Source organism: Aurantimonas marina, from assembly GCF_017183135.1.
Classification (GTDB): Bacteria; Pseudomonadota; Alphaproteobacteria; order Rhizobiales; family Rhizobiaceae; genus Aurantimonas; species Aurantimonas marina.
Window position 1 is genome coordinate 1 of record NZ_JADDXW010000020.1, and the last position, 55,454, is coordinate 55,454.

53 protein-coding genes are annotated in these 55,454 nt (G+C 66.1%); 16 read left to right on the forward strand and 37 right to left on the reverse strand.

The window, feature by feature from the left end; all coding sequences use genetic code 11:
• Nucleotides 1–35: 35 nt before the first annotated feature.
• The 4 genes from ING15_RS17230 to ING15_RS17245 form a co-directional block, all read right to left on the reverse strand.
• Nucleotides 36–701 (reverse strand): hypothetical protein, encoded by a 666-nt coding sequence (locus ING15_RS17230; RefSeq protein ID WP_206456084.1) that lies wholly within the window; start codon nucleotides 699–701, stop codon nucleotides 36–38.
• Nucleotides 702–741: 40 nt separating this feature from the next.
• Entirely contained in the window at nucleotides 742–1,059 is a 318-nt protein-coding gene (locus tag ING15_RS17235) for a hypothetical protein (RefSeq protein ID WP_206456085.1), read from the reverse strand.
• 121 nt (nucleotides 1,060–1,180) lie between these two features.
• Nucleotides 1,181–1,792, reverse strand: coding sequence for a hypothetical protein (locus tag ING15_RS17240; protein WP_206456086.1), 612 nt, complete (start codon nucleotides 1,790–1,792; stop codon nucleotides 1,181–1,183).
• Nucleotides 1,793–1,955: 163 nt separating this feature from the next.
• Nucleotides 1,956–2,168 (reverse strand): tautomerase family protein, encoded by a 213-nt coding sequence (locus tag ING15_RS17245; protein ID WP_206456087.1) that lies wholly within the window; start codon nucleotides 2,166–2,168, stop codon nucleotides 1,956–1,958.
• Nucleotides 2,169–2,336: 168 nt separating this feature from the next.
• On the opposite strand from ING15_RS17245, the gene ING15_RS17250 reads away from it, so the two are divergent.
• Nucleotides 2,337–3,902: a winged helix-turn-helix domain-containing tetratricopeptide repeat protein gene (locus ING15_RS17250; RefSeq protein ID WP_206456088.1), complete on the forward strand. Its 1,566-nt coding sequence runs from the start codon at nucleotides 2,337–2,339 to the stop codon at nucleotides 3,900–3,902.
• A 263-nt stretch (nucleotides 3,903–4,165) separates the two neighbouring features.
• On the opposite strand, the gene ING15_RS17255 is transcribed toward ING15_RS17250, so the two are convergent.
• Both ING15_RS17255 and ING15_RS17260 read right to left on the reverse strand, forming a co-directional pair.
• Entirely contained in the window at nucleotides 4,166–5,143 is a 978-nt protein-coding gene (locus ING15_RS17255; RefSeq protein ID WP_206456089.1) for a CHAD domain-containing protein, read from the reverse strand.
• A gap of 35 nt (nucleotides 5,144–5,178) precedes the next feature.
• Nucleotides 5,179–5,646, reverse strand: a complete 468-nt coding sequence (locus ING15_RS17260) for a CYTH domain-containing protein (RefSeq protein WP_206456090.1) — start codon at nucleotides 5,644–5,646, stop codon at nucleotides 5,179–5,181.
• A gap of 122 nt (nucleotides 5,647–5,768) precedes the next feature.
• Between ING15_RS17260 and lepA the strand changes: the two genes are divergently transcribed.
• From lepA to ING15_RS17275, 3 genes are all read left to right on the forward strand, one after another.
• The gene (gene lepA, locus ING15_RS17265; RefSeq protein WP_206456131.1) at nucleotides 5,769–7,580 is read left to right on the forward strand and encodes a translation elongation factor 4; all 1,812 of its coding nucleotides are present in this window, start codon (nucleotides 5,769–5,771) and stop codon (nucleotides 7,578–7,580) included.
• Nucleotides 7,581–8,628: 1,048 nt separating this feature from the next.
• The gene (locus ING15_RS17270) at nucleotides 8,629–9,921 is read left to right on the forward strand and encodes an Hsp70 family protein (RefSeq protein ID WP_206456091.1); all 1,293 of its coding nucleotides are present in this window, start codon (nucleotides 8,629–8,631) and stop codon (nucleotides 9,919–9,921) included.
• A 79-nt stretch (nucleotides 9,922–10,000) separates the two neighbouring features.
• Nucleotides 10,001–10,996, forward strand: coding sequence for a DUF808 domain-containing protein (locus tag ING15_RS17275; protein ID WP_206456092.1), 996 nt, complete (start codon nucleotides 10,001–10,003; stop codon nucleotides 10,994–10,996).
• 61 nt (nucleotides 10,997–11,057) lie between these two features.
• Here the strand turns inward: ING15_RS17275 and ING15_RS17280 are convergent, their stop codons facing one another.
• Nucleotides 11,058–11,636, reverse strand: coding sequence for a UbiX family flavin prenyltransferase (locus tag ING15_RS17280; RefSeq protein WP_206456093.1), 579 nt, complete (start codon nucleotides 11,634–11,636; stop codon nucleotides 11,058–11,060).
• Nucleotides 11,633–13,159 (reverse strand): UbiD family decarboxylase, encoded by a 1,527-nt coding sequence (locus ING15_RS17285; RefSeq protein ID WP_206456094.1) that lies wholly within the window; start codon nucleotides 13,157–13,159, stop codon nucleotides 11,633–11,635. The genes ING15_RS17280 and ING15_RS17285 overlap by 4 nt, the downstream gene beginning before the upstream one ends.
• 60 nt (nucleotides 13,160–13,219) lie before the next feature.
• Between ING15_RS17285 and ubiT the strand changes: the two genes are divergently transcribed.
• The 5 genes from ubiT to ING15_RS17310 all read left to right on the forward strand — a co-directional run bounded on the left by ubiT (nucleotide 13,220) and on the right by ING15_RS17310 (nucleotide 17,577).
• The gene (gene ubiT, locus ING15_RS17290; RefSeq protein WP_232845847.1) at nucleotides 13,220–13,807 is read left to right on the forward strand and encodes a ubiquinone anaerobic biosynthesis accessory factor UbiT; all 588 of its coding nucleotides are present in this window, start codon (nucleotides 13,220–13,222) and stop codon (nucleotides 13,805–13,807) included.
• 11 nt (nucleotides 13,808–13,818) lie between these two features.
• The gene (gene ubiU, locus ING15_RS17295) at nucleotides 13,819–14,796 is read left to right on the forward strand and encodes a ubiquinone anaerobic biosynthesis protein UbiU (protein ID WP_206456133.1); all 978 of its coding nucleotides are present in this window, start codon (nucleotides 13,819–13,821) and stop codon (nucleotides 14,794–14,796) included.
• Nucleotides 14,797–14,826: 30 nt separating this feature from the next.
• Nucleotides 14,827–15,720 carry a ubiquinone anaerobic biosynthesis protein UbiV gene (gene ubiV, locus ING15_RS17300; RefSeq protein ID WP_206456095.1) on the forward strand — a complete coding sequence of 298 codons (894 nt, stop codon included), beginning with the start codon at nucleotides 14,827–14,829 and terminating at the stop codon, nucleotides 15,718–15,720.
• A gap of 64 nt (nucleotides 15,721–15,784) precedes the next feature.
• Nucleotides 15,785–16,300: a DUF2478 domain-containing protein gene (locus ING15_RS17305; protein ID WP_206456096.1), complete on the forward strand. Its 516-nt coding sequence runs from the start codon at nucleotides 15,785–15,787 to the stop codon at nucleotides 16,298–16,300.
• Complete coding sequence (locus ING15_RS17310; RefSeq protein ID WP_206456097.1) at nucleotides 16,300–17,577, forward strand: molybdopterin molybdotransferase MoeA; 1,278 nt, start codon at nucleotides 16,300–16,302, stop codon at nucleotides 17,575–17,577. The genes ING15_RS17305 and ING15_RS17310 overlap by 1 nt, the downstream gene beginning before the upstream one ends.
• Before the next feature lie 154 nt (nucleotides 17,578–17,731).
• On the opposite strand, the gene ING15_RS17315 is transcribed toward ING15_RS17310, so the two are convergent.
• The 10 genes from ING15_RS17315 to dctP all read right to left on the reverse strand — a co-directional run bounded on the left by ING15_RS17315 (nucleotide 17,732) and on the right by dctP (nucleotide 28,662).
• The gene (locus tag ING15_RS17315; protein WP_206456098.1) at nucleotides 17,732–19,741 is read right to left on the reverse strand and encodes a bifunctional DedA family/phosphatase PAP2 family protein; all 2,010 of its coding nucleotides are present in this window, start codon (nucleotides 19,739–19,741) and stop codon (nucleotides 17,732–17,734) included.
• Between the two features lie 37 nt (nucleotides 19,742–19,778).
• Nucleotides 19,779–20,330: a phosphatase PAP2 family protein gene (locus ING15_RS17320; protein WP_232845848.1), complete on the reverse strand. Its 552-nt coding sequence runs from the start codon at nucleotides 20,328–20,330 to the stop codon at nucleotides 19,779–19,781.
• Between the two features lie 120 nt (nucleotides 20,331–20,450).
• Nucleotides 20,451–20,990 carry a Chromate resistance protein ChrB gene (locus ING15_RS17325; protein ID WP_206456099.1) on the reverse strand — a complete coding sequence of 180 codons (540 nt, stop codon included), beginning with the start codon at nucleotides 20,988–20,990 and terminating at the stop codon, nucleotides 20,451–20,453.
• Between the two features lie 415 nt (nucleotides 20,991–21,405).
• Nucleotides 21,406–22,785, reverse strand: a complete 1,380-nt coding sequence (locus tag ING15_RS17330) for an aspartate aminotransferase family protein (protein ID WP_206456100.1) — start codon at nucleotides 22,783–22,785, stop codon at nucleotides 21,406–21,408.
• 46 nt (nucleotides 22,786–22,831) lie between these two features.
• A complete protein-coding gene (locus ING15_RS17335) occupies nucleotides 22,832–24,319 on the reverse strand; it encodes an NAD-dependent succinate-semialdehyde dehydrogenase (RefSeq protein ID WP_206456101.1) in 1,488 nt (495 codons plus the stop codon).
• Between the two features lie 152 nt (nucleotides 24,320–24,471).
• A complete protein-coding gene (locus ING15_RS17340) occupies nucleotides 24,472–24,966 on the reverse strand; it encodes an Lrp/AsnC family transcriptional regulator (protein WP_206456102.1) in 495 nt (164 codons plus the stop codon).
• Between the two features lie 77 nt (nucleotides 24,967–25,043).
• Nucleotides 25,044–25,487 carry a universal stress protein gene (locus ING15_RS17345; RefSeq protein WP_206456103.1) on the reverse strand — a complete coding sequence of 148 codons (444 nt, stop codon included), beginning with the start codon at nucleotides 25,485–25,487 and terminating at the stop codon, nucleotides 25,044–25,046.
• A gap of 43 nt (nucleotides 25,488–25,530) precedes the next feature.
• Nucleotides 25,531–26,808, reverse strand: a complete 1,278-nt coding sequence (locus ING15_RS17350; RefSeq protein ID WP_206456104.1) for a TRAP transporter large permease — start codon at nucleotides 26,806–26,808, stop codon at nucleotides 25,531–25,533.
• 51 nt (nucleotides 26,809–26,859) lie between these two features.
• A complete protein-coding gene (locus ING15_RS17355; RefSeq protein ID WP_206456105.1) occupies nucleotides 26,860–27,519 on the reverse strand; it encodes a TRAP transporter small permease in 660 nt (219 codons plus the stop codon).
• Between the two features lie 90 nt (nucleotides 27,520–27,609).
• Entirely contained in the window at nucleotides 27,610–28,662 is a 1,053-nt protein-coding gene (gene dctP / locus ING15_RS17360; protein ID WP_206456106.1) for a TRAP transporter substrate-binding protein DctP, read from the reverse strand.
• A 614-nt stretch (nucleotides 28,663–29,276) separates the two neighbouring features.
• On the opposite strand from dctP, the gene eutA reads away from it, so the two are divergent.
• From eutA to doeB, 5 genes are read left to right on the forward strand one after another with little or no spacing between them, the layout of a single operon-like run.
• Nucleotides 29,277–30,053: an ectoine utilization protein EutA gene (gene eutA / locus ING15_RS17365; protein ID WP_206456107.1), complete on the forward strand. Its 777-nt coding sequence runs from the start codon at nucleotides 29,277–29,279 to the stop codon at nucleotides 30,051–30,053.
• Between the two features lie 5 nt (nucleotides 30,054–30,058).
• Entirely contained in the window at nucleotides 30,059–31,045 is a 987-nt protein-coding gene (gene eutB / locus ING15_RS17370; protein WP_206456108.1) for a hydroxyectoine utilization dehydratase EutB, read from the forward strand.
• Nucleotides 31,045–32,037, forward strand: coding sequence for an ectoine utilization protein EutC (gene eutC / locus ING15_RS17375; protein WP_206456109.1), 993 nt, complete (start codon nucleotides 31,045–31,047; stop codon nucleotides 32,035–32,037). The genes eutB and eutC overlap by 1 nt, the downstream gene beginning before the upstream one ends.
• 21 nt (nucleotides 32,038–32,058) lie before the next feature.
• Nucleotides 32,059–33,240: an ectoine hydrolase DoeA gene (doeA, locus tag ING15_RS17380; protein WP_206456110.1), complete on the forward strand. Its 1,182-nt coding sequence runs from the start codon at nucleotides 32,059–32,061 to the stop codon at nucleotides 33,238–33,240.
• Between the two features lie 5 nt (nucleotides 33,241–33,245).
• Nucleotides 33,246–34,250 (forward strand): N(2)-acetyl-L-2,4-diaminobutanoate deacetylase DoeB, encoded by a 1,005-nt coding sequence (gene doeB / locus ING15_RS17385; protein ID WP_206456111.1) that lies wholly within the window; start codon nucleotides 33,246–33,248, stop codon nucleotides 34,248–34,250.
• Between the two features lie 173 nt (nucleotides 34,251–34,423).
• Here the strand turns inward: doeB and ING15_RS17390 are convergent, their stop codons facing one another.
• The 17 genes from ING15_RS17390 to ING15_RS17470 form a co-directional block, all read right to left on the reverse strand.
• On the reverse strand, nucleotides 34,424–34,819 hold the full coding sequence (locus ING15_RS17390; protein WP_206456112.1) for a bacteriohemerythrin: 396 nt from the start codon (nucleotides 34,817–34,819) through the stop codon (nucleotides 34,424–34,426).
• 21 nt (nucleotides 34,820–34,840) lie between these two features.
• Nucleotides 34,841–35,338, reverse strand: a complete 498-nt coding sequence (locus ING15_RS17395) for a hypothetical protein (protein WP_206456113.1) — start codon at nucleotides 35,336–35,338, stop codon at nucleotides 34,841–34,843.
• A complete protein-coding gene (locus ING15_RS17400; RefSeq protein WP_206456114.1) occupies nucleotides 35,335–36,906 on the reverse strand; it encodes a cytochrome b N-terminal domain-containing protein in 1,572 nt (523 codons plus the stop codon). Before ING15_RS17400 ends, ING15_RS17395 begins: the two co-directional genes overlap by 4 nt.
• Entirely contained in the window at nucleotides 36,903–37,727 is an 825-nt protein-coding gene (locus ING15_RS17405) for an SCO family protein (RefSeq protein WP_206456115.1), read from the reverse strand. The genes ING15_RS17400 and ING15_RS17405 overlap by 4 nt, the downstream gene beginning before the upstream one ends.
• Complete coding sequence (cyoE, locus tag ING15_RS17410) at nucleotides 37,715–38,584, reverse strand: heme o synthase (protein WP_206456116.1); 870 nt, start codon at nucleotides 38,582–38,584, stop codon at nucleotides 37,715–37,717. The genes ING15_RS17405 and cyoE overlap by 13 nt, the downstream gene beginning before the upstream one ends.
• 10 nt (nucleotides 38,585–38,594) lie before the next feature.
• Entirely contained in the window at nucleotides 38,595–40,328 is a 1,734-nt protein-coding gene (locus ING15_RS17415) for a cbb3-type cytochrome c oxidase subunit I (RefSeq protein ID WP_206456117.1), read from the reverse strand.
• 11 nt (nucleotides 40,329–40,339) lie between these two features.
• Entirely contained in the window at nucleotides 40,340–40,873 is a 534-nt protein-coding gene (locus ING15_RS17420; RefSeq protein ID WP_206456118.1) for a cupredoxin domain-containing protein, read from the reverse strand.
• Nucleotides 40,874–41,182: 309 nt separating this feature from the next.
• Complete coding sequence (locus ING15_RS17425) at nucleotides 41,183–41,914, reverse strand: sirohydrochlorin chelatase (RefSeq protein WP_206456119.1); 732 nt, start codon at nucleotides 41,912–41,914, stop codon at nucleotides 41,183–41,185.
• Nucleotides 41,898–43,448, reverse strand: coding sequence for a cytochrome D1 domain-containing protein (locus ING15_RS17430; protein WP_206456120.1), 1,551 nt, complete (start codon nucleotides 43,446–43,448; stop codon nucleotides 41,898–41,900). Before ING15_RS17430 ends, ING15_RS17425 begins: the two co-directional genes overlap by 17 nt.
• Nucleotides 43,423–44,631: a heme d1 biosynthesis radical SAM protein NirJ gene (nirJ, locus tag ING15_RS17435; protein ID WP_206456121.1), complete on the reverse strand. Its 1,209-nt coding sequence runs from the start codon at nucleotides 44,629–44,631 to the stop codon at nucleotides 43,423–43,425. The genes ING15_RS17430 and nirJ overlap by 26 nt, the downstream gene beginning before the upstream one ends.
• Nucleotides 44,631–45,122, reverse strand: coding sequence for a siroheme decarboxylase subunit beta (ahbB, locus tag ING15_RS17440; protein WP_206456122.1), 492 nt, complete (start codon nucleotides 45,120–45,122; stop codon nucleotides 44,631–44,633). Before ahbB (ING15_RS17440) ends, nirJ begins: the two co-directional genes overlap by 1 nt.
• Nucleotides 45,119–45,583 carry an Lrp/AsnC family transcriptional regulator gene (locus ING15_RS17445; protein WP_206456123.1) on the reverse strand — a complete coding sequence of 155 codons (465 nt, stop codon included), beginning with the start codon at nucleotides 45,581–45,583 and terminating at the stop codon, nucleotides 45,119–45,121. The genes ahbB (ING15_RS17440) and ING15_RS17445 overlap by 4 nt, the downstream gene beginning before the upstream one ends.
• The gene (gene ahbB / locus ING15_RS17450; protein WP_206456124.1) at nucleotides 45,580–46,572 is read right to left on the reverse strand and encodes a siroheme decarboxylase subunit beta; all 993 of its coding nucleotides are present in this window, start codon (nucleotides 46,570–46,572) and stop codon (nucleotides 45,580–45,582) included. Before ahbB (ING15_RS17450) ends, ING15_RS17445 begins: the two co-directional genes overlap by 4 nt.
• Nucleotides 46,573–46,575: 3 nt before the next feature.
• A complete protein-coding gene (locus ING15_RS17455; protein ID WP_269812758.1) occupies nucleotides 46,576–47,736 on the reverse strand; it encodes a cytochrome D1 domain-containing protein in 1,161 nt (386 codons plus the stop codon).
• Nucleotides 47,733–48,062, reverse strand: coding sequence for a c-type cytochrome (locus tag ING15_RS17460; protein ID WP_206456125.1), 330 nt, complete (start codon nucleotides 48,060–48,062; stop codon nucleotides 47,733–47,735). The genes ING15_RS17455 and ING15_RS17460 overlap by 4 nt, the downstream gene beginning before the upstream one ends.
• Entirely contained in the window at nucleotides 48,040–48,828 is a 789-nt protein-coding gene (cobA, locus tag ING15_RS17465; protein ID WP_206456126.1) for a uroporphyrinogen-III C-methyltransferase, read from the reverse strand. Before cobA ends, ING15_RS17460 begins: the two co-directional genes overlap by 23 nt.
• Before the next feature lie 58 nt (nucleotides 48,829–48,886).
• Nucleotides 48,887–50,641 (reverse strand): nitrite reductase, encoded by a 1,755-nt coding sequence (locus ING15_RS17470; protein ID WP_269812759.1) that lies wholly within the window; start codon nucleotides 50,639–50,641, stop codon nucleotides 48,887–48,889.
• Nucleotides 50,642–50,774: 133 nt separating this feature from the next.
• On the opposite strand from ING15_RS17470, the gene ING15_RS17475 reads away from it, so the two are divergent.
• Together ING15_RS17475 and ING15_RS17480 are read left to right on the forward strand one after the other, a co-directional pair.
• Complete coding sequence (locus ING15_RS17475; RefSeq protein ID WP_206456127.1) at nucleotides 50,775–52,841, forward strand: 4Fe-4S binding protein; 2,067 nt, start codon at nucleotides 50,775–50,777, stop codon at nucleotides 52,839–52,841.
• Nucleotides 52,838–53,770, forward strand: a complete 933-nt coding sequence (locus tag ING15_RS17480) for an FAD:protein FMN transferase (protein WP_206456128.1) — start codon at nucleotides 52,838–52,840, stop codon at nucleotides 53,768–53,770. The genes ING15_RS17475 and ING15_RS17480 overlap by 4 nt, the downstream gene beginning before the upstream one ends.
• Nucleotides 53,771–53,844: 74 nt before the next feature.
• On the opposite strand, the gene ING15_RS17485 is transcribed toward ING15_RS17480, so the two are convergent.
• Nucleotides 53,845–54,414 (reverse strand): DUF4202 domain-containing protein, encoded by a 570-nt coding sequence (locus ING15_RS17485; RefSeq protein WP_206456129.1) that lies wholly within the window; start codon nucleotides 54,412–54,414, stop codon nucleotides 53,845–53,847.
• The gene (locus ING15_RS17490; protein WP_206456130.1) at nucleotides 54,411–55,118 is read right to left on the reverse strand and encodes a Crp/Fnr family transcriptional regulator; all 708 of its coding nucleotides are present in this window, start codon (nucleotides 55,116–55,118) and stop codon (nucleotides 54,411–54,413) included. Before ING15_RS17490 ends, ING15_RS17485 begins: the two co-directional genes overlap by 4 nt.
• Nucleotides 55,119–55,454: the final 336 nt, after the last annotated feature.

Below are 55,454 nucleotides of genomic sequence, written 5' to 3' on the forward strand. Positions count from 1 at the left end.
GCTTGCTTCCGTTTCGATCTCGCCCGTTGGACTGCCTAGCTGGCGAGAGCCTTGCATTTTTCGATCGCGAGCGGGGCTGCGGCGACCACGGCTGGAGTCGCGGTCCCGCCCGTCTCGGCGACAATTGCCGCGCCGAGAGCGCCCACTCCGGCTTCGCAAACATAACTTCTCAGTTTCTCGACGCCCTTGCCGGTCAGTCCGTCACCCGAAAACAGACCATTGTCGCCGAAGGCGAAGCCTGACGCATCGGCGAGAAACCCGCCGCATTTGCTCTTCTTGTCCCAGCCGAGATCAATCCCGTGCGATCGCTTGCAGTAGATCATCGCCGCGCCGATCTTGGTGTTGCGTAGCGAAAACGGCAGGCCGGCGACAATCTTCATGCCTGGCTCGCCCCCCTGGACCACCCAGATGTAGTGCGGCTTGTTGTCGTCGTCGCTGATATTGATGCCGGCGCTCTGCTTCTTGTATTTCAGCCAGCCATAGGACGACAGGTTCAATGCCACGACGTCGCCATAGCGGACCTGGCCGTCGCCCTTCTGCCGTTGGATCAGCACGTTGAAGTCACCGGCGTTCTTGTCGAGCCAGCCGAGATTGGCGGCGATCGGCCGCTTCTGACGCTTGATGCCGCGCGCCGCCGCCAGATTGACCAGCCGGTAGCGATTGCCACTGACGATCGGCCGTCCCTCGCTGCCGGCCCGCATCGCCCATTGCAGAACGTGGGCGCCATTGCGCGCCCCCGGCTCAAGGCTGAAGGCTGAAGGACAACTGCCGCAGGATGTTCTGGTCAACGGCGGCAGCGGGTTTTTTCTGTTGCGCGGGCTGGACCTTCACCACATCCAGCAGAATGGCCTTCGTACCCTTGGGGCCGGCATCCGCCGCCGACACCGAAAGCCAACCGAACGCTCCGGCGAATACGCAAAGTGCGATGGAGAGAGATGGTCGAGACATGATGTTCTCCTTTCGGCGATCGTCGCCGGGTTGATGGTCGGGCCAGCGAAAGGTCGTCTGTGCCTTGCCGAGCCCATCAGCGGCTTCCCGTCGGGTGGGAAAAGTCAGCAAATTATCGGACTCCGGTTCGGCGGATCAGGCAGGCATGGCGCGGCCCCAACGACATCGACGAACCGTTGAACGCGCCAGCACCGGTCACGCCGGCCCATGACAGCGGGCGCCATGGATCGCGCTATTTTTGCACGACTTCCCGCTGATCCGGCCGTTCTCCCACTGGGATCATGATGTGGGCGTACGGTGTTCCGGACCACATCACGTAGGGGCCGTCGGTCGCCATGGTGACGGGCAACCCTTCGAGGTCGGCCGGGTCGGGAGAGATCACCATGATGTGCGGCCCCTCGACGACCCATTCGTTATCCGAGGTGGGCGTGGCCGCGGCCGGGTCGATATTGCTCGCGCCGCCCTCCGGGCTGTCGCCTGCGATCATATAGGCGATGCCGACCGACTTGGCGGTGAACGGCTTCTGGTTCATCCAGGCGTCCATCCAGGTCAGCCATTCGGCGTCCATGCACATGGGGCCGGCAATGCCGGTGGGAGCCGGAAAACACGTGTAGGCGCCACTGCCCTCGCGCAGGACCTTCCCGGCGAGATCCGAGACGGTGGCGGTCTGAGAAATGCCGGGAGGCGCCGCGCGCAGCGCATCCGCGATCATGTCTTCCGCGCTCTGAGCTCCCGCGCCGACCGGCACGAATGCGGCCGCGGAGAGCATCGCGGCACTGACGCCGCGCGCGGCGGCTCTGAACCGGATGAGTTCATTGGAACCGAGTGACGAGATCGCAAACATGGCTTGATGCTCCTGGACATGGATCGGGTCGAACACCGCGTATGGCGCGGTCGACCCTTTCGGCGATCGGCGCCGCTCCGGTTGTCGGGATGCGCGAAGGGTCTGACCGCCGCGGCCAAACGCGGCGGCGCGGAAAGTCTGGACAAGCGCGGGGCGAGGACGATCAGGCTTGCAGGGCCTTGACGTCCTCGGTGGTCAGCGCCTTGCCGCCGATGCCCCATTCGCCGCTACCGAGTTCCTGAACCCGCACCCAGGTGACGCCGCGCATCGCCTCGCCCTCGATCTTGACCATGGTGTCGGTGACCTTCTCGATCATTTCCTTCTTTTGCGCCGCCGAGAAGACGCCTTCGATCAGCTGAATGTCGACGAGTGGCATGATTTTTCTCCTTTGATCTGGACCGGCCTGCCGCGATGTTTGAACAGGCGTTATGGTCGTAGCGTATTCCCCTGCGGTATACTGGGAGGATAGCGGGAGAATTCGGGGAGATAGCGTGGAGATATGCTAGGCTCGCCAGCGGAGCATGCGCTCTATGGCGGTGGGACGATGCTTTATGTTTTCGAATCCTTTGAACTGGACGCCAGCCAGGTCGAGTTGCGGCGCAACGGCACGGTCGTGCCGGTGGAGCCGCAAGTCTTCGCCCTGCTTGTGCTTCTCGTCGAAAACCGGGAGCGCATGATTTCCAAGGACGAGATCGTCGAAAAGATCTGGGACGGCCGCATCGTCTCCGACTCGGCCATCACCAGCCGCATCAAATCCGCCCGCCGTGCGCTCGGCGACGACGGCAAGGCGCAGTGTTTTATCCGTACCGTGCACGGCCAGGGTCTGCGTTTCGTTGCCGAGGTCAGGACCCTCGCATCGCAAGGCTCACGGCCGGTAGCCTCGCCGTGCCGGACCGAATGGCCGATCAAGATCGCGGACGACGCCCGCCCGTCCATCGCCGTGCTTCCCTTCCGGTTGCTCGGCGTTGCCGGACCGCACGGGGCCATCGCCGACGCCCTGCCGCACGATCTGATCGCCGCACTGTCGCGACTGCGCTGGCTGTTCGTCATCGCCCGCGGGTCCTCGTTCCGCTTCCGATCGCCCGACCCGGACGTCGGCGAGATCGGCGAGATACTCAACGTCCGCTATTGTCTGTCCGGCCTCGTCGAAATGTTCGGCGATGGCGTGACCGTCGTCGTCGAGCTCGCCGACACACGCACCGGCGGTGTGGTCTGGGGCGACCGCTTCGCCGCCAGGCTCGACGACATTCACGAGATCCGCTCCCAGATCGTCGCGAACATCATCGCCGCCCTGGAGATTCAGATTCCGCTCAACGAGGCCAATCTCGCCCGCTTGGGGGCACCGGAAAATCTGGATGCGTGGTCCGCCTACCACCTCGGGCTTCAGCATCTGTACCGGTTCAACAAGAAGGACAACGCGGTCGCCGCCGGCCTCTTCGAAAGCGCGATCGCCAAGGAACCGCGCTTCGCGCGCGCCCATGCCGGCCTGTCCTCGACCGCGTTCCAGAATGCCTTTCTGCGCTATTCGGACGAGCCCGCGATGGCCGTCAAGGCGGCGCGCCGCTCCGCCGAGCGCAGCGTGGAACTCGATCCGATCGATCCCTTTGCCAACTTCACCATGGGACGGGCCTTCTGGCTGACCGGCGATATCGACGGCAGCCTATCCTGGTTGGACCGGTCCACCGCGCTCAGTCCGAATTACGCGCAAGGCTTCTATGCCCGCGCCTGGGCGGACACGATTTGCGAACGCGACGTGAAAGGCACGCAGAATGCCCGGATCGCGCTGTCGCTCAGCCCGCTCGATCCGTTTCGCTATGCGATGCTGGGGACGCGGGCCTTCGCCTGCCTGATCCGCGGCGAGACCGCCGAGGCCGCCGACTGGGCGGACCGCGCGGCGCGGTCGCCGGGCGCCCACGTACTGATCGCCATGATCGCCGTCGTCGCCCATGCCCTGAACGGCGACGAGCGGCGCGCGACGCTGTGGGCCGAGGATGCGCGCGCTCGCCGCGACGATATCTCGCAGACCCATTTCTTCAGTTCGTTCCCGTTCGCGGATGGCCCGCTCCGGCGCCGGATCGCGAAAACCCTCGCGGATCAAGGCTTTTCATAAGACACAAGGGTGGCGTTTCGAGCGATGCGTGCCCCGGACGGCTCTCAGCCCTTACGAACCGGCTTGGAGAAGCGCATTTCCGGCGCGGCCAGTCGCTCCGCCGGCCCAATCCAGGCATAAGCCAGCAGACATGGGTCGAGACCGCCGACGGTGATCCTGTGTTCGTTCCTTGCAGGAGGAGGTTATGCCGCGCCCGTCGGCGAAAGCAAATGCCGCCTCGCGATGGTTTGCCGGGTAGCGGCGGGCCAAGCCTGTTGGAAATCTTAACTGGCGGCGACACGCCGCCGGTCGGCCTCGGGGGCTTCGGCCGGCGCTTCGGAATCGCGCGCCGCGACCGCCCTCGCCGCCCGGAACAGACGCCGCATCCGCAGGCCGGCCGCATCGGCGTCATCCGCGAGCAGCCGGCGCGCGGCGTCGAGACCCGCCTGCCGCAATTCGCTCTGGCGCCGGTCGATCAGCGCCAGCACCACCGAGAGGTCGGACGACGACCCGAAAGCCGTGGGCGCTGTGGCCGCCTCGGCCCGGAACACCGCGTAATCATGGTCGAGGCCGAGATCGTCGGCGATCGCCTTGGCGGCATCGCGCAGTGGCGCCAAGGCTTCCGGCCAGACCGGGGCGAGCAGCCGCAGATGCATCCAGTGATATTTCACCCGTTTGCGCAATTCGTGCAGGGACTCCGCGTCACGCCGCTTCTCGGCCCGTTTGAGCGCCTGTCGCGCCCGTCGATAGGTCCGCGCGTACCCCTTGGCGGCCAGCGTCGCGCCGTTACGGTCGGGACGCCGAACGACGAAGCCGTCGAGACGCCGCCGGGCTTCGCCGAGCGTGATGAGCGCCGCATCGATTGCTGCTTCCAGATCGGCCTCGCTGGCCGCTGCGGCGTTGCGCCGCTCGGTCAATCGGGCGCGGATCGCCGCGAAGGCCTTGGTCTCGACTTCGCCGGCAAAGCGCGCCGCCAAAGCGTCCAGTGCCTCGATCTGCGCGGCTGCGTCGCGCACCCCCGACAGCGCCCGGGCGGTGTCACGAAATCGGGCATTTTCCTCGGCGTAGAAATCCGCATCCGCGTGGTGCACCAACCGCAACAGGCCGCGCAGCTTCTTCAGGCGCTTGCGCGCGGCATGGATGGTCGCGTGCCGGTCACTGCAATCCTCGCCCAACTCGCGCTCGGCCTTGTGGAGCTGTTCGCTCGCGATCCGGCGGACCTCCGCGTCGAGCGCCTGTCCCGGATCGATCCTGAATGCCATGCGCTGTCCCCTCCCCGTCGCGCCGTCGTCGCCATTCAAACCTCTTCCGGCCGGCCGTCGATGGCAAGCCGGGCGTTGGTGAAACGCGCGTCGCCGGTCACCTCGCGGCCGAGATAGGCCGGCAGCGTCGGCGCGTCGCTTGCGTCCCACAGCTCGATCTCCGCCATCACCAGCCCGGCGAGCGCGCCGTCAAAAACGTCGATCTCGACCCGGAACGCGCCGAGCGGCACGATGTGGCGGGTCTTTTCCACGACGATCCCCACCCGGCTCGCCCACAGCGCCTCGGCATCGGCGAGGGGAATGTCGTATTCGAACTCGCCGCGGTCCATGCCGCTGCCGGTCTTGATCGTCAGTCGCGCGCTTGTCCTATCCCGGATTCGCACCCGCACCGAGGCATCCTCGCGCACGAACAGATAGAATTGCTCGAGACGTCGGGTTTCGGCGATGGCGCCGCGCCACTTGTCGCTGATCACCAGAAATTTGCGTTCGATCTCGCGTCCCATACCAACAAAGACGCGCCCGCCGCCTGCCGGGTTCCGTCGCCGTCCGGCCCCATCGTCGCCGCCGCGCGAAACGGTGCTTCCAAGAACCGTTACAAGTCTCTATATCGCCGCCCATGAGCACCATGCCCGCGAACACGCCCCTCGACCACATCCGCAACTTCTCGATCGTCGCCCATATCGACCACGGGAAGTCGACTCTGGCCGACCGGCTGATCCAGTCGACCGGCGGGCTGGAGCTGCGCGACATGAAGGCGCAGGTGCTCGATTCGATGGATATCGAGCGCGAGCGAGGCATTACCATCAAGGCGCAGACCGTGCGCCTGCACTATACGGCGAAGAATGGCGAGACCTACGTCCTCAATCTCATCGACACGCCCGGCCATGTCGATTTCGCCTATGAGGTGTCGCGCTCACTGTCGGCCTGCGAGGGCGCGCTGCTCGTCGTCGACGCGGCGCAGGGTGTCGAGGCGCAGACGCTCGCCAATGTCTATCTCGCCCTCGACAACGATCTCGAAATCGTGCCGGTCCTCAACAAGATCGATCTGCCCGCCGCCGAGCCCGACAAGGTCAAGGAGCAGATCGAGGAGGTGATCGGCCTCGACGCCTCGGAAGCCGTGATGATCTCGGCGAAATCCGGCCTCGGCATCGAGGACGTGCTGGAGGCGATCGTCCACCGCCTGCCCCCGCCGAAGGAAGGCGACCGGGCCGCGCCGTTGAAGGCGATGCTGGTCGACTCGTGGTACGATTCCTATCTCGGCGTCGTCGTCTTGGTCCGCGTCATCGACGGCGAGTTGAAGAAGGGCCAGGTGATCCGCATGATGGGCACGGACGCCAAGTATCCGGTCGACCGGGTCGGCGTCTTCACGCCCAAGATGGTCCAGGTGGACGCGCTCGGCCCCGGCGAGCTCGGCTTCATCACGGCCAGCATCAAGGAAGTGGCCGACACCCGCGTCGGCGATACGATCACCGAGGACAAGCGCCGCACGACGACGATGCTGCCCGGCTTCAAGCCGGCCCAGCCGGTGGTCTTCTGCGGCCTGTTCCCGGTCGACGCCGCCGATTTCGACGATTTGCGCGCCGCCATGGGCCGGCTGCGGCTCAACGACGCCAGCTTCTCCTTCGAAATGGAATCCTCGGCCGCGCTCGGTTTCGGCTTTCGCTGCGGTTTCCTCGGCCTCTTGCACCTCGAAATCGTCCAGGAGCGGCTGTCCCGCGAGTTCGACCTCGACCTCATCGCGACCGCCCCTTCGGTCGTCTACAAGATCCACCTCACCGACGGCTCGATACAAGAGCTGCACAACCCGGCCGACATGCCGGACGTGGTCAAGATCGACCACATCGAGGAGCCCTGGATCAAGGCGACGATCCTCACCCCGGACGAATATCTCGGCAACATCCTGACGCTCTGCCAGGAGCGGCGCGGCATCCAGGTCGATCTGTCCTATGTCGGCAAGCGCGCACTGGTCGCCTACGAACTGCCGCTGAACGAGGTGATCTTCGATTTCTACGACCGGCTGAAATCGATCTCCAAGGGCTATGCCAGCTTCGACTACCAGATGACCGAGTACCGCGAGGGCGACCTCGTCAAGATGGGAATCCTCGTCAATGCCGAGCCGGTCGACGCGCTGTCGATGCTGGTCCACCGCAATCAGGCCGAGCGGCGCGGCCGGGCCATGTGCGAGAAGCTGAAGGAACTGATCCCCAACCATTTGTTCAAGATCCCGATCCAGGCGGCGATCGGCGGCAAGGTGATCGCCCGCGAGACCATCTCGGCGCTCAGGAAGGACGTCACCGCCAAATGTTATGGCGGCGACGCCAGCAGAAAGCGCAAGCTCCTCGACAAGCAGAAGGAGGGCAAGAAGCGCATGCGCCAGTTCGGCAAGGTCGACATCCCGCAGGAGGCCTTCATCGCCGCGCTGAAGATGGATAGCTGATCCTGTGATCCGCCTCCATCCTCACGCCAAGGCGCGGATCGAGGAGCGCGGGGCGAGCGGGGCTGAGGTCGTCAAATTCGGAGCCGTCCCCGACTGAACGCAACATCCGGGATGGTCGTCATCCTTAGCCTCGTAGATTGGCGAACCCGCCCCACGCGGTCGTCATCCTCGGGCTTGAGCCGAGGATCCATGCCAAGCCATGCGAGCCGCCAATCCGTCGCCGGACAGGATGAGGATAAAGTCGCGGCATGGGTCCCGGCTCAAGGCCGGGATGACGAAGCGCGACGGCGGGCGCCCTTTTCTTCCACAGGGCGAAGGGAGCGTTGCGCCTCCGCCCAAAACGGCATCTTTCCATAAACTTTTTCCCCACCCCTCGCCGCCTCCCACATACTGTCCTCACCGCCGGCCCACGGAACGGGCGCGAATGATCACCGGGATCGTTCGGGGGCTGGCGGGCGGTGTCCGCGACGGGGCTTCTTCCGGAGAAGTGCCCGGCCCGGACGACCCTTTGCTCCGCCGGACCGTCGCCCACTAACGAGGCGTCCGCGGATTGGTCCGCTTGAGGCCCCGCAAGGGCCGAACAGCCGGCAGCGCATGGGAGCCCACTCAACGCAAGGGCGCTCATGTCGGAGGGTCGCATAAACGCCGCGCGGGATGCCGGAGGCGGACCGTATGACGTAAAACAGTCGGAGGGTTCGCCTCCGGCGTCTCGCCGCTCGTGAGAGCGGCAACCAGGGACCCGCCAGCGACGAGCTTCGCGAGGAGCTTAAGGGCGGGACAGAGAACCGGGCCCCTCAGCAAGCCGCAAGGCGAAGCTTAAGGAGGGGACAAAGAAACTGGCCCCCAAGCGACGAACTCCGCGAGGGGATTGAAAGGAGGGGACAGAAAATCCAACTCTCCGGCCCATCCGGGCGCGGAAACGCGCCGCCATGCCTTCATCTTGCCCGCCGCTTCGGCTAAGCACCGCGGCTCCACATTCTCCCCGTCCCTTTCCATCCCCGGACGTCCTCGCCCGCCCGGCGTGTTCCGCCTGTTCCAGAGCCTTTGCATGACCCCGTTGTTTCCCGGCCTCGATTTCGGCACCACCAATTCCACCCTGGCGCTCGCAGCCCCCGGCGCGACGCCGCGGCTGGTGCCGCTCGAAGGTGCCCATCTGACCATCCCGTCAGCCTTGTTCTTCAGTCTCGAGGACGGCGAGACCTATGTCGGCCGCGCCGCGGTGTTCGAATATCGCGACGGCGCCGAGGGCCGCTTCATGCGGGCGCTGAAATCGATCCTCGGCACCTCGCTGATGGCCGAGACGACGCCGATCGGCCGCAAGCGCATGAGCTTCGAAGAGTTGATCGGCCGGTTCCTCAAGCATCTGCGCGAGCGGCTGGAGGAGACCGTCGGCGCCGACCCGGGCGCTGCGGGCGCAACCCTCGATTCGATTGTGCTCGGCCGCCCGGTGCGCTTCGTCGACGAGGACGATGCGGCCGATCGCGCCGCCGAAGGGCAACTGGAGGCCGCGGCCCGCGCGCAAGGGTTCCGCCATATCGAGTTCCAGTACGAGCCGGTCGCCGCCGCGCTCCATTACGAGCGCACGGTCACGGCCGAACAGCTCGCCCTCGTCGTCGACATTGGCGGCGGCACGTCGGATTTCTCGATCCTGCGCCTGTCGCCACGCGCCGCCAGCGCGGCCGCGGGCCAGGTCGACCGCCGCTCCGACATTCTGGCCACCACCGGCGTCCATGTCGGCGGCACGGATTTCGACCGCCTGCTCAACATCGCGGCGGTGATGCCGCATTTCGGCCTCGGCTCGACGACCGCCGACGGCAAGCGGGCGATGCCGGTCTGGTACTTCAACGACATGGCCACCTGGCACCGCATCAACACGCTCTACACGGCCAAGAACAGCCGCGACATCCGAAGTCTGGAGCGCGAGGCCGCCGAACCGGACAAGCTCGCCCGTTATGCCCATCTCCTCGTCCACCGTTCGGGCCATCGCCTCGCCGGCGCGGTGGAGGCGGCCAAGATCGCCCTGACCGAGGATACCCAGGCAGCCGTCACGCTACACGAGCCGGGGCTGGCGCTCGACCTGCCGGTGACCCGTGCTGCCTTCGATGCGGCGACGGCTGAGCTCAACGGCCGCATCGCCGGCGCGATCGACGCGGCCCTCGCCAGCGCCGGGGTCGCGGCCGAATCGATCCAGACCGTGATCCTCACCGGCGGCGGCGCACTGGTGCCGGCGGTGCGCGCCGTCGCCACCCGGCGCTTTCCCGGCGCCGCCATCGCCCAGGCGGACGAATTCGGCAGCGTCGGACTCGGCTTGGCCGTCGATGCCGCCCGGCGGTTCGCGTAGCCTGCGTTCGCTAAACGGCGCGCGCGACCTATAACGTGTCGGATGGGGTCGACCCTGAGCTGAACCAAAGGACCGGATCGTGAGCATCGGACTGATCGCGCTTCTCGACGACATCGCAGGCCTCGCCAAGGTGGCGGCGGCCTCGCTCGACGATGTCGCCGGGCAAGCCGCCAAGGCCGGTACCAAGGCGGCGGGCGTGGTCATCGACGATGCCGCGGTGACGCCGCGCTACGTCACCGGGTTCAAGCCAGAGCGCGAACTGCCGATCATCTGGCGCATCACCCGCGGCTCGCTCAAGAACAAGCTCGTCTTCCTGTTGCCGCTGGCGCTGCTGCTCGGTTATTTCGCGCCCTGGGCGATCACCCCGCTGTTGATGCTGGGCGGGCTGTATCTTTCCTACGAAGGCGCCGAGAAGGTGTACGAGGCGCTGTTTCCCCACAAGGCCCATGCCCATGAGGCCAAGCTTACCGGCGCGAAGACCGACCCGAAGGCGCTGGAGAACCAGAAGGTCGCGAGCGCCGTAAAGACCGATTTCATCCTCTCTGCCGAGATCATGGCGATCACCCTCGCCGGGCTTCCGGAAGGCGGCCTCGCCATGCAGGCCGCGGTTTTGGCAATCGTCGCCGTCGGTATCACCGCGCTCGTTTATGGCGGCGTCGCGCTGATCGTCAAGGCAGACGACGTCGGGCTCGCCATGGCCAGGAGCGACACGTCCTCGGCGCTTGGTCCGGTGATCCGCGCCATCGGTCGCGGCCTTGTCGTCGGGATGCCGATCTTCCTCAAGGTGCTGGCCGTCGTCGGCACCGCCGCGATGATCTGGGTCGGCGGCGGCATCATCGTCCACGGCCTTGAGCAATACGGCTTTACCACCATCGGCCACACGATCGAGCTCGGCGCCGAGGCGGCGGTCCATGCGATCGGCGAATTCGGCGGCTTCGTCCATTGGCTGGTGGCGGCGGCCGGATCGGGTATCGTCGGCCTCGCCGTCGGCGCGGCACTGATCCCGATCGTCGGGGCCGTCGTCGCGCCGCTTTGGAACGCCGTCAACGGCAAGAAGGACGCGCCCGCGCATTGAGATTGGCGGGCCGCAAGGCCCGCATCGCCCGTGGCTTCAGTCCGGCCACTCCGACAAACCGTCATCGGGAGCGGTCGCCCGCCCATCGCCGCGCCATCGGCGGCATCACTCCGAGAAGGTCGGCCGCGCGCCGGGCGATCTGGTCGATGATCTCGTCTGAGGTTACCGGTTTCAGATAGAAGGCCGGGCTCGGGGGCGCGACGACGGCACCCATCTCTGTCACCGCGCACATGGCCCGCAAATGGCCGAGATGCAGCGGCGATTCGCGGGCGATCAGCACCAGCCGTCGCCGCTCCTTCAGCTGGACGTCGGCGGCGCGGACGAGCAGGTTGTCGCTCAGTGAATATGCGATGGCGCCGAGACTGCGCATCGAACAGGGCGCCACGATCATCCCGGCGACCGGATAGGAGCCGGAGGCGACCGTGGCGCCAATATCGTCGATCGCATGACGTCTGGTGGCGAGGCGGTCGAGCCGGGCCAGCGCGTCCGGGCCGACTTCCTCGGCAAGGGTTCTCTCGGCGCCGCGGGTGACGATCAGCTCGACGGGCACCGCCGCCGCGCTCAACAGCTCGGCCAGACGCAGGGCGATCGCCGCGCCGGAGGCGCCGCTGACGCCCAGGATGACGGGGGCGGCGCTCATGCCGGCAGCTCCTTCGATCCGACCAGTGCGAGCCGCTCGCAGAATTGCGCCGCCGCTTCTGCCAGGGGGGTCGGCATCTCCAAAACGTCGCCCCATTCGCGCCGGGTCTCGGCGCCGATCTTGTTGGTGGCGTCGATCCCCAGCTTGCCGCCGAGACCGGGCTCGGGCGAGGCGAAGTCGAGATAGTCAATCGGCGTCCGCTCGATCACCATGAGATCGCGCGAGGGGTCCATGCGCGTCGCCAACGCCCAGGAAATGTCGGACCAGCTTCTGGGATCGATGTCGTCGTCCACGACGATTATCGTCTTGGTGTAGGAGAACTGCGCCAGCATCCCCCAGAGCGCCATCATCACCCGCCGGGCCTGTCCGGGATAGCGCTTGCGGATCGAGATCACCGCCATGCGATAGGAGCACGCCGCGGGCGGCAGCCACAGATCGACGATTTCGGGAATCTGCCGGCGAATCATCGGCAGCGCCAGCGTGTTGAACACCTCGCCGATCACCGACGGCTCGTCCGGCGGCCGGCCGGTGAAGGTGGTCAGATACAGCGGGTCGCGGCGCATCGTGATGGCGCTGATCCGCATCACCGGGAATGACTCGACCGCGTTGTAGTAGCCGGTGTGGTCGCCATAGGGACCTTCCGGCGCGGTCTCGGTCGGCGAAACCCAGCCTTCGAGCACGATCTCGGCCTCGGCGGGCACCATCAGCGGGACCGTGCGCGCCGGCGCCAGCGCCTGGCGTTCGCCGCGTAGCACGCCGGCAAAGCGAAGTTCCGCGATTCCCTCGGGCAGCGGCAGGGCAGCGGCCAGCATCGTCGCCGGATCGGCGCCGATCGCCACCGCCACCGGCATCGCCTCGCCGCGCGCCGCCCAGGCCCGGTGGTGCGCGGCGCCGCCACGATGCGCTAGCCAGCGCATGATCGCACGATCGCGTCCGAGCACCTGCATGCGGTAGACGCCCATATTGGTCTGGGCGGTGTCGCCGGCTTCCGTTTCCGGTGGACGGGTGATCACCAGCGGCCAGGTGATCAGCGGCGCTGGCTCGCCGGGCCAGCAGGTCTGCACCGGCAGGCGGCCGAGATCGACATCCCCGCCCTCCAGAACCGTATGCTGCACGGGCGCGCGGTTCACCAGACGGGGCCGGGTCGCCAGCGCCGAGCGCAGCATCGGCCAACGCGAGAACGCGTCGCGCATCCCCTCGACCGGAGCTGGCTCACGCAGCGCGGCCAGGAGTTCGCCCAGTTCCTCGACCCTGTCGAGTGTCAGTCCCAGCCCCGCCGCTACCCGCTGCCGCGTGCCGAACAGATTGGCGATCACCGGCATCGTCGCGGAGTGGCCCAGGCGGTCCGTCGCCGCGTCGAAGCGCAGCGCCGGGCCACCCTGGCGCAGCACATGGCGATGCACCGCCGTCATCTGGTGTTCGAGCGAAACGGGTTCAGCCACCCGCGCCAGGTCGCCTGAGCGGTCAAGGTGGCTGAGGAACTCGCCGAGGTTGGCGAAGGGGGGCAGGTCGCGGATCGGCATCTTTCCTCTCGGTCCGCCCTGATACCCCGCCGATTGGTTCCCCGGACTTGATCTCGATCAATGTCGGAAGGAGCGGTCGCGGCTACCTCGAACGGTATGAATGGCGCCACCTCGATCCCTCGTTTTCCGCCGGCGGGCGCGCGCCTGCTCGCGCAACTGCCGCCCGGTCCCTTGTCCCTCATCCTGGGACGCGCCGCGCGTGACATGGCGGAGCACCATCGCGGCCTGTTCACGCGTCTGGGCCCGCATGCCGAAAAGCGCTTTCTGATCGACCCGACGGATCTGCCATTCGCCTTTCTGCTCCGTCCCAGGCCTACCCGGCCCAGCATCGAAGCATTGAGCCGTTCGGCCTCGTGCCATTGGGATTGCCGGATCGCGGGGCCGCTGGCCGCGCTTCTCGGCATGATCCATGGTGCCTATGACGGCGACGCGTTGTTCTTCTCGCGCGACATCGCCATCGAGGGCGACACCGAGGCCGCGCTGGCGCTGCGCAACGCGACCGACGATGCCGAGATCGACCTGTTCGAGGCGGTTGCGGGAAGTCTCGGCGCGCCGGGCCGCGCCATGGGGCGGCGGTTGCGGCCGCTGGCGCGGGTGGCGGAACGGATCACCGGGGTCGCGCTGATGCGGCCGGAGATGAACGCGTGAGCGGGCCGGCGCTGGAACTGGTCTGCCCGGCCGGTACGCCCGCGGCGTTGCGCGCCGCCGTCGACGCGGGTGCGCACACGATCTATTGCGGCTTTGCCGACGAGACCAATGCCCGCAATTTTCCCGGCCTGAATTTTTCGCGTGACGAGATGGCCGCCGGTGCCGCCTACGCCCACAAGGCGGGCGCCAAGCTCTTGATCGCGATCAATACCTTCCCGCGCGCCGGGGCGGAGGATTTCTGGCACCGCGCCGTCGACGACGCCGAGTCCGCCGGCGCCGACGCGGTGATCATGGCCGATCTCGGCCTGCTCGCCTATGCGGCCGAGCGCCGGCCGGGACTCCGCCGCCATCTCTCGGTCCAGGCCGCGGCCGCCAATGCCGACGCGATCATGTTCTACGCCGAGGGGTTCGACGTGAAGCGGGTGGTGCTGCCCCGGGTGCTGAGCGTCGAGGAGATTGCCGCGATCAATCGCGACATCGACGTCGAGACCGAGGTCTTCGTCTTCGGCGGGCTTTGCGTGATGGCCGAGGGGCGCTGCTCGCTGTCTTCCTACGCCACCGGACGATCGCCCAACATGCACGGGGTCTGCTCGCCCGCCAGTCACGTCGTCTATGGCGAGGAGCAAGAGGAACTGGTCTCACGCCTCGCCGGCTTCACCATTCACAAGGTCGCGAAGGATGCGCCGGCCCCCTACCCGACGCTCTGCAAGGGATGCTTTTCGGCCGGGGGCCACACCGGCCACGTCTTTGAGGATCCGATCAGCCTCGACGCCGCCGAGTTGATCCCCCGACTGGCCGAGGCCGGGGTGACGGCGCTGAAGATCGAAGGGCGCCAGCGCAGCCGCGCCTATGTCTCGGCGGTGGTGAAGAGCTTCCGCCGGGCCACCGACGCGATCGCCGCCGGCCAACCGGTGCCGGTCAGCGAGTTGGCGCATCTCACCGAGGGGCAGACGAGCACGCTCGGCGCCTATCGCAAGATCTGGCGCTGACACCGGCGCCGTGAGCAAGGGAGCGCGACGATGCGCCTGACACTGGGCCCGGTGCTCTACAACTGGCCGGCGGACGAATGGTCCGACTTCTATGCGCGGATCGCCGACGAGGCGCCGGTCGAGCGGGTCGTGGTCGGCGAGGTCGTCTGCTCCAAACGCCTGCCGTTCTACCAAAGCCGCATCCCGGAGGTGGTCGAGCGACTGCAACGCGGCGGCAAGGACGTCGTCCTCGCCTCGTTGGGGCTGGTGACCTTGCGGCGCGAGCGCAAGATGCTGGCCGAACTGGCCGACTCCGGTCTGCCCGTCGAGGTCAACGATCTGACGGCGTTGCGCTATCTGACCCCCGGAACGCCGTTCACGGTGGGTCCGCTGGTCAATGTCTACAACGAAGGCACGCTGCGCTTCCTGGCCGGGCGCGGGGCGACATCGCTCTGCCTGCCGCCGGAATTGGCCTTTTCGTCGGTCAAGACGCTGGCGGCCGCCGGAGCCGAGCTCGGCATCGCGTTGGAGGCCTGGGCATTCGGGCGACTGCCGCTGGCGCTCTCGGCGCGCTGTTACCATGCCCGCCTCGCCGGCCTGGCGAAGGATTCCTGTCAGTTCGTCTGCGACGCGGACCCAGACGGCCTGCCGGTCGAGACTCTCGACGGACAACCCTTCCTCGCGATCAACGGGGTCCAGACGGTCTCCGAGCGCTGGGCCAATCTCGCCGGCGATCTGGCGCCGCTGGCCGATGCCGGCGTCGGCGCGCTGCGGCTTTCGCCCCATACCGGCGACATGGTCGAGGTCGCGCGCCTGTTTCGGGCGACGGCCGACGGCCGGATGGCCCCGGACGAAGCGCTTGCCGAATTAACCGCCCTGGCGCCGGAACGGCGCTTCGCCAACGGCTTCCTGTTTGGACAAGCGGGCTCCGAGTGGACCCATTGAGCTTGGGAAACGACCATGACGCCGCCGCTCCTAGGGCGAATTCCATGCTGCGAAAGGAAAATCGATGCTGATTGCCGCCGTACAGTCCGACGAGCCCGGCCGTCTCGACACGGTCATGAGAGAGGTTGCCGAGACGCTGCTGTCGCAGGGTCTGCGGCTCGCGGGGGTGGTCCAGACCAACTGCGTCAATCCGGACCGGCATAAATGCGATATGGACGTGCGGGTGCTGCCCGACGGCCCCATGATCCGCATCAGCCAGGACCTGGGAACCGCCTCGCACGGCTGCCGCCTCGATCCGGCGGCGCTCGAAGCGGCGGTGGCGCTGGTCGGCCCGCGCCTGGCAGCGGGGGCGGATCTGCTGATCCTCAACAAATTCGGCAAGCACGAGGCCGACGGGCACGGGTTTCGGGACCTGATCGCCGAGGCGCTGGCTGCCGATGTCCCGGTCCTCACCGGCATTAATGGGCTCAACCGCCCCGCCTTCGAGGCCTTTACCGACGGCATGGCCGAGGTCCTGCCCGCCGACCCCTCGGCTCTGTTGGCCTGGGTGCGCACGGCCCGCCTGTCAAAGGTGGCGTGATGACGTCCCGGTCGCCGGGGATTTCGGCCCGGCCCGAGCCGGGCTGGGGCTGCGGATGCGAGGCGGCTGCCGATCTGATCTCCGTCGAGCGGGCGTTAGCGATAGTGGCGGATCTCGCGCGACCGGTCGCGAGCCACGAGACGCTGCCGCTCGGCGCGGCAACGGGCCGGGTATTGGCCGGAGCCGTGCATGCCGCCGCCGATGCGCCGGGCTTCGACGCGTCGGCGATGGATGGCTATGCGCTACGTGCCGACGGGTTGCGCGGTGACGGCCCCTGGATGCTGCCGGTCGGCGCGCGGATCGCCGCCGGCCAGACGCCTGGTCCCCTGCCCCAAGGCCAGGCCGCGCGCATCTTCACCGGCGCGCCACTGCCCGAAGGAGCGGACACCGTCGTGATGCAGGAGGCGGTGACGCGGCGGGACGACCTGATCGTGATCGTGACGCGGCCGGCTACGGGACAGAATATCCGCCGACGCGGGCAGGACATGGTGCGCGGCATCGAGGTCCTGCCCGTCGGCCGCCAACTGGGATCGCGCGACATCGCCGCGGCGTCGGCGGCCGGAGCCGGACGTCTGTCGGTCCGGCGCAGGCTTCGAGTGACGCTGCTTAGCAACGGCGCCGAACTGGCCGAGCCGGGCGACGCGCTGGACACGGGCCAGATCTGGAACGTCAACCGCGCCATGCTGGCCGCTCAGATGGCCGGTCCCGGGCTCGACCTGACTGATGGCGGCATCATTTGCGACGACCGCCAAGCTTTTACCGACGCGCTGATCGCCGCAAGTCGCGGCGCCGACCTCGTCGTCACGTCCGGCGGCGCGTCGGTCGGCGAGGAGGATCATCTGCCCCGCGCGCTGGCCGAGGCCGGGGCCGAGATCCATGTGCGCAAGGTCGCGATGAAACCGGGCAAGCCGCTGACGATCGCAAGTATCGGCCAAGCCCTCGTGCTCGGTCTACCGGGAAACCCGGTCGCGGCCTTCGTCAGCTGGCATATCTTCGGCCAAGCTGTCGTCGCGGGGCTGAGTGGTGCGGAGCATCGCCCCCGCCGCCTCATGGCGCGCTTGTCCGAGGGCCTCAGCCGCCGACCCGGGCGCCGCGAGTTCCGCCCCGTCCGCTGGGTGGGCACGGGCCTTGACGGCCTGCCGGTTCTCAAGCCCGGTCCGGCGGAGTTCTCGGCCCGCGTGGCCGAACTGGCGCGTGCCGACGGACTGGTCGACATCCCGGCCGAGATCGACTGCCTTGCGACCGGCGATCTCGTGGAATTTCTTCCCTTCGGCTGAGCATCCGCTCGCCGTCCTCCGACGACCTGGCGACGCAACGTCCCCAGGCCTGCTGGCCGCCTGTGCGGCGGCGACCAGCGCGATGCCGGTCACCTCGGCGTCACGGACCAAGACCGCCGTGAAGCGGAGTGCGCGGCTCGCTTTTTCTGGAACCTTACTGGCTCTCCCGAAGCAGCAGCGGGCCCTCCCGGTCCGGGCTGACAGCTGGTGGAACCGCCTCGAAGCGCTTGCCGAGTTCCAGGCGCACGGCGTCGAGGTCTGCGGGGGTGGGCGGCGCTTCGTCGAGATCGCCGAAGCCGAACATAACGGGTCGATAGATTTCAACCCCGAGATCAAGAAGATGGATGCGGCTCGCGTGTCCGTCTCCAGCATTCAGCAGCCGCTCCGTGGACCAGATGCGCAGGACCATGCGCCGACCGGTCGCGGACGGCTTTGTCAGCATGGCAACCGGCAGGCGGCCGTCGTGCAGGAGCGTCGCCGGAGGCACCTTCTTCAAGCCTCCGTACGGCAACAGCACCGATAGGACATGTTGGGTCAGGCTCGCCTCGGAGCTTTGCCAGCCATCGCGCGCCAATGTCGCCATCAACGGTGCCAAAGAGCCGGCATACTGGGCAATGAACGGCTGTGGAGGTTCTCCCCCCAGCGTGATGCGGGCGCGGGGAAGGCTCGCCCAACCGCCATCCCGCCACTCGAACAGCGTGATCTCAGCGGTTTGCGGAGCGTAGGTATAGTTCCGCGTCCAGAGCGTGTAGGCACGCTCGACATGGATCCCATAGGTCACGCCGAAGGCCAACAGCAGCGCCAGAGCCAGTCTTACAGGGCGGATCGAAAGGATGCGCTCGCGCAGTGCGAACGCGAAGGCGGCGATGACCGATGACCCGAACAGGAACCCCCCGGCCACGTCGCTCGGCCAGTGCGCTCCGAGATAAATCCGTGAAAGCGCGATCAGCAGCGCCAGGCCGATGGCGGCCAAATAGATCGCGAAGCGGGAGCGCAGCGGCCGACGATGGGCCAGCAGGATGGCGATGATGCCAAAGATCACCATCGCATGGGTGGCATGCCCGCTCGGAAAGCTGAACGCGTCAGCGCCTTCGTAGAGAGCGTTCGGGCGCTGGCGTCCCAGGATCGCTTTAACGGCGGGAACGAAAAGCAGCGTCGAGCCGAAGGCAACGGCCGTTGCCGCCGACGCAAACCACTGCCGGAAGGCGAGCAGCCAAAGGAGCAAAGCGGCCGCGAGCACAGCCAGCACAATGCCGTCGCCCGCCATCGTCACTGCGATCATGAGCCGATCGAGCGCTTCGAAGCGAAGCGATTCCACGAAATTGCTGATGATCGCGTCGGCCTGGGAGAAGCCGTCGTCAAAGATCACCTGCCCCAGGATCGCCAGGAAGCCGAGAAGCGCCGCCATCGACAGCGCGATCCATGCGAGCGCAACCATGGCGCCGCCCTCGTTGGCGAGCAGACGCCAAGCCAGGGCGGCGGGTCGCCCCGGACGGGTGGTGAGCCAAGTCATCGCATCTCGCCGCGCCCTGGCGAACGCCGGCATGCCGCGCAGGAGTATGAACCGAAGCAGCCAATAGGCGAGGCCGAGAGCGATCAGGAAGGCGATCAAAAGCACCACGACGCGCGGATCCGCCAGTCCGCTTCGGTCGAGCCCCCGCCCGATGCCGAGCCCGCTCAGAACCAGCGCGAGACTCCACAGGATAGCGGAGGTCACATTGGCGAGGAGGAAGCGTCCGACCGGCATCTGGCTCATGCCCGCCACGGCCGGAATGACCGTCTTCACGCCCGGCACGAAGCGGCCGATGAAGACGCTCTTGCCGCCATGGCGCGCGAAGAAGGCCTCGCCACCTTTCAGCCATTCCGGATGACGGGAAAACGGCCACATGCCGACCAGGTCCCGCCCGAAATGGCGGCCCAGCCAATAGGACAGTCCGTCCCCCGCGATCGCGCCCATGATCGCCGCCGCGATGATGACGCCGAGCAGCGAGACGTGTCCTCCGACCCCCGCCAGCGCCGAGACCGCGAGCAGGATGGCGGTGCCGGGAACCACCACACCGACCACCACGATTGCCTCGCTGGCGGCGCTAGCGAAGGCCAGAATGGCCAGCAACCAGATGTTGTTGGCGGAGAAGGCGACCGCCTGGTCGATGAAGGCGTTCATGTCTGTTCCAACATGTCCGGTCCAATATGGGATCGGCTTATAGGATGCCGGTCATGAACCGGTCGAGCCGCGTGTCTTTGCGGTACAAGATGACTACGATGGCGGCGGCGGCGGCGCCCGTCACCGCTCCGCCCAGAACATCGCTGGCGTAATGGGTCCCGACATAGATGCGCGAAAACGCCACGAGAAACGCCGCGCCCAGAAATCCGAGCCCGCTGCGCGACATGCCATGCAAGAGGAAGGCCGCTGCGATGGCGAAGGCCGCCGTCGCATGGTCGGAGGGAAAGGACGGGTCGCCGCTTGGCGCGATCAGCAGTTCGGTGACGCCGAGCGCGTAAGGCCTCGTCCGGTCGATGAACAACAGGACGATCTGATTGATCGCTAGTCCCAGCAGGAACGACAGACCCGCGGCGACCAGCGTGTGCCGGGTTCTCGGCCGGTCCTTCCCTATCCACCATTGGCCCGCGACGATCAGGACAAGCAGCGGCATACCGTAGGCCGAGACAAGAACCATCACCGCATCAAGGAAGCCGTTGTCTCCCGCCAGGCCGTTGATCAGGCGTGTGGCGGCGACGTCGAAACCATACATCGGCAGTTCTCATTCCATTAGGGCGAGCGGGGGGATCGCCGGATTGGTGCGGTGGCGCCGACAGGATTGGGACAAAGGAGGACCGGTCGCCACATCGCCCGTTATTGTGCCAAGAACCTGTCAACGTCCCCGATTGGTGTCGAAGACCCGACGGGCGTAGTCTTCCAGCAGCGCCTCGCAAGCCGCCAGTCGCTTCGTCGCCTCCTGCGCCAACGTCGCGCCGTAGAAATCGAGACTCTTGATCTTCTCGAGCCAATTCTGGAGCTTCTTGAGGTCGATATCTTCCTCCTCAAGCTCCGCGTAGGTGAATTTCTCCTTGGCGATCTCCTTGGCGATCTCGGCTTCAAACCCGCCGCAACGCCCGAGAAATTCCCGATATTGCTCGTCGCGGTCGGCCCTGAACCGGGCGACGACCTTGTCCTGCTGCCCTGGGTCGAGCGACGTGGTTTCGAGAAGTACCGCCTCGCCACCCATCTCGGTCACGTCGTTCTCCAGCATCTTCAGCTGGCGGACATGGTCGTCGGTTCGGGGCAGCACGCAGACGCCATTCTGAAGATAGATCGCCCCCATGGCCTTGAGTCGTCGCCAGAGCGCGACCCGCTTTGCGGCGGGCTCGGGAGGGACTTTGTAGGTGAGGAGTATCCACGGAATTGTAACCATGGATCAATTATCATGTAACGGCCGTTACAAGTCAATCGCCGGGCGGATAGCTGCCACCCGGGTACACCAGAAAATGCTCGGCTCCAAAGCCCAGCGCGCAGCACGGTCGCGCGCTTTGCCGCTTCCATCCCGGCACTGCGTTCCACTGCCAGCGGGCTGTTTCTGCGGCCGTCAAGCCAGGAGTTCTGAATCCAATGCGGCGCCCGAGCACGGATATCCGAACAACGATCAAAAGGACGATGGCCCTCCGATGGTAGCGATGGACGCCCCCCATCATCGAATGTCAGCTCGATCAGGAGGGTTCCCTGCCCCGGGAAGCTTCGACCAAGGCGGCCTTATGCAGAATTTCCTTCCCAGGGCTGAGGTCGCATCTCCTACGGGGGCGGCTGGACGAAAGTTACGACCCGGCCGTTCGTCAGGATTGCGTCATAACGCTCTCGACGGCGTCCACCGTCTTGCCGACCACAAGGTCGGCTTCCTCGCGGGTCAGGCAGAAGGGCGGCGCGAAGCCCAGAATGTCGCCCTCGGGCATCGCCCGGCCGATGACGCCGCGCTCGGCGAGCGCCGCAGAGATCCGCGGGCCCACCTTTAGCGCCGGGTCGAAGAATACCCGGTCGTCCTTGTCGGCGACGAATTCGACGGCCGCCAGCAGCCCGTCGCCGCGCACCTCGCCGACATGGGCGTGATCCGTCAGGGCCGCCGCCAGAACCGCGCGGAAATGCGAGCCGACCGTGCGGACGTTCTCGATCAGGTCGAGCTTGTCGATCAGCTCGAGATTGGCGACGCCCGCCGCCGCGCACAGAGGATGCGCCGAGTAGGTCCAGCCGTGGCCGATGGCGCCCAGTTGGTCCGAGCCCTTCACCAGCACGTCCCAGACCTTCTCGGAAACGATCGTACCGGACAGCGGAAGATAGGCCGAGGTCAGCCCCTTGGCGATGGTGATGAGGTCCGGCTTGATGCCGTAATGATCGGAGCCGAACATCGTGCCGAGACGCCCGAAGCCGGTCACGACCTCGTCGGCGACCAGCAAGACGTCGTATTTCGTCAGCACCGCCTGGATCTTTTCCCAATAGCCGGCGGGCGGCGGGACGATGCCGCCGGTGCCCAGCAACGGCTCGCCGATGAAGGCCGCAACCGTCTCCGGCCCTTCGGCCAGGATCATCTCCTCCAGCTTGTCGGCGCAGAATTGCGAGAACTGCTCCTCGCTCATCGAGCGGTCGGCGCGGCGGAAGTAATAGGGCGCCTCGGTGTGGAGGATCGGCGCGCGTGGCAGGTCGAAGGCATTATGGAACAGGCCGAGACCGGTCAGCGAGCCGGTCATGACGCCGGAGCCATGATAGCCGCGCCAGCGCGAGATGATCTTCTTCTTTTCGGGCCGGCCTAGCACATTGTTGTAGTACCAGATCAGCTTGATGTTGGTCTCGTTGGCGTCGGAGCCCGAAAGACCGAAATAAACCCGGCTCATGCCGGCCGGCGCCCGGTCGATGATCATCTTGGCGAGCTGGATCGAGGGCTCCGAACCGTGGCCGACATAGGCATGGTAATAGGACAGCTTGTGCGCCTGCTCCGCGATCGCCTCGGCGATCTCGGTTCGGCCGTAGCCGACATTGACGCAATAGAGCCCGGCGAAGGCGTCGAGACTCTCCTTGCCGTCCCGATCGACAATGGTCGCGCCCTTGCCGCCGGTGACGACGCGGGTCGGGGTCTCACCGCGCGCATGCATGCCCATATGGGTCGAGGGGTGGAAGAAATGATCGCGGTCGAAGGCGGTCAGTTCGTTGGTCTGGTCGAGCATCTTCAAGCTCCTTTCCTGTATGGGTCGCCGTGTCTTTCGCGGCCGCTCAGGCCATGTCGACGCAGACATATTTGAGATCGGTGAAGGCCTCGAGGCCGAGGCGCGAGCCTTCCCGGCCGAGGCCCGACTGCTTGACGCCGCCGAAGGGAATAGGCGCGCCGGTGATCTTGACGCGGTTGACCGCCACCATCCCGTATTCGAGCGCCGCAGTCATGCGGGCGATCCGGGCCGCGTCGCGGGTAACGAGATAGGCGACGAGGCCGTACTCGGTGGCGTTGGCGCGGGCGGTCACCTCGTCCTCGCCGTCGAAGGGAACGACCGCCGCCACCGGGCCGAAGGTCTCCTCGCGCATGATCAGTGCCTCGTTGGGAACGTCGGCGAGCAGCGTCGGTCGATAGAACAGCGGGCCGGCCGGATGACGTCCGCCGCCGACGAGCTGCCGGGCGCCGCGCGCCAGCGCGTCGCGGACCTGCGCGTCGACCTTTTCGACCGCTCGCTCATTCATCAGCGGGCCGATCTCGACCCCGGGCCTGAGCCCGGGCCCGACCTCAAGTGCCACGATCCGTTCGCCATAAGCGGCCAGGAATGTCTCGTAGATCGGCCGCTCGACATAGATGCGGTTGGCGGCGAGGCAATCCTGGCCGGAGGTCGCGAACTTGGCAGCCATGGCGATGTCGACGGCCTTTTCAAGATCGGCGTCGGCGAAGATCATCAGCGGCGCGTGGCCGCCCAGTTCCATGATCAGGCGCTTGACCGTCGGCGCCGACTGCGCCGCGATCAGCCGGCCGATGTCGGTCGAGCCGGTAAAGCTCATCGCCCGCACCCGTTCGTCCTCGCAGAGCCGCCCGACGATCGTCGCGGCATCGCCGGTGACGACGTTGAACACGCCCGCCGGCATGCCGGCCCGCTGCGCGAGTTCGGCGAGCGCCAGCGCCGAGAACGGCGTCTCGGACGAGGGATGCGCGACAGCCGTGCAGCCGGCTGCGAGCGCGGCGGCGGCCTTGCGCGTCAGCATCGCGGCGGGAAAGTTCCAGGGCGTCACCAGGCCGACGACACCGAGCGGGACGCGGCTGAGCGTCATCTGCACATCGGGGAGATGGCTGGTCACGCTTTCGGCGTTGAGACGTTTGGCCTCCTCGGCGTAGAATTCGACGAAGGAGGCGGCGTAGTCGATCTCGCCGCGGGCCTCGGCCAGCGGCTTGCCCTGCTCCAGCGTCATCAGAAGGGCGAGATCCTCGCGCGCAGCCAGAATCAGCCCATGCCAGCGCATCAAGATGTCGGCCCGCTGCTGCGGCAACAGCGCGCGCCAAGCTGGAAAGGCTGCGGCCGCGGCGTCGATCGCCCGCGACGTCTCCGCGGCGCCGAGCGCCGGCACCCTGCCAAGCCGGGCGTCATTTGCCGGATCATGCACTGCCACCGTTGCGTCGGCGGTAGCCCACCGGCCGTCGATCAGCGCAGCCTCGATGAACAGCCCAGCGTCGCGGAGATGCGAGAGCGGATCGGCACGGTCGAAGGTAACGGCGATGGCGGACATGGCGATCTCCCATATGTCGCGGCGAGGCCGGAGCAACGTTCACGACGTCGTTCTAGCGCTTTCGCGACCGAGAGGTCGGCCATAGATCGGCGTTGGAATGGAGAGCTATCCTGCCGAAAGCAGCTTTGCCGGACGGCCCGTCTTCCCGGCCGCTATCGAGAGGTTTCGGAGATCATCTCAATGGGAATCGGGGTCTTCTTGATCGACGTCATCGCCGGATAGGTGAAGTAGCGCCGGACCCCGATATGGTCGGCGAGCAGCTTGTCGACAATCGCCTGATAGCTGCCCAGATCACGGGTGACGAATTTGCACAGATAGTCGAAGCCGCCGGAAATCGACCAGCACTCGACGATCTCCGGAACCGAGGCGATCGCCGTCTCGAACTGCGCGAAATCCTCCTTGCGGTGGCTCTCGATCTCGATCATGACGAACAGCACGGTCAACGGCCCGTAAGTGCTTTCGGCGATCGAGGCAGCGTAGCCTTCGATGATGCCGACCTCTTCCAGACGATTGAGCCGTTCCCAGCACGGCGTCGGGGACAGATTGACGCGCTCGGCGAGGGCCGCCTTCGGAATCCGCCCCTCCTTCTGCAGGATCGTCAGAATCTTGATGTCGCGGTCGTCCAGCTTGATGCGGCCTCGTGCCATAGAAAATCCCGGATCGCAATTCGATCCCACTGCATAGACCGGCGGTTCGCTCCGCGTCCATAAGGCGTTGGCCGACCTCAGCGAACGATGAGGCACTGTCTGCGGGTGAGCGAGGCCACCTTGTGCGACACCGAGCCGAGCAGAAAGCCTTCCAGGTCACCATTGCCGCGCGCCCCGAGCACAATCAAGTCGCAGTCATGCTCGTCGGCGAACTCGACGATGGCGCGGGCTGGCTGACCACGCTTTGCATAGGACGTGACACTTTCGAGGCCCGCCTTCAGCGCCCGCTCCTTGGCGGCTGTCGCGATATCGCTGGCATAGCTCTTCAGCGCATCGTCGGGGCGCTGCTGTTCGCCGCGCGACCTTACCATCGAGAGCGAGGCCTCGAGCGGCGAGTGATGACGATAGATGCAGAGCGTGATCAAGCGGGCGCCGAAGGTCCGGCAGAGTTCGGCGGCGACGTCGAGCCCCCGCATCGCCATCGCCGAGCCGTCGACCGGAACGAGGATTGTCTTGTACATGATGCGGGAAAAGCCTCTTGCGGATCGAGGGGAGGGTCGGCGTTCAGCGGAAGGCGAGATCGCGTAGGAACAGCGCGATCTGCGGGAAGGCGATCAGCGCGACGCTCACCATCAGCAGGATGAATATGAAGGGCGGAGTGCCCCGGATGACGTCCATATAGGGGCGCTTGAAGATCGCGATCGCCGTGAAGATGTCGCAGCCGAAGGGCGGCGTCGCCGAGCCGATGGCCACCTGCAACGTGATGATGACCCCGACCAGCACCGGGTCCAGCCCCAGCCCCGAGACCAGCGGCGCGAAGATCGGCACCAGCACCAGGATGACGACGATCGGATCGACGAACATGCAGCCGATGAAGAAGGCGATCGAGATCGCCACCAGGACGGTGACCGGCCCGGCTTCGTTGAGGCCGAGCGCGCCGAGGATCATCTGGGGGATCTGCTCGAACGAGATCACCCAGGAAAACGCCGCTCCCGCCGCGACCAGAATGAAGACGACCGCGGTGATGAGACCGGTCGACTTGGCGATATCGATGATGTCGGAAAGCCCAAGCGAGCGGAAGATCAGCAGCTCCAGAACCAGCGCGTAACCGACGCAGACCGAAGCCGCTTCGGTGGGGCTGAAGATGCCGCCATAGATGCCGCCGACCACGATAACCGGAAAGCCGAGCGGCCAGACAGCCCCGCCGACCGCCGCCATGCGTTCGCCCCACGAAGCCTTCGGCTCCGTCGGGATGTTGTTCCGCCGCGCATAGATGATCGAATAGGCGGAAAACAGAAAAAGGATCAGCAGGCCTGGTCCGACGCCGGCGATGAACAGCTCGGAGATCGAGGTGCCGGAGATGACCCCATAGATGATCATGGCGATCGACGGCGGAATCAGCATGGCGATGTCGGAGGCGTTGACAATCAGCGCCAGGGTGAAGCTGTCGCTGTAACCGGACTTCAGCATACGGGGGCGAAGCGGGCCGCCGATGGCGACGACGGTCGCCTGGGTCGAGCCGGAGACCGCGCCGAACAGGGTGCAGCTCGCCGCGGTGGCGACTCCGAGTCCACCCCGGATGTGGCCGACGAACTTCATCACCATGTCGATCAGGCGATCGGCGGAGTGCCCCTTGGTGATGATATCGGCCGCCAGGATGAACATCGGAACGGCGATCAGCGCCGCCGGCCGGATACCGGCGAGCATCTGCTGCACCATGATTTCAGGGCCGATCGGGAGGTAGAAGAAGAACGCGACCATCGTCGCCGCAATCAGCGGGATCATCATCGGGAACCCCAGGAGCAGGAGCACCACCATGGTGAGGATCATCGCCGTTGCCATCAAAACCCTTTCTTTCGGATGCCAGCCACCGGTCTGGGGCGCGGCGGACGCTCAGATCTGTGTCTCGCTGTCCTCATAGGTGTCGACCACCGAGACCGAGAGATAGACGTCGGGCCGGGTGAGATTGGCCACCGCCGTCAGCCCGTATTGAATGCCGGTGATAACGAATCCGAGCGGCAGCCAGACCAGCGTCAGGAAGATCGGCACGCGCGTCACCGGCGAAATGCGACCGGTGTGATAGACGCTGAGGACATACTGGTAGGAGTACCAGGCAAGGACGAACATCACCGCCGCCGTCATCAGCACGATGACGACCATCAGCGCCTTTCGCAGACCGTGCGAGAGCTCGTCATAGATCGCCGACATGCGGATGTGGCGGCCATGCCGGGCCGCGAAGCCGATCCCCGCGAAGGTGATGACGATGATCAGGAACTGGTTGAGTTCCTCGGCGAAATAGAGGCTCTGGCCAAAGACGAACCGGCCGATCACATTCGCCACGGAACTCGCGGCCATCAGCAGGATACCGGCGGTCAGAATGAACGCCTCGATCATGGCGATCACCCGGTCGAGGATCTCCAATGGCCGCAACAAGCCCGAAAATGCCGCGACCGGCATAGCTGCCGAAACCTCCGTCGTCACCGACGTTTCGGACGAAGCCGGGCCGGAGCTGTCCTCGGCCGAAGGGTTTGCTGACGGGTCGGGTCGGTTCATCGGCACCTCATTCCATGGCCCGTCATAGCCGGTTTCGCCTTGCCGGCGCGGAACCCGGGCGGCTGCCCGCCCGGGACGTGCGCGACGGACCTAGCCGTCGCCTTTCACGCGCTTCCTGGAGGCCTCGATGTCGGCCTCGAAGCCCTCCAGGATTTTCTTGCCGCTGTCGCCGGTGATCTCGACGAACTTGTCGCGGACCTTCTTGGCCGCCTCGCGGAACGGGGCGCGCTCCTCGTCGGTCAGCGTCGTCACCGTGATCGAGGGCTTGGCTTCCTTTATCTTGGCAAGCGCTTCGTCCTGCAAGCCCTTCTGATAGTCGATGATGTGCTCGTAGGCGGCGTCGGCCGCCGCCGCGACCACCGCCTTGTCCTCCTCCGACAGGCCGTCATAGAAGGCCTTGTTGGCCGCGACCGCCGTGGTGAAGGTGTTGTGGCCGGTGAAGGTGATGTGGTCCGTCACTTCGTACATCTTGGTCGATTCCACGAAGAACATCGGGTTCTCCTGGCCCTGGATCATGTTCAGCTGCAACGCGCCGAACACTTCGCCCCACGGCAGCGGCGTCGCGGTAGCACCGAAGGCGTTGTAGGTCTCGACCAGCAGCGGCGTCGTCATCACCCGGAACTTGACCCCGTCGAGATCAGCCGGCGCCTTGACCGCTTCCTTGGTGGTCATCACCACCTCGCCCTCGGGAAACATGTCAACGAGATGCAGGCTCTGCGCCTCATACATCCCCGCCAATTCCTTGTTGATCGTCTCCGACGTCTCGTAGAAATCCGCCAGCACGGCTGGATCTTCTGGCAGGACGTAGGGCAGCAGGAAGACTTGGAGTTCCGGGATCAGGCTGCCGGTGAAGCCAGGCGACAGATCGACGAACTGGATCGCGCCCATCTGCGCGAGTTCGGTCGTGTCGGCCGTTTCGCCGAGTGTACCGAAGGGGAAGATCGCCACGGTGTTGTCGGAGTTCGCCTCGACGTGCTCCTTGAACTTCTGCGCGTAGACGCCCTGGACTTCCTCCAGCGCCTCCTCAATGGCGTATTTCCATTCGGCGGCGACGGCCGAAGCCGACATGAGCGTCAGCGCCGTCGTGGTCGCGAGCGCCGTCGCCACGAGCTTACGGCGGGACCTGGAAACAAGATTGGACATGGAGATCTCCCTTTCTGCTGCGCGATGCGCAAAATTAGTCTGAACTATTTGAGCGGATTCCCAAAGGAATTGCCACTTCCCATGACGCCACATATCGTGATGACACAGATTTCAACCGTCTAGCCGATGATCAACTCCATCATCCGTGCGAACTGATAATATCGTTCGCTCGGTCTAAACTCTTGTTTTCGTGCGCGGTTTGCCTGCCGCACCGCGAAACATTTCGACTTCCTTTTCCAAGACGCCTGTGGCCGGTGCATCGACAGGCGAGAGCGTTCCGAAGTTCACGAGAAACGGGCCTCCATGCTTCTGAATATCGGAGCTGCTGTCGAGAGAGCGATTGCCCATTTAGAGGTTCGGAGGCAGGAGAAACCGCTGCCAAGGCAGGATGAAAAGGACGAACCGCGTCATTGTCAGGCATGCGCAAATTATGATCACGTGTAGGCCACACCCGCTCTCCGGCCGCCGCCTGTGACGGGTATCACTCACCAGCTAGACCACCTGTGCCGACGGATGCCGCCCATGCCGCGATCGACCGAGATGGCGCCGCCGCCCTTGCCCGAGAGCGCTTTCGGCTCGCAATGCTATAAGCCACGGAAAGGCGAGAGCGCGCGATGACCGCAGAGATTCACCTGGCAGGCCGGCCCCTACGCTTCGACCCACGCGCCATCGAAAAGCGCGTCGGGCTGATCCTGTTGGCGACCGATCATTCGACGGAGGTCGATTTTACGCGGCTCGTCGCCTCCGACCGGGTCGGCCTGTTCGCGACCCGGATCGTGTTCGCCAATCCCACTACGGCTGAGAACCTGCGCGCCATGCAGCCGCGGCTGGAAAGCGCCGCGGCCTTGCTTCTGCCGGATGATCGGCTCGATGTGGTCTGCTTTTCCTGCACATCGGCGTCGGTGGTGATCGGCGACGCGGCCGTCACTGCGGCGATCCGCAAGGCTAAGCCCGGTGTGCCGGTGGTGACGCCGGCCGCCGCGGCCGCCGCCGGCCTCAAGGCCCTCGGCACGCGCAGGATCAGCATCCTCACGCCCTATACGGTGGCAGTGAGCGAGCCGATGGCGGCCTATTTCGAAGCCGGGGGCTTTCAGATCGAGAGTGTCACCTGCCTCGGACTCGACGATGACGGGGAGATGGCGCGGATCTCGCGGGACTCGCTGATCGAAGCCGCCGTGGACGCCACCTCCGCGAGCGCCGAGGCGCTGTTCATCTCCTGTACGGCGCTCCGCTCCGCCTCGGTCGTTTCGGCCATCGAGGCGCGGATCGGCCGTCCCGTCGTTACCAGCAACCAGGCAACCGCCTGGGCGTGCCTGAATCATTGCGGCGCGTGGACCGCCCGGCCAGAGGCCGGGCGACTGATGAGCGTCGCCATGCCGATCAAGGGTTAGATTCCATGCCGCACGTCACGCTCTCGGAGATCGAGGAAGCGGCCGGCCGCATCGCCGGCCGCGTCTGCCGCACGCCGGTCGATCATTCGCCCAGCCTGTCCGATCGCGTGGGCGTTCCCGTTCATCTGAAGCACGAACACCGCCAGATCACTGGCGCATTCAAGCTGCGCGGCGCGACCAATGCACTCCTGCAGCTTTCCCCTGACGAACGCGCCAGGGGCGTCGTCGCCACGTCCACCGGCAATCATGGACGCGCGCTCGCCCATGCCGCCGCGGCCGAGGGCGTGCGCTGCGTCGTTTGCATGTCCTCGCTGGTCCCGGCCAACAAGCTGGAGGCGATCAAGGCGCTCGGCGCCGAGATCCGCATCATCGGGCGATCTCAGGACGAGGCGCAGGTCGAGGTCGAACGGCTGATCGCCGAAGACGGAATGACCGGTCTTCCGCCTTTCGACCACCCTCATATCGTCGCCGGCCAGGGCACGATCGGTCTGGAGATCGTCGAGGACCTGCCGGACGCGGCGACCGTGCTGGTGCCGCTGTCGGGCGGCGGCCTGATCGCCGGTATCGCCGTGGCGGCCAAAACCCTGCGACCCGAGATCCGGGTCGTCGGCCTGTCGATGCGACGCGGGGCGGCGATGGCCGCAAGCCTTGCGGCCGGGCATCCGGTGGAGGTCGAGGAACTGCCGACCCTCGCCGACTCCCTCGGCGGCGGTATCGGGCTGGCGAATGCCTGGACCTTCGAGACGACGCGCGCGCTGGTCGACGACATCGTGCTGCTCGACGAGGCGGAGATCGCGGCCGGCATTCGCCACGTCTACGAGATGGAGCGGGAGATCGTCGAGGGCGCCGCGGCCGTCGGCGTCGCGGCGCTGCTCGCCGGCAAGGTCGAACCGACCGGCGCCACGGTCGCGCTCCTGTCCGGCCGCAACATCGCCATGGACCTGCATCGCCGTGTCGTCAACGGCGCGGACGGGCTGGAGGAGACCGACTGATGTCCGAGATGCGTATCCTCACGCAGAGCGATCTGCGTGCGCTGGTGCCGCTCGATCTGGCGGCGGTCGACGCGATCGAAGCCGCCTTCGCCGCGCTGGCGACGAGGGCAGTGGCGATGCCGCCGATCCTGCGGCTCGACATTCCCGAGCATCGCGGCGAAGTCGACGTGAAGACCGCCTATGTGCCGGGCCTCTCCGGCTTCGCCATCAAGATCAGCCCGGGCTTCTTCGACAATCCGAAGCTCGGCCTGCCGAGCGTCAACGGCATGATGGTGCTTTTCTCGTCGACAACGGGCCTCGTCGAGGCGCTGCTGCTCGACAACGGGTATCTCACCGATGTGCGGACCGCCGCCGCCGGCGCCGTCGCGGCCCGGCATCTGGCGCGGTCCGACGCCCGGGTCGCCGCGATCCTCGGCGCCGGCGTCCAGGCGCGGCTGCAGTTGCGAGGGCTCAAGCTGGTCCGCCCGATCGCCGAGGCGCGGATCTGGGCCCGCGATCTCGAAAAGGCCGAGGCCACAGCAGCGGCGCTGTCGACCGCGCTGTCGATCCCGGTTGCGGCGGTTTCCGACGCCCGGGCAGCCGTCGCCGGCGCCGATGTCATCGTCACCACGACCCCGTCCGAGACACCGATCCTCGAAGCCGGCTGGCTTGCCCCCGGTCAGCACGTCACCGCAATGGGATCGGATGCCGAGCACAAGAACGAAGTCGACCCCGCCCTCGTCACCCGTGCCGACCTCTACGTCGCCGACAGCCTCCAGCAGACGCGCCGGCTCGGCGAGTTGCACCACGCCATCGCCGCCGGCCTCGTCTCGGCGGACCGCGCCTTTCCCGAACTCGGCGAGATCGTCTGCGGGCGCCTGTCCGGCCGGGCCGACGCAAAGGCGCTGACATTCTGCGACCTCACCGGAACCGGTGTCCAGGACACGGCGATCGCCACACTTGCCAATGCCCGTGCCGTGGAAGCCGGCGCCGGCGCCCTCTTTACCAGCTGATCTTCCTCCAACAGGTGCATCATGACAGAGCCGACGCTCAACTTTACTCGCGCCGAGTACGCCACGCGCCTCGCAAAGACCCGCGCGGCCATGGCGACGAAGGGGATCGACCTCCTCTACGTTTCCGACCCGTCCAACATGGCCTGGCTCACCGGCTATGACGGCTGGTCGTTCTATGTCCACCAAGGGGTCCTGGTGCCGCCTGAGGGCGAGCCGGTCTGGTTCGGCCGTGGACAAGATGCCAACGGCGCCAAGCGGACCGCCTATCTCGCCGCCGACAATATCGTCGGCTATGCCGACCACTACGTGCAGTCCACCGAGCGTCATCCGATGGCCTTTCTGGCGACGGTGATCGCCGATCGCGGCTGGGATAAGCTCGTTGTCGGCGTCGAGATGGACAATTACTGGTTCTCGGCAGCGGCCTTTGCGTCGCTACAAAAGCATCTGCCGAATGCCCGTTTCGTAGACGCGACCGCGCTGGTCAACTGGCAGCGCGCGGTCAAGAGCCCGCAGGAACTCGACTATATGCGGATCGCCGCCAAGATCGTCGGCGCCATGCACCAGCGTATCGTCGACACGATCGAGCCCGGCATGCGCAAGTGCGATCTCGTGGCCGAAATCCTCGATGCCGGAACGCGCGGTGTCGAGGGCTATGGCGGCGACTATCCGGCGATCGTGCCCCTGCTGCCGTCGGGTGCCGACGCATCCGCGCCGCATCTGACCTGGGACGATCGGCCGATGCGCCGGGGCGAAGGCACCTTCTTCGAGATCGCCGGCTGCTATAAGCGGTACCATTGTCCGCTGTCGCGCACCGTCTTCCTCGGCAAGCCGACGGATGCCTTCCGCGATGCCGAAAAGGCGACGCTCGAAGGCATGGAGGCAGGCTTGGCCGCGGCAAAGGCCGGCAATACCTGCGAGGACATCGCCAACGCCTTCTTTGCCGTCCTGAAGACATATGGGATCGTCAAGGACAACCGCACGGGCTATCCGATCGGCCTGTCCTATCCGCCGGACTGGGGCGAGCGGACGATGAGCCTTCGCCCCGGCGACCGGACCGAGCTCAAGCCCGGCATGACCTTCCATTTCATGACCGGGCTGTGGCTCGAGGACATGGGCCTGGAGATCACCGAATCGATTGCCATCACCGAGACCGGCGTGGAGATTTTAGCCGACGTGCCGCGCCAGCTCTTCGTCAAGGATTGAGGCCAATGTTGATGAGCGACCCGCTAACCCCTTCGCCGATCGTCGCCACGGTGGACTTCGAGGCTGACGGCATCCAGCACGGCTTCCTGCGTCTGCCCTACAGCCGCGACGATTCCGCCTGGGGCTCTGTCCTGATCCCGATGACCGTCGCCAAAAACGGCGCCGGACCGACGGCGCTGTTGACCGGCGGTAACCACGGCGACGAATATGAGGGTCCGATCGCTCTGTTCGACCTCGCCCGCCAGCTGTCCGTCGATGCGCTCACCGGCCGTGTCATCATCTTGCCGGCGCTCAACTACCCGGCGTTCCGCGCCGGCACCCGCACCTCGCCGATCGACAAGGGCAATCTCAACCGCAGCTTTCCCGGCGCGCCCTACGGCAATCCGACGGAAAAGATCGCCGACTACGTCACCCGCCATCTCTTACCGCTCGCCGACGTCGTGCTCGACTTCCACTCCGGCGGCCGCACGCTCGACTTCCTGCCCTTCGCGGCCGCACATATACTGGAGGACAAACGGCAGGAGGCGGCCTGCTTCGCCGCCGTCGCCGCCTTTGGCGCGCCGTGGTCGGTGAAAATGCTGGAGATCGACGCGGTCGGCATGTTGGATACGACCGCGGAAGCGATGGGCAAGGTGTTCGTCACCACCGAACTCGGTGGTGGGGGCACCGCAACCGCGCGGACCGCAGCGATCGCCAAACGCGGCACCGCCAATTTGCTGCGCCACGCCGGCATCCTGAAGGGCGCGGTCGAGCATTACGACAGTCGCTGGCTCGACATGCCGTCTGCCGACTGCTTCACCTTCTCCGAACTCGACGGCATGATGGAGCCGCTCGTCGATCTTGGCGACCCGGTGGTCAAGGGTCAGCCGATCGGTCGTGCTTGGCCGATCGACCGTACCGGTTCGGCTCCCTTCGAATTTACCGCCAAGATGGACGGTATCCTGGCGGCCCGGCACTTTCCCGGCCTCGTCCGGGCCGGCGACTGCATCGCCGTTCTCGGAACGATTTGAGGTCCCGGTGAGGCGAAGCCTTACTTCATCCGTGAGCTCGCAGATGCTCCATTGCAACGGGCGTCGAGATTCAGGCCAAGCTGTTGCAGGTTTGCAGCCAGCGGCGATTGCAGAATTGGCGCGTCTCGCCTTGGACCAACCGATGAGACGTGCGCGCTCCTGCGACCCAGCCGTCAATGCGGATGCTGGCCGAGGCGGGAATGGAGCCGGGCGTCATGCGTCTTGAAGTGCTCGGTGAACCACGGGTCCAGTGCCGCGACCAGCCGGTCGGCCTGCGGCCCGGTGCCGGTTTCATAATCGCTCATGATATCCCGCAGTTCATCGAGGAGCCGCTCGTGATCCGCCTTGTGCTCGGTCAGTTGGTCATAGTCCTCTTCGCGCATGAACTTCTCCTCCAGCGCGAAATGCGCCGATATCCCGCGCAAGAGATCGCCGAAGGCCGCGTCCGCATCGCCCCCGTTCGCCAGCGCGTCGCCCAGCCGGTTGACGAGATCGATCAGTTCCTTGTGCTCGTGATCGACGGCCGGAACGCCGACGCTATAGCTGTCTTTCCATTCCATCCGGGGCATCGGTGCTCCTCTCACAAAAAATCAGTTGAAGACAAAGCCGCCCTGCTCGGCGCGAAAGTCGATGGCGAGATTTTGCTCCGCCGTAAGGGTAATGCGGCGCGCGGCCTCGTAGTCGAAGCCCTCGGCGCGCCCAGTGTCGGCCAGGCGGACGGCGATTTCATGGTCGCCCGCGCCGAGCGGGAAACGCTTGTACACACGAGCCGGGCCGTCGCCGGCCAGGCCGCTCGGCGGCAGTTCGGCGCGAAGCGCCGGCTCACCATCGATGTCGAGTTCGAGCCGAAGTGCCGCGCGCTCGCGATCGCAGATCTCCCGCTTGCGCATATTCGCCGGCAATCTCGCCAGTTCCTCTGCGTCGAGCTGTCGGCAGTTGCGCGCGCCGCCATGGGTGAAGCTGAGCTTCACCAGCCCCATCCCCTCCGGCAGGCTCCGCCATGACGGCGCGGCGGAAAAAAACGCCGCGCCGGTGGCGACCAGCGTCGTCACGGCGGTACCGAGGATCAGGCGGCGGACCCGGCTCATGGCTCGACCTCCTCGATCGACTGGGCGGACTGCCGCGTCGCTCCCGCCGACGGACGAACATCGGCTGGCAGCGCGGCGAGACGCTCCTGGAAGGCTCCCAGTTCGCGCGCAAGCCGCGCCGTTTCCGTCGGCCCTGCCCAGATCGTCGCCAGCCGGGCGCGCGGCACCCGGGCGCGCAGATAGGGATCGCGGGTCGCCGCGATACGCTGCTCGGTCCATTCGATGCCGAACCGGTGCTGGCATTCCCGCTCGGCGCAACCGGCGATCGCCACGCCATCGGCCAGATCGCGCGACAGGATGAAGTCGATCAGCGATGGCGCGGTCATAGCAACACAGGGCAGCACCACGCGTCCCGGCATATCCCTTCCCGCCGCGCCATGGGCGCAGGCCAGCGTCAGCACCCGTCCCGCCCCTTCCAGCGTCTCGGCGGCCTCGATTACCTGCTCGCGCACCATCTTCAGGGAGAGGTCAGGCAGGTCGATCCCGGTCACCAGATCGATGGAGCGGCGGAACGGCGTCGAAGACGGGCATGAACCCATGCAGATGCCGCAGGCGACGCAACGATCGGGGTCGACTTCGGCCTGGTGGGGAAACGGTGCGCCATCGGTGCGCGGCACCAGTGTGACCGCGCCATAGGGGCAGTCCTCGACGCAGCGGTTGCAGCCGTTGCAATGGTCGAGGAACACCTCGACCGGCGCTGGTCGAGGCTTGGGCGGCAGCCACGGCAGGGCCGTGATTCCGACGGTAAAGAGCACCACCCCGGCCCAGATCACGCCCGCCGGCACCAGATCCATCACCGGATAGAGCGGTAGGACGAACCAGTCGATCCCGACCTGCGCCGGCACCTTCGCCAGGTCGGCCGCTGCTTGCGAGCGGGCCGGCAACAGCAGCGAGGCGATCAAAAGGCCCGCCAGAACCATGCCGCCAAGTTCCCGCGACGGCGCGGTCCGGGCATTGGTGATCCGCTGGATATGAATCCACATCACCAGCAACAGGATCAGTGGCACTGCGATGTGGAGGAACACCAGGAGAGTGAAAAATCGCCCGCTCAAAGCGTCGGGCGTGAGAAAATTCCGTGCCACCGGCTCGCCGAAGATGGGCAGCCAGTCGAGCAACTCGGTGCTGGCGATGGCGACATATTGCGCCAGACGATCCCAGACCAGCCAATAGCCGGTGATGCCGCAGATATAGACCAGCCAGATCAGTGGGACACCGGTGATCCAGGAGAACCACCGCGCGCCGCGATGGCGCCCCCTGGCGAACTCGCGCACCAGATGGACCAGCATGACCGCGATCATCAGGTCGGACGCGTAGCGGTGAAAACTCCGCGCGATGCCGGCGTGGAACCAGTGGTCGTTGGTCAGCCACTCGATCGACGTATAGGCATTCACCACGCCGGTATCGAAGAAGATGAAGAGATAGACCCCGGTGGCCGTGACGATCCAGAACAGGAACCAGCCGAGCGTACCAAGCTGGGCCATCGGATTCCATTCCGGCCCGAAGACGGCGTCGAGCGCCCGTTCGACCCGGTCGAAGCCGCGGCAAAGAACCGTCCCGAACGCGCTCATGCGCGGCTCCGTCCCCGACCGGCCAAGCGCCGGTTGCCGAGCCAGAGCCGCAGGATAACGATCCCCGTCAGGATCAGCGAGAGCCCGCCGAGCACGATGCCGAAGCCGATCGCATAGTCGAATTCATAGACGCCGGTCGCCGGGTTGTAGGTCGTACAGATGAAGCCGATGCGATCGATCAGGGACTGCGGGCTCAGATCCTTGAGCCGGATGCCCCAGACCAGTTCCTTCATCGGCTCGAGAAAGACCTGGATCGGGAAGTCGTCACCGTAGATCTGGCGGTAGACGCGGCCTTCAGCGTCGAGGAGCGTCGTCTGGGTGATATGCTCGAAGCCGCCGGCGGCGGCGCGATAGCTGAAACCGACATCGGCGAGAAGCCGCCGCAGCGTCGCCGCGTCGGCGCTGGCGATCCGCCAGTCCGCCTCGGGAATACGCTGCGTTTTGGCGAAGGCGTCGAGCCGGGACGGCGTGTCGTTACGGGCGTCGAAGCCGAGTGTCAGCACCGAGAATTGCCCCGCGCCGAAGACCTCGCGCGCTTCCTCCACCGCCTCGATCACCCGCTGCGTCGTCGGCGGACAGACCGACGCGCAACTCGTATAGACGATGCTGACCACCAGCGGCCGGCCGCGAAGCTCGGCCAGCGGGAGCGGCGCGCCATGACGGTCGACCAGCGTATAGTCACCGACGAGCCCGCCTACCGCGGCCTCGCTCGCGGCCACCATTTCGGCCGGGTCGAAGCTCTCGGCGCCCTGCACCCGCAACGGCAAGAGGGCGGCGAGGAGGAGCGCTGTCGCGATCAGGCCGCGGATCAGATCGCCCATCGGACCGCGGCGTCGAGATAGACGCCCGTGACAAGCAGCGCGAATTGCACGAGCGAAGCGCGAAAATTGGCCATCGCAGTCTGCCGCGACGGCGCCGCCAGGAGCTGGACCGAGCGCCACAGGAACAGTCCGCCGCCACCGAGCGCGAAGACGCCATAGACCGGGCCCATGCCGGTGGCGAGCGGTAAGAGGGAGAGCACCAGCAACACGGCCGCATGGCCGAGGATGATCGGCGCCCATACCTCTTCGGACACGATCACCGGCAGCATCGGCACGCCGCTCCGCCGGTAATCGTCGCCCTTCGCCGCCGCCAGCGACCAGAAGTGCGGCGGCGTCCAGAAGAACATGACGAGGGCGAGGATCACCGGTGTCGCCTGCATTTCGCCGCCGACCGCCGCGGCGCCAGCGAGGATCGCGAAACTGCCGGACGCGCCGCCCACCACGATGTTCCACACGCTCCGCCGCTTCAGCCATACGGTATAGACCCAGCCATAGGTGATGGCGCCGAGAAACAGCCAGAACGCCGCCAATGAACCTCCGACCGACCAGGCCATGACCAGCGAGGCGAGCAGCAGCCCGGCGAAGGTCACGGGCCAGACCGGACCGGGCTTCAGGCGGCCGCTGGCGAAGGGCCGGGCATGGGTCCGCCGCATGTCCCGGTCGCTCTCGCGCTCCCAGTAATGGTTGAAGGCGCCGGCCGCGCCGCTGGCGCCGAGGACCGCGAGCAGGAAGACGCCGGCCTGGAGCGGCGAGAGCGCGCCCTCGCTGGCCAGCATCCCGGCCAGCGCCGCCAACGCGACGGCGAAGCCTATCCTCAGCTTCAGGATCGAACCGGTTATGCGGAGCGCGGCCAGCATCGCTTCGCCCTCACCGGAACAGCCAGAGATCGGACAGATACTTCCAGTTCACGAAGTAATAGAGCACGAAGGAGACAAAGAAGATCGTCACCAGCACGATCGTGCCCGGCAGCTTCACCGTCCCCTCGCTACCGTAGTGCGATGCCGCATACGGTCCCTGTGCATGCAGCGGGAAGTGCATCGGCTGCCCTCCGGCGGTGTCGAGCTTCTTGCCGAACAGCACGGTGCCGACCGTGATCAGGATATAGAGCGCGCCACCCAGCCCAGCGATCAGCGCGAAGATACCGTTCAACCCCATCATCAGGAAGGCGCCGGGCGCATACTCGAAGGCATGCACCGCATCGGTCAGGGTGATGTCCCAATGCCGACGTGCGACGCCGAGCGTACCCGCTCCCATCATGAACAGCGAGATCCCCGCGGCCCCGATGCCAAAGAGATAGGGCTGCCACTTAGCCAGCTTCGGCCAGATGACCTCGCGCTGGAAGATCAGCGGCAGCACCAGATAGGTGACCGCCATGAAGGCGAGCGTGGTGCCGGCGACGACTGTGCCATGGAAATGGCCGGGAACGTAGATGGTGTTGTGCATCAGCACGTTGAGCTGCTCGGTGCCGAGCACGACGCCGGAGATGCCACCGATGAAGCCGAACATGACGAGGCTGAGGAACATTCCCGAAAAGGCCGGGTTGCCCCAGGGCGCCTTCTGCAGCCACTCGAACCAGCCCTTCCGGAAGCCGTTGCGCCGCTGCGCCGCCTCGATCGAGCCGGGCACGGTCATGCCGTGGATCATCGAGCCCATGACGGCCAGATACATCATGTAGGAGGTGTTGATGATCTTCCACTCGGCGCTCATGCCGGGCTCGGCGAGCAGATGGTGCGCCGAGGCGAGCTGCAGGAACAGGATGTACATCAAAAAGGCGGTCCGGCTGACCTTCTCCGACAAGGGCTTAGCCCCCACCACCAGCGCCGCGATCAGATACCAGACCGAGACATGGGCTGAAACGTTCATCTGCTGCGAGGAATGGCCCATCCCCCACCAGACGACCTTGTACATCAGCGGATCGATGTTCGAGATCAGCCCGAGCGACCAGAGCCAGGTCGGGATCAGGATGATCGCGCCGGACGCGATGGTGAACACCGCGATGATAGCCGCCGTCAGCGCGCCGAAGGTGACCAGCGGGATCGACCCCTCATAGGTGCGCTCGGCGCGGGCGATGACCAGGGTTCCGAAGAAGACGGCGACGCCGATCAGGGCGCCGACGGCGAACAGGATGAGCGACAGATAGAACCAGGACGACGCCATCATTGGTGGATAGGACGTGAACATCACCGACGAGTCGCCGCGCAGCACCGCGTAATTCGCCATCAATGCGCCGACGAGCATCAGTACGAAGCCGAGCCATGCGAATTTCGGCGCCGCGATGCGGGAGTTCAAAAGGATCGCCGAGGCGAAATAGAGGATCGCGATCTCAAAGAAGATGATCCAGAACAAGAGCACATTGGCGCCGTGGCCGGTCAGGACCAGATAGAACCACTCGGCCGGCAGAAGATGCACAGCCGGCCAGCGGGTCAGCGCGACCGCCACCCCCATCAGCCCGCCGAGCAGCAGAAAGACGACGGCTGCCACCGCATTGGCCTTGATCAGCCGCTGGGCGGCGATGTCGACCTTCAGCCCCGTGTAGCCGCATTTGCGGAAGACCGCCTCGGAGAAAGCACCAGGCGCGATGCCTGCATCGATCGTGGTCATGGCGCTCTCCTTTATTCAGTCACGCGAATCCGGCCGGTCATCTGATGATGGCCGATGCCGCAATATTCGTTGCAGACGATGCTGAATTCCCCGGACTCAGTCGGGGTCAGGTTGATGACATGCTCGTATCCGGGATGGACCTGGATGTTGATGTTGGTGGGCTGCAGCGAGAATCCGTGCTGCCAGTCGGCCGAACTCATATGGATACGATAGCTCTGATCCTTCTTCAGCTCGAGGATCGGCCACCACTCCCACAGCCGGGCGAGAAGGAAGACATCCTCGCCGGCGGGCGGGCGGACCACCGGTACGCCCTCCTCCTCGCCGACCTGCCATTGCTCAGCGAACGCCTCGACCTTCTCGACATATTTGTCGGGGTTGATCCGGTAGGTCTCTGTCGACAGATTCTGCTCGCCGATGAAGTGCCAGGCGATCATGAAGAAGAACATGAACAGGCCCCAGAGGAAGGCGATGACGATCCAGCTCAGCTCGATCTTGTGGATCGGCTCGTTCCACCAAATCCGGTTCTGGGGAGGGGTGATGGCCATCTCGGGGTCCTATTGAGCGAGTGGAATCGAGGCGATCTCCATCACGCCCCAGATCAGGTAGAGAACCGTCGGAATCGTGATCCCGAACACCAGCAGCAGGAACGGATTGTCGAGCAGTCGCTGCATGAAAGGGATTCGCTCCGGTCGCGGAGTGTCCTGTTCATCGGCCATGATGGTCCCTTCCCTTCCGGAGGTTCACGAGACCTTTCAAGAATACTCACGCCCGGCCGGCGCGGCTTGACCAAAGTCAAGTATCGAAAATTCGCTGCAAAGAGCGCCTGCGCGAGTTGCCGAACGTTATTCCGCCGCTCAAGCCGCGACTTTCCCGGCATGCATCGACAGCGCGACCGCGACGATCGGCGCGATCTCCGACCGCGTTCCCACGGGATCGAGTATCGGGCCGGGAAAGGCCACCTCGGCGAGAGCCCGGGGCAAGTCGACATCGACATGCCCCGCCCGCCCGGCAAAGAACGGCAGGCACAAGGCCGGGCCGCCGAGCCAAGCCGCCTCGGCCAGATACGGAGCCTCGTCCACGAAGCCGACGCGAATTTCGCGAAACAGCCCGGCGGCGGCGATGAAGCGCGCGGCCTTCTCGGCGGCTTCGCGTGGCCGGGGATCCGACGGCGATCCATGCGCGGCGAGAAGGATCGTGGTCTCCTCCAGCGATAAATCTCGCTCCGACGCAGCGCGGCGTACGCAATCGAGGCAGAGCGCGTGCAGGGCCGGATCGAGTCCCAGCGGCGACAACATCGAGAAGGAGCCGTCGCGGAGCTCGCCGATCCGTCGCGGCAATTCGCGGCTGACGAACCAGCCGTCCGACATGAACAGCGGATAGATCGACACTTGCCGGTTTCCGAGCGTATCGAGCGCCGCTTTCAGCGTGTCTCGACCGGCTAGCGTCGCCCCGCGAATGGCCCAGCCGGGGAGCCTCGCCGCCACACGATCGGCCAGCGCGGTAAGCTCCGCCTCCGGCCGCTCGGGCGCCGAGGGGGAACCGTGCGAGACGATGAGCGCGGCGCGCGGCTCAGTGGCTGGTGCCATCCGAAAAGCTGATCTTGTTCCAGACATTATACTTCCCCGAGGGCTTTCTCATCGGCAACCGGGTGACTTCCTCAAGCGTCTTCGCGTCGTAGACGATGACCGCACCGTCATCCTCCCAGACGCTGACCAGCGCGTGCTTGCCCCCCCGGTCGAACTCGACATGGGCGACGGTGGCGCCGGGAACCGGGCGCAGGGTCTCGACGATCTCCAGCGTCTGCTTGTCGATCACATGCATCGCGTCCCGGTTCGGGCCGAAGAACACGTCGGCCCAGACATAGCGGCTGTTTTCGTGACTGCGCAGGAAGAAGCCGGGACCGAGGGTCTCGATCGTTTCGACCACCTGCCAGGTCTCGATGTCGATGACCGAGAGCCGCGCCTCCTTCAGGTGCGGCGTCGCCATCACCCGCCGGCCGTCCCTGATCCAGGAGATGCCCGAGCCGAGATGCGGCAGGCCGGGCAGCGGCAGCTCCGCGATCTCACGACCGACGGTCAGGTTCACGACCACGCCGCGTTCGCCGTCGCGCGCCGCGCCAATCAGGTGGCGGTAATCCGGCGTGAAGAAGAAGTCGTCGAGCGGGCTCGTCACCGCAATCCGGCGCAGAGCGAACAGCCCCTTTGACCCCGCGACCGCCTCGACCATCCCCTTCTCGTAACTGTGGACATAGCCCTCATAGACCGGCGCGGCATCGGGATCGGTCGCGATTTCCCAAATTTCCGGCGCGTCCTTGAGCGCCAGGATGAAACTGTCACGCTGCGGCGCCTGATAGACGGCAGACACGCGCGAGGGCGTGCCGTCCTTGTCCACCACATCGAAGACCTTCTCCACCGACAGATCGGCGGTCGCAAGGATGGTCAAGGTGCGCGGCAGATAGTTCGCCACCGCCAGATGCTTGCCGTCCTTGGAGATCGCGATGTTGCGGCTGTTCAGCCCGGCGCGGATACGGCCGATCTCGGCAAGGCTCCACAGATCGTATTTCTGCACCCAGCCGTCGCGCGACATGATGAAGACGAACCGTCCGTCGGGCGTGAATTTCGGCCCGCCATGCACGGCGAAGGGCGTCGGGAAACGATCCAGCACCGTAAAGCTGTCCCCGTCCAGGACACTGACGTGATGATCGCCGGTTTCGACGACGAGGAACAGGTTCAGCGGATCGGCATCGAAGGCCGGGGCCGTGACGGGCACATAGTCCGGGTCGAGCGTCCGGGTTCGTTCGATCTGCTCCGGACCCCAGTCCGGTATTTTTGCCAGCGACGCGATCAGGTAATCGCCAAGGGCCGCGATCTCCTCGGGGTTCAGGGAAGCGGCGAAGCCGGGCATCTGCGTCGACGCGCGGCCTTCGGCGATCACCGCGCCAAGTTTTGGGCCCCGCATCCGCTCCAGTGTCTCCGGGATCAGCGCCGGGCCGGTGCCGCCGAGTCGGTCGGCGCCGTGGCATTCGGCGCAATACCGTGAATAGAGCGCCCGTGGCTCGCCCTCTGCCGCGCCGGCGAAGACCACCAGCAACAGGCTAGTGAAAACGATGAACCGGATCATGGCTCTTTCCCCGAAACGGCGTGACAGTCAGGCGCCCGGCCGCTTTGACCCCGATCTCGGCGTCGCTCATGTAGCAGGCCGGATCCTCGGCCCAGGGATCACCCGTGAGCTGGAGCGCGCGGATTCGGGTATTGCCGCCGCACACGCTCTGATAGGTGCAAGCTCCGCAACGGCCCTTCAGCGGGCGCGGACGGCGGCGCAGCTGCGCCAGCATCGGGTCGTCACCGGTCCACAGCTCGGAGAAGCGGTGCTCCTTGACGCTGCCAATGGTGTAGTCCGACCAATAGGTGTCGGGATGCACATTGCCCTGCGGGTCGATATTGGCCACGCCCAGACCGGAGGAATTGCCGCCCCAGGCCTCCAGATGTGCGCGCAGATGCGCGACCCGCTCGGCCGGGAAAAGGCGTTCGGCCCAGCGTAGAAAGCACACCGCGTCGGCGTCGTTGTTGCCGGTGACGATCTCCAGTGGCATGCCTTCGGCCGCCGCGACCCAGGCGCGGTCGATCAGAAGCTCCATCGCGTGACGCGACCGCGACCAGCCGGCGTCCTCGCAGCGGTGCTTGTCGCCGCGTCCGGCATAGACCAGATGCGACAAATAGAACTTGTCCACCCCTTCCGCATCGGCCAGCGCCAGAATCTCGGATAGCTGATGGGCGTTGTCCTCGGTGATGGTGAAGCGCAGGCCGACCTTGATACCGCGCTCCTTGCAGGCCCGCACACCCGCCAGCGCCTCGTCGAAGGCGCCGACCTTGCCCCGGAACCAGTCGTTGGTCTCGCCGATCCCGTCGAGGCTGATGCCGACATAGTCGAAGCCGATTTCGGCCACGCGGTCGGCCGCCGCGCCGACGATGGCGGTGCCATTGGTCGAGAGCGCGAGATACATCTTCATCTGCCGCGCCCGCTCGGCAATCTCGAAGACGTCGCGGCGGGCCAGCGGTTCACCGCCGGAAAGGATCAGCGCGGGGATACCGAAATCGCCGAGATCCTCCAGCACGCCCATCGCCTGGTCATGGGACAGCTCTCCGGGAAACGCCACATCCGCGGAACTGGTGTAGCAGTGGCGGCAGCGCAGGTTGCAGCGCCGGGTCAGGTTCCAGATCACCACCGGCTTGACCGGCCCCCGGCGCGCGCACACCGGGGCCGGGTCGACCAGTTGACGCATGTAATGCGAGAGGCGGAACATCAGCGCCCTCCTTTGCGGCCGAGCCGCAGACCGGTTTTCTTCAGGATGCGCGTCGAATAGAGGATGTCGCCGCTGCGGCGGGCGGGACCAAGCAATGCCGCGATGCGCTCGCGCTTTGCCTCGACTTCGTCGCGGTCGCTGCCATGCACCATGGCGAAGAGATTGAAGGGCCAGACGGGTCGCGCGCGGGGCCGCAGATAGCAGTGCGAGACAAAGTCGAGCGCACCCACCTCGGCGCCAAGCCGCGCCGCCGCGCTGTCCTCCACGTCCCAGACCGTCATGCCGTTGGCGACCATGCCGAGCGCGTAATGATTGGGCGCCGCCCCGATGCGGCGGATCACGCCGCGTTCCCGCATGACCGCCATGCGTTCGATCACCTCGGCTTCGCCCAGTCCCAACTCCGCCGCGATCGCCGCATAGGGCGCGGGCGTCAGCGGAAGCCCCGCCTGAGTAGCCTCGATGATCCCCCGGTCGATCGCGTCGATGCTCATGCCGCCACCCTGAAACCGATGAAGAATTCCTGCAGCTTCGGAAACCGCAGCACGGCAAGCCCCGTCTCCGCCTCGATTTCATCGGCAACGGCCTCGACTGCCTCCGCCATTTCGGTCGCCAACACGAACCACATGTTGAGACGATGCTCGCGTTGGTAATTATGCGCGACCTCCGGATGGGCGTTGACCGCAGCCGCCACGGCCTCGAAACGCCCGGCCGGGACATCCATCGCGCACAGGCAAAAGGCCCCTCCGAGCGCGGCCGCGTCGTAGAACGGGCCGAAGCGCGTAATCACACCGGTTTCGCGCATGCGGCCCAGCCGTGAAATCAACTCGCCCTCGCTCAGGCCGAGCCGCGTCGCCGCCTCCGCATAGGGACGCGGTGTGAGCGGAAATCCTTCCTGCAGGGCGTTGACGATCAGCCGGTCGGTCGCATCGAGTCCAGGCGCGGGATGACTCATGCCGCTGCTCCTTCCGTGGCCGCCACCAACGCTCCCGTCTGCTTGAAGCAGCGAATGCTGAACAGCACCCGATGCGGCGTATCCTGAAGTCCGACTTCGCGGCTGGCGCGCTCGAGCACCGCCATCGCCTCGCCGCGGCTGCGGGCATGGATCATGCAGTAGAGCGTATAGGGCCAGGCACCGGGGGCCGGGCGTCGTTGATAGCAGAGCGTGACGCCAGGCACGGCGGTGAGCGCCGGGCCGACGCGGCCCGTATCGGCCTCGTTGGTTTCCCAGACAACCATGGCGTTGGACCGCCAGCCAAGCGCGCGATGACGCACGATGACACCGATCCGCGACAGGATACCTGCTGCGGCAAGCGCCTTGACCCGTTCCAGCACGTCCGCCTCGGACCGGCCGAGCGCGCGGCCCAATTCGGCGAAAGGACGGGGCACCAGCGCCAGCCCGGTCGAGAGTGCCTGTATGATCGGTCGGTCCCCCGGCTCCAGTACGCCCGCGTCGACATGTTCCCGCGCCGGCGGCACCCGACCGGTGCCGTCGAGCGCGAAGCCAAGATCGACGTTGAACGCGCGCACCAGCGGAAGATCGAGCACCTCCAGTTTCGTGAAGGCGCGTATCCGGCCAAGCGTCGCGTCGATATGCGCCCTGTCGGGACCGGTCACCACGAACCAGATGTTCCAGCGGTTCTCGCGCAGATAGGAGTGGTTCACGCCCGGCTCGCCGCCGATGAGGGCGGCGATCTCGTCGATCCGCCATTCGGGAGCCGCGACGGCGGCCAGCGTGCTCGCGCCCGCGGTCCCAGGCCGGCAAGTGGCGCCGACGCGGCTGACGGCGCCAATCGCCATCAATTCGGCGAGCCGGCCGAGAACGTCCTCCTGACAAAGGTCCATCCGCTCGGCGATGGCGGCAAAGGGTCGCGGCACCAGCGGAAAATCCCGCTGCCAGTTATCGAGCAGCACGCGATCGATGGTGTCGATGGTCAAACTCATCGCTCACAGCCCCGTCCGGTGGGCGCGCGCGGTAAAGAATATCCCCGACGGGCTCTCCGCCGCGATCTCGCCAAGCTTCTCGAAACTGCGCGCATCATAGATGTCGATGCGCCCGGCATCGCGGACCGAAACCCAGACCTCGTGGCCGCGGGCGGTGAATTCCAGGTGCAGCACGGCGGGTCCCGGCGTCAGCGTATGGATCACCTCGCCCGAAAGCGTATCGATCACCTCGATCGTGTCGTTCAAAGGGTGAGCGAAATTGACCCAAACCTGGCGCCCGTCCGGGCGGGCGACGGCGAAGACGGGCTGGCCGTGGGTGGCTGTGCGCCCCACCTCAGCCAGCGTTCGCGCGTCCACCCAGAGCACCTCGTGCCGCCCGACGGCGGGCAGGACAAAACGGTCGCCCGCCAGCGCCCAGCCTTCCAGATGAGGCATCTTGTAGACCGGCAGTGCTTCCTCGCCCTTGCCGTAGCCCGACAGAATCCGCCGCGGAACCGGCGGCTCCTGCCACAGATCGAGCGCCGTCAGCCCGTCCTCGCCGAACAACCCCGCGATGTAGCGCCGCCCGTCGCCGGTGATCAGCGCATCATAGGGGTTTCGGCCGATCCCGCCGATCCGGGTGATCGCCGGCTCCTCGCCGGAAAAGTCCGCGATCCACGTCTCCCCCGCGTCCCAAAGGGTGAAGACGAAACGCCGCCCCGGCGCGTCGACCAGACCGATGGTCTTCGACCCGGTCGGGATGTCGGCGACGCTCTCCAGCGTTTCGGCATCGAAGACGCGCACGCCGCCCGGCTCGTAATTCGAGACTGCGACGAGTTGCCCGTCGTCGGAGATCGCACCGCCGATAGCGTTGCCCGATTGCACGATGCGGCCGGCGATCGACTGGGTCAGCAGATCGACCTTGGTCAGTCCGCCGTCGCGTCCGAAGACGAAGGCGAAACGCTCGTCCGCCGAGAACACCACCGAGGCATGGGACAGATCGCCCAGGCCCTCGACCCGCCCGATGGCGGCGTGCTCGGACTGGTCGATGATCAGCAGCGAGCCGGTGGCCCGTTCCACCACCACGCCCAGATCGCCGGTGGCACGGGGCTCCTGCGCCTGGGCGACGCCGAGGAAAACCGCGAACACCAGCATGGTTAGACCAAGGGAAAAGCCACGGCTCATTCATTGCCTCCGTCCAAGAGATAGTCGGCGATCCAGGCCGCCTCTTCATCGCTGAGGAGCGGGCGCCAAGGCGGCATCGCGGTTCCCGGGACGCCATCGAGAATGATGGCGACAAGCCCGTCGGGCTCCGTCCCGGCCAGCGTCTCGGCGCGGATATCCGGCCCCAGCCCGCCTTTCAGCGTCATTCCGTGGCATGAGCCGCAATCCTGCAGCACCAGACGCTCAAGTTCAGCTGCCCGGCCCGGCGGCAGCTCCTGCGCCAACGCCGACGCCCCGACAACGAGCCAAAGGGCCACCAGAACCTCACGCATGAGCCAACGGCGCATGAACGGCGGCCAGATGCGTGAACAATTCGGCGGGTGACGAGCGGTAAAGCGAGACGACATCGCCGATCAGGAACAGCACCGGGCCGGTGAGACGCGCCTCAGCCATGTCGCTCGCGATCCGCTCCAGATGGGAGGTCAGCCGCCGCTCGCGCGGCGTCGTCGCATTGGCGATCACCAGCACGGGCGTCGCCGCGGGCATGTCGTGTGCGATCAGCCGTTCGGAAATCTCCGCGATATTGGCGGCCCCCATATAGACGACCAGCGTGGTCTGGGTGTCCGCCAATCCCGGCCGTTCAAGGTCGAGCGGCCTGTCGCTCCGGCAGTGTCCGGTCACGTAGCGCACGCCCGTCGCCAGCCCGCGATGAGTCAGCGGCACACCGGTGACGGAGGCCGCCCCCTGCGCCGCCGTGATGCCGGGGACGATTTCAACCGGAACACCCGCGGCCCGCAAGGCTTCGGCCTCTTCCGAACCGCGACCGAAGATGAAAGGGTCGCCGCCCTTCAATCGCACCACCGTCTGCCCTTCGAGTGCCAGCTCGACGAGGATTTCGTTGATCCGCTCCTGCGGAACCGGATGAGAGGTCGGCGCCTTGCCGACCGGCACAAGCCGCGCCGTCGACGGCGCCAGCGCCAGCACCTCGGGCGACACCAGACGGTCATGGACCACGACATGCGCCAGTTCCAGAACGCGCGCCGCTTTCAACGTCAAAAGCTCCGGATCGCCCGGACCCGCCCCGACCAGAAACACCCGACCACGCGTCTTCATAGCTTTCTCCCCGACTGATCGAGTCGGGGCAGCGTGTGCCGCCGCCCCGGGGCGCGCGTCAGTAGACGTCCTGGCGCGTGTTAAAGACGTTGAACTTGCCGGTCGGCGTGACCAGGCGCTCGTCCTTGATCACATGCTTGAGTTCCAGCGTCTTGTCGTCGACGATGACGATGGCCGAGACCAGATCCTTGGCGTTCCAGACCGAGAACCAGATCTCGTCACCCGCCTGATTGAACTCACCCTGAACGACCCGGGGTTGGCCTTCCGCGATTCCCGCCCATTCGACGATCGGCAGAACCGTGTATTCGGGCTCTTCCTTGTCGAGTTCGTCGACCTTGAAGACCGCGATCGAGGCGGTCACCTCAGCGTCGGGATTCAGCGGCGCGTCGACATACAGATGGTTCGAGGTCGGGTGTGACTTCACGAACAGCGAACCGCCGCCCAGTCCCTCGAGCTGCTGCACCACTTTCCAGGCGTTGTCGGGATGTCCTTCTGGGTCGGTTCCGATCAGCGCGATGGTCTCGTCGCCCAGATGCGACGTCGCCCAGACCGGCCCGTAGACGGGATGGTTCAAATTGGCGCCACGGCCGGGATGGGGCGTCTCGCCGCCAGTCTCCAGCAACGCCGTCAGTTCGCCTTCCTTGGTGTCGATCACCGCGACCTTGCCCCGCGCATTCGCGGCGGTCAGGAAATAGCGCTTGGTGGAGTCGAATCCGCCATCATGCAGAAACCGCTCGGCCTCGATCTCGGTGACCTTGAGGTTCTCGATATCGGAGTAGTCGACCAGCAGGATCTTGCCGGTCTCCTTGACGTTCACGATGAACTCGGGGCGGAAATGCGACGCGACGATCGCCGCCACGCGTGGCTCGGGGTGATATTCCTGGCTGTCGTAGATCATGCCCCGCGTCGAGACGATCTTCTTCGGCTCCAGCGTGTCGCCGTCCATGATGACGTATTGCGGCGGCCAGTAAGCGCCCGCGATCGCGTATTTGTCTTCCCAGCCCTCCATCTTCGAGGTCTCGACCGAGCGCGCCTCGGCACCGATCTTGATCTCGGCCACCGTCGCCGGCGTTTCCATCCACAGGTCGATCATGTTGACCTTGGCATCACGGCCGATGACGTAGAGATAGCGGCCCGACGCCGAGATGCGGCTGATATGCACCGCGTAGCCGGTGTCGATCACCGTATGAATCTCGTAGGTCGCGCCGTCGATCAGCGCGACCTGGCCGGTGTCGCGCAGGGTCACGGAAAACAGATTGTCGATGTCGATATCGTTCATCTTCTCCGTCGGCCGGTCCGCCGGCGCGACCAGAACCTTCCAGGTCTTGAGCATCTCCGGCATGCCGAACTCCGGCGGTGCCGGCGGCTCGATCAGCAGGTAGCGGGCCATCACATCGATCTGCTCGTCGCTCAGATCGCCGCTGGTCCCCCAGTTCGGCATGCCCGCAGGGGAGCCATAGGTGATGAAATCGCGCAGATACTCGTAGCCGTTCTCGCGGGTGATGTCGGGGGTCAGCGCCTTGCCGGTCGCGCCCTTGCGCAGGACCCCGTGGCAACCAGCGCAGCGCTCGAAATAGAGCGTGTTGGCGTCCTGGAACTCCTCGGGCGTGATCACGGGGTCCTCGGGCTTGCGGCCCGGCACCTCGACATTGAGCTCGCCGAGCGTCGTCATGCTGGGCGAATAGGCCGCGGCCGGATCGTCCCCATGCCCCTTCGGCTTCTCCTGTGCGGCCGCGCCCGTCGCCGCCAGCGCGAGCGGTAAGGCGATGCTGGCTAGGAGCCTCAGGCTCCGCATATCGCGAATGGTTTTCATGGGATGTCCTCCGTGGCGCTTGCAGGTTCCGAGGGAAGGATGCGCCCGCTCGCCCGGTTTACGCCTTGACTTTGATCAAGGTGCCGAAGGGGAAGCGGCATCATCGTGATGAAGAGCGAAAGGACGTTCCGTAATGCGGCTGAGGCAGGCCTTGATCATATTCGTCATGGCCTTCGTCTCCACGGATCTGGGAGACGGCGCGCAGGGCGATGGCCTGCTGCAAGTCAGAAGCGAGCACGTGGCGGTCGCGCCCGACCTGGCCCTGGCCGCGCGTCTGTTCGGTGTTGAGGGAACTCTCCGCGTAACGCGGCAGGAAGGGGCGGTGCCGAGTTGGTCGGTCACGGCACCGGACGGCCCGATCGGCCATATCGCCTCGACCTGGGAAATCGCGGAATCCGTCGGCTATTCGGGACGCCCGATCGATATCCTCGTCGCCGTGACGCGCGACGGCCGGATCGCGGGTGCCCAGCTCATCCGCCAAAGCGAGCCGGTCCTGACTCTCGGAATTTCTGAATCGGACATCGCCGACTATGTCGACGGCTTCGCCGGGGTCGATCTGACCCGCCCGCCGACCATCGACTTCGCCGACCGCCCCGACCTTCCTGATGTGATCTCGCGCGCGACCGTGTCGACCGGCGTGATCCGCGACGCCATTTTGCGGACCGCCCGCACGCTTGCCTTGGCGCGAGGGCGGGGCACGGCGATCGACCAGATCGGCTTCAGACCGATGTCCTGGGACGCGCTGCTGGCTGAAGGGGCGCTCGCGCGCACTACCGTCAGTCTCGATCAGGCGCGCGTGGCGCTGAGCGCCGCCAAGATTCCGCCACCGCCGGGCGGGGCGCCGTTCCTCGATCTCTGGGTCGGGATTCTCGACCCGCCGACGATCGGGCGAAACCTCCTCGGCCAAGCGCTTTTCACACGGGCCATGGCGGTATTGGGCCCCGGCGAGACGGCGTTGTTTGTCGCATCGCGCGGCCTGCACTCGCATCGGGGCACGGACTGGCGTCGCACCGGTGATTTCGACCGGATCGCGGTGACCCAGGATGAGGAAACCATCACCTTCGACAGCGGGGACTATCTCAGGATCGACCGCCTCGCGGCCGCCGGCGCACCGGACTTCAAGGAAATGAGCCTCTTCCGGCTACCCGCCGACCGCTTCGATCCGGCCCTATCGTTCCGGGTCGAGGTGACGGCGAACCGCGACACCGGTGGCGAACCTGTCTCGATGCGCATACCGGTTGATTATACCTTGCCCGACCGGTTTCTTCTGCCGCCGGAGGTGGAGCCGGAAACCGAGCCGCTGTGGGTTTCGGCCTGGCAGCGCAAGCGGTTCGAGATCGTCGGCGTCGGCCTGATGCTGACCACCCTTGCGGTGATCCTTTTCCTGCAGGAGGCGTTCGTGCGCCGTCCCGCCCTCTGGCGCTGGGGTCGGATCACATTCCTGACGGTGACGTTGGTTTGGCTGGGCTGGATCGCCGGCGGGCAATTGTCCGTCGTTCAGGTGGTTGCGTTCCTGCAGTCGCTGCTGACCGGCTTTCGCTGGGAGACGTTCCTGATCGAGCCGGTGATCTTCATGCTCTGGGGCTTCGTCGCCCTCGGGCTCCTGTTCTGGGGACGCGGCGTATTCTGCGGTTGGCTCTGCCCCTTCGGCGCGCTGCAGGAGCTGACGAACGGGATCGCCAGGCGCCTCCACGTTCCGCAAATCTCGGTGCCGTTCGTGGTTCACGAGCGCCTCTGGGCCATCAAGTACACCGCCTTCGTCGCGATCCTCGGCCTGTCGTTCTACTCGATGGATCAGGCGCTGGTGCTGGCCGAGATCGAGCCCTTCAAGACGGCCATGTCGATGCATTTCATGCGGGCCTGGCCCTTCGTTCTTTTCGCCGTGGCGCTTCTCGTCGCGGGACTGTTCATCGAGCGGTTCTACTGCCGCTACCTCTGCCCCCTCGGCGCGGCGCTGGCGATCCCAGCCAAGCTCAAGCTGTTCGATTGGCTGAATCGCCGTCCCCAATGCGGACGCGAATGCCGGCTTTGCGAAACCAGATGCATGGTCGGCGCCATCGATCCGATCGGGCGGATCAATCCCAATGAATGCGTGCTTTGCCTGCATTGCCAGACGATCTACCACGATCCGAAAACCTGCCTGGTGCTGAAGCGACGCGCCCGTCCGACGGCCCCGACCGCGCGGGAGAACACACCGTGAGATCTTGCCTGACCCGGCGCCGCTTCATGACGATCTGCGCCGCCGCCGCCCTGCCCCGCCAGGCTCTAGCCGAGGCGCCGGTGACACGCTGGCGAGGCGCGGCACTGGGCGCCGAGGCCTCCATGACGCTGGTCGGAATAGGGGGTGACACCGCCGACGAGATATTTGCCGCCACACAGGCCGAGATCGACCGGCTCGAGGAAATTTTCAGCCTGTATCGCGCCGGTTCCGCGTTGGCACGCCTGAACCTTGAAGGAAGGCTGGGTACCCCGCCCGCCGAGCTGGTCGAGCTCCTCGCTCTGTCGGATTCGCTCCAAGAGGTGACCGGCGGCGCGTTCGATCCAACGATCCAGCCCCTATGGCAATTGCACGCTCTGGCCGCGCAGGAAGAACGGCGCCTCGAAGCCGACGAGATTGCCGAGGCCATGAGACGGACGGGTTGGATGCAGCTGCGTCACAGCCCGGACGCGGTCGGCTTCGAGCGCGACGGCATGGCGTTGACGCTCAACGGCATCGCGCAAGGATACATCGCCGACCGGGTGACGGCGCTGGTTCGCGCGCGCGGACTGACGGACGTTCTGATCGACATGGGCGAGATCGCCGCTCTCGGCCGCCGCCCCGATCGAATGCCTTGGCGCGCCGCGATCGCGACGCCGGACGGCGGGATCGTCGGCGAAGTCCCGCTCGGCGATCGCGCGCTGGCGACGTCGGCGCCGCTCGGCACGCAATTGGACAAGGCCGGCCGCGTCGGTCACATCCTCGACCCGCGGACGGGGCGCGCCGAAGCCCGCTGGCGGCTGGTATCCGTGGCGGCAGACAGCGCGGCGCTGGCCGACGGCCTTTCGACCGCCTTTTGCCTGATGCCCCGCCATGCGATCGAAACGGTCCTGCAGGTCCATCCGAACGTATCGCTCGAAGCAATCCTTTGACGCTGTGATCATCGACAGGCGCGCGAACGATGACGGGGCGGTCATCGACCTGAACGCCGCCACCCGCCAGTTTCTCAGACCGCCAGCGCGGGCGCAAGCTCCGGCGGCAGGTCGAATTCGGCGGCGACGCGTGCGCGGCCCTCTGCCGACATCTTGCGGGCGGTCTTGGCGACGATGCCGAAGATTTTTTCGTGGTCGTGGCTGGCGGCGAAATCCGCGAAATACCAACGCAGGAACACCAGGCAGATCACGTCCTCCAACATCTGCACCTCCGGGTCGCGCTTGATCGCCTCCTTGCGCAGCATCTGCGCCACGCGCGCGCCGTCGGCCTCGCAATAGCCCGCCGCGATCATCAATTCCGCCACCCGCGCGCCATGCGCCAGCGCCTGTGCCCTCCGCCAGGCGTGATAACCCTCGCGGCCGTCTGGGTACGCACGTCGCGGCAGCTTCCAGCGCTCGATGTGCTGGCCGCGCGCCGCGATCCGCAGATGCTCGGACGCACCCGGACAGATTCGATCGAGCTCCCCTGACATCCGCCGGCCATAGACCAGCGCCGCCGGTTCCCGCGTCTCCGCTTCCAGCGCCGGATCGGCGGCGTTGGCGCTGTCGATCGCCGCGATCACCGTCTCGAGCCGTCCGCTCATTGGGCCTTGCTCCACGCATCGGCACGGTCCTCTTCGACATAGGAGCGCAACCGTCCGACATCCGCGATGGCGGCGTGATTGTGGCTGATCGCCACGCCGTTCTGCTTCAGTCGCGCAAAGGCGCGGGACAGGCTTTCCGGCTTCATGCCCAGCCGCCCCGCGATCAGCACCTTGTCATAGGGCAAGGTCACGGTGCATGCGCCTTCGGCGACGGGGCAGAGGTCGAGCAGGAATTCGGCCAGCCGTTGCGCACCGGTCTGGGCCTTCAGTTGCTCCACCTGTTCAACCAACGCGTGGAGGTGCTTGAAGGTCGCCGCCAGCATCGAGATGCAAAGCTCCGGCTGCGACTTCATCATCTGCAGCACCACTGCCGCAGGCACCTGCATCAGCCGGCAATCGGTGACCGCCTCGGCGGCGACCGGATAAACGTCGCCGCGAAACGCCACCGCCTCGCCGAAGCTTCGGCCCTTGGTGAAGGTTCCGACCACCGCCTCCGCCCCGTTATGCGCGATCCGGAACAGCTTCACCCATCCTTCCAGCACGATATAGACGCTGTTGGCGGTATCGCCCTGCAGGAAGATCGTCGCCGATCGGCCAAACTTCCGGACGTCGGACCGCGCCAGGATCATCTCGGCGACATCCTCGGGTAGGCTGGCCAGGAGGATGGACCCCTTTGCGATCTTCCAGTCGCCTTCCCGCTGCATGGGTTTCTCCGATTATGATTTGGGGTCAACGAACGCCCAAACCTAACACCCGATGCCGCTCCGGGATCAATGCGGAGGAACCCGGAACCGGTCCCCGTGCTGAAAATAGCTGCATAGCGTCGAGCCTGCGATGACGAAAAGCGATACAGCGCCCCAGGTCGCGCCGATCCGCTCGGCATCCATGGCGCCCTCGTGCTGGCCGCGGCCGCGGCCATGATCCTGCTCCTCCTCGCCCACCACGACAGCCCGGAGCCGGATGCAGGGCGTCTGTCCCGGTATTACGACGACCCCAGCAAGGTCGGCATCGTCCTGACCATGGCCTGGGCCGTCTTCGGC

Bases quoted from the DNA above. Each gene is read 5' to 3' on its own strand.
- lepA (WP_206456131.1), top strand. From the start codon at position 5,769: ATGCCCGCGAACACGCCCCTCGACCACATCCGCAACTTCTCGATCGTC.
- eutB (WP_206456108.1), top strand. From the start codon at position 30,059: ATGCCGCACGTCACGCTCTCGGAGATCGAGGAAGCGGCCGGCCGCATC.
- doeA (WP_206456110.1), top strand. From the start codon at position 32,059: ATGACAGAGCCGACGCTCAACTTTACTCGCGCCGAGTACGCCACGCGC.
- ubiV (WP_206456095.1), top strand. From the start codon at position 14,827: ATGCGCCTGACACTGGGCCCGGTGCTCTACAACTGGCCGGCGGACGAA.
- ING15_RS17425 (WP_206456119.1), bottom strand. From the start codon at position 41,914: ATGGCACCAGCCACTGAGCCGCGCGCCGCGCTCATCGTCTCGCACGGT.
- ING15_RS17420 (WP_206456118.1), bottom strand. From the start codon at position 40,873: ATGGCCATCACCCCTCCCCAGAACCGGATTTGGTGGAACGAGCCGATC.
- ING15_RS17310 (WP_206456097.1), top strand. From the start codon at position 16,300: ATGACGTCCCGGTCGCCGGGGATTTCGGCCCGGCCCGAGCCGGGCTGG.
- ING15_RS17315 (WP_206456098.1), bottom strand. From the start codon at position 19,741: ATGAACGCCTTCATCGACCAGGCGGTCGCCTTCTCCGCCAACAACATC.
- ING15_RS17355 (WP_206456105.1), bottom strand. From the start codon at position 27,519: ATGAACCGACCCGACCCGTCAGCAAACCCTTCGGCCGAGGACAGCTCC.
- ING15_RS17260 (WP_206456090.1), bottom strand. From the start codon at position 5,646: ATGGGACGCGAGATCGAACGCAAATTTCTGGTGATCAGCGACAAGTGG.
- ING15_RS17230 (WP_206456084.1), bottom strand. From the start codon at position 701: ATGCGGGCCGGCAGCGAGGGACGGCCGATCGTCAGTGGCAATCGCTAC.
- ING15_RS17345 (WP_206456103.1), bottom strand. From the start codon at position 25,487: ATGTACAAGACAATCCTCGTTCCGGTCGACGGCTCGGCGATGGCGATG.
- cyoE (WP_206456116.1), bottom strand. From the start codon at position 38,584: ATGCTGGCCGCGCTCCGCATAACCGGTTCGATCCTGAAGCTGAGGATA.
- ING15_RS17415 (WP_206456117.1), bottom strand. From the start codon at position 40,328: ATGACCACGATCGATGCAGGCATCGCGCCTGGTGCTTTCTCCGAGGCG.
- ING15_RS17350 (WP_206456104.1), bottom strand. From the start codon at position 26,808: ATGGCAACGGCGATGATCCTCACCATGGTGGTGCTCCTGCTCCTGGGG.
- ING15_RS17320 (WP_232845848.1), bottom strand. From the start codon at position 20,330: ATGTATGGTTTCGACGTCGCCGCCACACGCCTGATCAACGGCCTGGCG.
- ING15_RS17325 (WP_206456099.1), bottom strand. From the start codon at position 20,990: ATGGTTACAATTCCGTGGATACTCCTCACCTACAAAGTCCCTCCCGAG.
- ING15_RS17335 (WP_206456101.1), bottom strand. From the start codon at position 24,319: ATGTCCGCCATCGCCGTTACCTTCGACCGTGCCGATCCGCTCTCGCAT.
- ING15_RS17245 (WP_206456087.1), bottom strand. From the start codon at position 2,168: ATGCCACTCGTCGACATTCAGCTGATCGAAGGCGTCTTCTCGGCGGCG.
- ING15_RS17490 (WP_206456130.1), bottom strand. From the start codon at position 55,118: ATGCAGCGGGAAGGCGACTGGAAGATCGCAAAGGGGTCCATCCTCCTG.
- ING15_RS17390 (WP_206456112.1), bottom strand. From the start codon at position 34,819: ATGCCCCGGATGGAATGGAAAGACAGCTATAGCGTCGGCGTTCCGGCC.
- ING15_RS17430 (WP_206456120.1), bottom strand. From the start codon at position 43,448: ATGATCCGGTTCATCGTTTTCACTAGCCTGTTGCTGGTGGTCTTCGCC.
- ING15_RS17255 (WP_206456089.1), bottom strand. From the start codon at position 5,143: ATGGCATTCAGGATCGATCCGGGACAGGCGCTCGACGCGGAGGTCCGC.
- ubiT (WP_232845847.1), top strand. From the start codon at position 13,220: ATGTCGGAAGGAGCGGTCGCGGCTACCTCGAACGGTATGAATGGCGCC.
- ING15_RS17270 (WP_206456091.1), top strand. From the start codon at position 8,629: ATGACCCCGTTGTTTCCCGGCCTCGATTTCGGCACCACCAATTCCACC.
- cobA (WP_206456126.1), bottom strand. From the start codon at position 48,828: ATGAAGACGCGTGGTCGGGTGTTTCTGGTCGGGGCGGGTCCGGGCGAT.
- ING15_RS17240 (WP_206456086.1), bottom strand. From the start codon at position 1,792: ATGTTTGCGATCTCGTCACTCGGTTCCAATGAACTCATCCGGTTCAGA.
- ING15_RS17280 (WP_206456093.1), bottom strand. From the start codon at position 11,636: ATGAGCGCCGCCCCCGTCATCCTGGGCGTCAGCGGCGCCTCCGGCGCG.
- ahbB (WP_206456124.1), bottom strand. From the start codon at position 46,572: ATGAGTTTGACCATCGACACCATCGATCGCGTGCTGCTCGATAACTGG.
- eutC (WP_206456109.1), top strand. From the start codon at position 31,045: ATGTCCGAGATGCGTATCCTCACGCAGAGCGATCTGCGTGCGCTGGTG.
- ING15_RS17445 (WP_206456123.1), bottom strand. From the start codon at position 45,583: ATGAGTCATCCCGCGCCTGGACTCGATGCGACCGACCGGCTGATCGTC.
- ING15_RS17250 (WP_206456088.1), top strand. From the start codon at position 2,337: ATGCTTTATGTTTTCGAATCCTTTGAACTGGACGCCAGCCAGGTCGAG.
- ING15_RS17395 (WP_206456113.1), bottom strand. From the start codon at position 35,338: ATGAGCCGGGTCCGCCGCCTGATCCTCGGTACCGCCGTGACGACGCTG.
- ahbB (WP_206456122.1), bottom strand. From the start codon at position 45,122: ATGAGCATCGACGCGATCGACCGGGGGATCATCGAGGCTACTCAGGCG.
- ING15_RS17470 (WP_269812759.1), bottom strand. From the start codon at position 50,641: ATGAAAACCATTCGCGATATGCGGAGCCTGAGGCTCCTAGCCAGCATC.
- ING15_RS17460 (WP_206456125.1), bottom strand. From the start codon at position 48,062: ATGCGCCGTTGGCTCATGCGTGAGGTTCTGGTGGCCCTTTGGCTCGTT.
- ING15_RS17485 (WP_206456129.1), bottom strand. From the start codon at position 54,414: ATGAGCGGACGGCTCGAGACGGTGATCGCGGCGATCGACAGCGCCAAC.
- nirJ (WP_206456121.1), bottom strand. From the start codon at position 44,631: ATGTTCCGCCTCTCGCATTACATGCGTCAACTGGTCGACCCGGCCCCG.
- dctP (WP_206456106.1), bottom strand. From the start codon at position 28,662: ATGTCCAATCTTGTTTCCAGGTCCCGCCGTAAGCTCGTGGCGACGGCG.
- eutA (WP_206456107.1), top strand. From the start codon at position 29,277: ATGACCGCAGAGATTCACCTGGCAGGCCGGCCCCTACGCTTCGACCCA.
- ING15_RS17455 (WP_269812758.1), bottom strand. From the start codon at position 47,736: ATGAGCCGTGGCTTTTCCCTTGGTCTAACCATGCTGGTGTTCGCGGTT.
- ING15_RS17400 (WP_206456114.1), bottom strand. From the start codon at position 36,906: ATGAGCGCGTTCGGGACGGTTCTTTGCCGCGGCTTCGACCGGGTCGAA.
- ING15_RS17305 (WP_206456096.1), top strand. From the start codon at position 15,785: ATGCTGATTGCCGCCGTACAGTCCGACGAGCCCGGCCGTCTCGACACG.
- ING15_RS17285 (WP_206456094.1), bottom strand. From the start codon at position 13,159: ATGCCGATCCGCGACCTGCCCCCCTTCGCCAACCTCGGCGAGTTCCTC.
- ING15_RS17405 (WP_206456115.1), bottom strand. From the start codon at position 37,727: ATGGGCGATCTGATCCGCGGCCTGATCGCGACAGCGCTCCTCCTCGCC.
- ING15_RS17475 (WP_206456127.1), top strand. From the start codon at position 50,775: ATGCGGCTGAGGCAGGCCTTGATCATATTCGTCATGGCCTTCGTCTCC.
- ING15_RS17340 (WP_206456102.1), bottom strand. From the start codon at position 24,966: ATGGCACGAGGCCGCATCAAGCTGGACGACCGCGACATCAAGATTCTG.
- doeB (WP_206456111.1), top strand. From the start codon at position 33,246: ATGTTGATGAGCGACCCGCTAACCCCTTCGCCGATCGTCGCCACGGTG.
- ING15_RS17330 (WP_206456100.1), bottom strand. From the start codon at position 22,785: ATGCTCGACCAGACCAACGAACTGACCGCCTTCGACCGCGATCATTTC.